Origin of the sequence: Streptomyces sp. NPDC091287 (genome assembly GCF_044768525.1) — a bacterium.
In the GTDB taxonomy this organism is placed as follows: Bacteria; Actinomycetota; Actinomycetes; order Streptomycetales; family Streptomycetaceae; genus Streptomyces.
In genome coordinates this window covers 57,100-113,095 of the sequence record NZ_JBIVUV010000004.1, presented here as the reverse complement: position 1 = coordinate 113,095, position 55,996 = coordinate 57,100, and the positions used below count along the sequence as shown (strand labels likewise).

Annotated in this window: 56 protein-coding genes (2 of these 56 running past the window's edge); 33 read left to right on the top strand and 23 right to left on the bottom strand. The window is 71.7% G+C overall.

The features are described from left to right. Positions 1-1,006: the 3' portion of a winged helix DNA-binding domain-containing protein gene (locus ACIQRW_RS07155; protein WP_403755627.1), read on the top strand. Its footprint begins 131 nt before the window's first position; the window shows 1,006 of its 1,137 coding nt (coding positions 132-1,137); its start codon lies beyond the left edge, outside the window; its stop codon occupies positions 1,004-1,006. A 19-nt stretch (positions 1,007-1,025) separates the two neighbouring features. Here ACIQRW_RS07155 and ACIQRW_RS07150 read toward each other — a convergent pair whose 3' ends face one another. Next, positions 1,026-1,868 (bottom strand): response regulator transcription factor, encoded by an 843-nt coding sequence (locus ACIQRW_RS07150; protein WP_215111584.1) that lies wholly within the window; start codon positions 1,866-1,868, stop codon positions 1,026-1,028. A gap of 132 nt (positions 1,869-2,000) precedes the next feature. Between ACIQRW_RS07150 and ACIQRW_RS07145 the strand changes: the two genes are divergently transcribed. Both ACIQRW_RS07145 and ACIQRW_RS07140 read left to right on the top strand, forming a co-directional pair. Then, positions 2,001-3,677: an AMP-binding protein gene (locus tag ACIQRW_RS07145; RefSeq protein ID WP_403755624.1), complete on the top strand. Its 1,677-nt coding sequence runs from the start codon at positions 2,001-2,003 to the stop codon at positions 3,675-3,677. Next, positions 3,674-5,281 carry an AMP-binding protein gene (locus ACIQRW_RS07140; RefSeq protein WP_403755621.1) on the top strand — a complete coding sequence of 536 codons (1,608 nt, stop codon included), beginning with the start codon at positions 3,674-3,676 and terminating at the stop codon, positions 5,279-5,281. The genes ACIQRW_RS07145 and ACIQRW_RS07140 overlap by 4 nt, the downstream gene beginning before the upstream one ends. An 87-nt stretch (positions 5,282-5,368) precedes the next feature. Here the strand turns inward: ACIQRW_RS07140 and ACIQRW_RS07135 are convergent, their stop codons facing one another. The 4 genes from ACIQRW_RS07135 to ACIQRW_RS07120 all read right to left on the bottom strand — a co-directional run bounded on the left by ACIQRW_RS07135 (position 5,369) and on the right by ACIQRW_RS07120 (position 9,180). Next, positions 5,369-7,171 carry a SpoIIE family protein phosphatase gene (locus ACIQRW_RS07135; protein ID WP_403755618.1) on the bottom strand — a complete coding sequence of 601 codons (1,803 nt, stop codon included), beginning with the start codon at positions 7,169-7,171 and terminating at the stop codon, positions 5,369-5,371. Positions 7,172-7,507: 336 nt separating this feature from the next. Next, the gene (locus ACIQRW_RS07130) at positions 7,508-7,705 is read right to left on the bottom strand and encodes a hypothetical protein (protein ID WP_359761591.1); all 198 of its coding nucleotides are present in this window, start codon (positions 7,703-7,705) and stop codon (positions 7,508-7,510) included. A 9-nt stretch (positions 7,706-7,714) separates the two neighbouring features. Beyond that, positions 7,715-8,344, bottom strand: a complete 630-nt coding sequence (locus ACIQRW_RS07125) for a GNAT family N-acetyltransferase (RefSeq protein WP_403755615.1) — start codon at positions 8,342-8,344, stop codon at positions 7,715-7,717. Positions 8,345-8,469: 125 nt separating this feature from the next. Beyond that, the gene (locus ACIQRW_RS07120) at positions 8,470-9,180 is read right to left on the bottom strand and encodes a hypothetical protein (protein WP_403755612.1); all 711 of its coding nucleotides are present in this window, start codon (positions 9,178-9,180) and stop codon (positions 8,470-8,472) included. A gap of 261 nt (positions 9,181-9,441) precedes the next feature. On the opposite strand from ACIQRW_RS07120, the gene gcl reads away from it, so the two are divergent. Next, a complete protein-coding gene (gene gcl, locus ACIQRW_RS07115; RefSeq protein ID WP_403755609.1) occupies positions 9,442-11,226 on the top strand; it encodes a glyoxylate carboligase in 1,785 nt (594 codons plus the stop codon). Between the two features lie 656 nt (positions 11,227-11,882). Here the strand turns inward: gcl and ACIQRW_RS07110 are convergent. The 7 genes from ACIQRW_RS07110 to ACIQRW_RS07080 form a co-directional block, all read right to left on the bottom strand. Beyond that, positions 11,883-13,340, bottom strand: coding sequence for a catalase (locus ACIQRW_RS07110; RefSeq protein WP_403755607.1), 1,458 nt, complete (start codon positions 13,338-13,340; stop codon positions 11,883-11,885). 226 nt (positions 13,341-13,566) lie between these two features. Then, the gene (locus tag ACIQRW_RS07105) at positions 13,567-14,460 is read right to left on the bottom strand and encodes a 2-hydroxy-3-oxopropionate reductase (protein ID WP_403755604.1); all 894 of its coding nucleotides are present in this window, start codon (positions 14,458-14,460) and stop codon (positions 13,567-13,569) included. Between the two features lie 79 nt (positions 14,461-14,539). Further along, positions 14,540-15,379, bottom strand: a complete 840-nt coding sequence (locus ACIQRW_RS07100) for a TIM barrel protein (protein WP_403755601.1) — start codon at positions 15,377-15,379, stop codon at positions 14,540-14,542. 214 nt (positions 15,380-15,593) lie between these two features. Continuing rightward, positions 15,594-17,030: a cellulose binding domain-containing protein gene (locus tag ACIQRW_RS07095; RefSeq protein WP_403755598.1), complete on the bottom strand. Its 1,437-nt coding sequence runs from the start codon at positions 17,028-17,030 to the stop codon at positions 15,594-15,596. A 37-nt stretch (positions 17,031-17,067) separates the two neighbouring features. Beyond that, positions 17,068-18,690, bottom strand: a complete 1,623-nt coding sequence (locus tag ACIQRW_RS07090) for a beta-N-acetylhexosaminidase (protein ID WP_403755595.1) — start codon at positions 18,688-18,690, stop codon at positions 17,068-17,070. A 57-nt stretch (positions 18,691-18,747) separates the two neighbouring features. After that, positions 18,748-19,593: a carbohydrate ABC transporter permease gene (locus tag ACIQRW_RS07085; RefSeq protein WP_403755592.1), complete on the bottom strand. Its 846-nt coding sequence runs from the start codon at positions 19,591-19,593 to the stop codon at positions 18,748-18,750. Then, positions 19,590-20,573, bottom strand: coding sequence for a carbohydrate ABC transporter permease (locus ACIQRW_RS07080; protein WP_403755589.1), 984 nt, complete (start codon positions 20,571-20,573; stop codon positions 19,590-19,592). Before ACIQRW_RS07080 ends, ACIQRW_RS07085 begins: the two co-directional genes overlap by 4 nt. On the opposite strand from ACIQRW_RS07080, the gene ACIQRW_RS07075 reads away from it, so the two are divergent. Next, complete coding sequence (locus ACIQRW_RS07075) at positions 20,556-20,714, top strand: hypothetical protein (RefSeq protein WP_403755586.1); 159 nt, start codon at positions 20,556-20,558, stop codon at positions 20,712-20,714. The two genes, ACIQRW_RS07080 and ACIQRW_RS07075, sit on opposite strands and share 18 nt — an antisense overlap. Here ACIQRW_RS07075 and ACIQRW_RS07070 read toward each other — a convergent pair. Next, complete coding sequence (locus ACIQRW_RS07070; protein ID WP_403755583.1) at positions 20,686-21,954, bottom strand: extracellular solute-binding protein; 1,269 nt, start codon at positions 21,952-21,954, stop codon at positions 20,686-20,688. The genes ACIQRW_RS07075 and ACIQRW_RS07070 overlap by 29 nt on opposite strands. Before the next feature lie 280 nt (positions 21,955-22,234). On the opposite strand from ACIQRW_RS07070, the gene ACIQRW_RS07065 reads away from it, so the two are divergent. The 14 genes from ACIQRW_RS07065 to ACIQRW_RS07000 all read left to right on the top strand — a co-directional run bounded on the left by ACIQRW_RS07065 (position 22,235) and on the right by ACIQRW_RS07000 (position 33,537). Then, a complete protein-coding gene (locus ACIQRW_RS07065; RefSeq protein ID WP_403755580.1) occupies positions 22,235-23,074 on the top strand; it encodes a GntR family transcriptional regulator in 840 nt (279 codons plus the stop codon). 124 nt (positions 23,075-23,198) lie between these two features. Beyond that, entirely contained in the window at positions 23,199-24,500 is a 1,302-nt protein-coding gene (locus tag ACIQRW_RS07060) for a lactonase family protein (RefSeq protein ID WP_403755577.1), read from the top strand. A gap of 109 nt (positions 24,501-24,609) precedes the next feature. After that, positions 24,610-24,861 carry a hypothetical protein gene (locus ACIQRW_RS07055; RefSeq protein ID WP_215110004.1) on the top strand — a complete coding sequence of 84 codons (252 nt, stop codon included), beginning with the start codon at positions 24,610-24,612 and terminating at the stop codon, positions 24,859-24,861. After that, a complete protein-coding gene (locus ACIQRW_RS07050) occupies positions 24,858-25,295 on the top strand; it encodes a helix-turn-helix domain-containing protein (protein ID WP_403755574.1) in 438 nt (145 codons plus the stop codon). Before ACIQRW_RS07055 ends, ACIQRW_RS07050 begins: the two co-directional genes overlap by 4 nt. A 164-nt stretch (positions 25,296-25,459) precedes the next feature. Further along, positions 25,460-25,996, top strand: coding sequence for a 2-oxo-4-hydroxy-4-carboxy-5-ureidoimidazoline decarboxylase (gene uraD / locus ACIQRW_RS07045; RefSeq protein WP_403755571.1), 537 nt, complete (start codon positions 25,460-25,462; stop codon positions 25,994-25,996). A gap of 20 nt (positions 25,997-26,016) precedes the next feature. Next, positions 26,017-26,406, top strand: coding sequence for a hydroxyisourate hydrolase (uraH, locus tag ACIQRW_RS07040; protein ID WP_018961384.1), 390 nt, complete (start codon positions 26,017-26,019; stop codon positions 26,404-26,406). 7 nt (positions 26,407-26,413) lie between these two features. Continuing rightward, a complete protein-coding gene (pucL, locus tag ACIQRW_RS07035) occupies positions 26,414-27,337 on the top strand; it encodes a factor-independent urate hydroxylase (RefSeq protein WP_403755568.1) in 924 nt (307 codons plus the stop codon). Between the two features lie 68 nt (positions 27,338-27,405). Further along, positions 27,406-28,809 (top strand): nucleobase:cation symporter-2 family protein, encoded by a 1,404-nt coding sequence (locus tag ACIQRW_RS07030; RefSeq protein WP_403755565.1) that lies wholly within the window; start codon positions 27,406-27,408, stop codon positions 28,807-28,809. Positions 28,810-28,854: 45 nt separating this feature from the next. Continuing rightward, entirely contained in the window at positions 28,855-30,243 is a 1,389-nt protein-coding gene (locus tag ACIQRW_RS07025; RefSeq protein WP_215110008.1) for an 8-oxoguanine deaminase, read from the top strand. 183 nt (positions 30,244-30,426) lie between these two features. Continuing rightward, positions 30,427-30,573 (top strand): hypothetical protein, encoded by a 147-nt coding sequence (locus tag ACIQRW_RS07020; protein ID WP_403755562.1) that lies wholly within the window; start codon positions 30,427-30,429, stop codon positions 30,571-30,573. Between the two features lie 43 nt (positions 30,574-30,616). Beyond that, entirely contained in the window at positions 30,617-32,074 is a 1,458-nt protein-coding gene (locus ACIQRW_RS07015; protein ID WP_403755559.1) for a nucleobase:cation symporter-2 family protein, read from the top strand. Between the two features lie 91 nt (positions 32,075-32,165). Further along, a complete protein-coding gene (locus ACIQRW_RS07010; protein WP_403755556.1) occupies positions 32,166-32,849 on the top strand; it encodes an alpha/beta fold hydrolase in 684 nt (227 codons plus the stop codon). 29 nt (positions 32,850-32,878) lie between these two features. Then, the gene (locus ACIQRW_RS07005) at positions 32,879-33,163 is read left to right on the top strand and encodes a hypothetical protein (RefSeq protein ID WP_403755555.1); all 285 of its coding nucleotides are present in this window, start codon (positions 32,879-32,881) and stop codon (positions 33,161-33,163) included. 53 nt (positions 33,164-33,216) lie between these two features. After that, positions 33,217-33,537 (top strand): hypothetical protein, encoded by a 321-nt coding sequence (locus ACIQRW_RS07000; protein ID WP_403755552.1) that lies wholly within the window; start codon positions 33,217-33,219, stop codon positions 33,535-33,537. 57 nt (positions 33,538-33,594) lie between these two features. On the opposite strand, the gene ACIQRW_RS06995 is transcribed toward ACIQRW_RS07000, so the two are convergent. Then, on the bottom strand, positions 33,595-34,299 hold the full coding sequence (locus tag ACIQRW_RS06995) for a TIGR03086 family metal-binding protein (protein ID WP_403755549.1): 705 nt from the start codon (positions 34,297-34,299) through the stop codon (positions 33,595-33,597). Positions 34,300-34,491: 192 nt separating this feature from the next. Between ACIQRW_RS06995 and ACIQRW_RS06990 the strand changes: the two genes are divergently transcribed. From ACIQRW_RS06990 to ACIQRW_RS06975, 4 genes are all read left to right on the top strand, one after another. Next, positions 34,492-35,484, top strand: a complete 993-nt coding sequence (locus ACIQRW_RS06990; RefSeq protein ID WP_403755546.1) for a fibronectin type III domain-containing protein — start codon at positions 34,492-34,494, stop codon at positions 35,482-35,484. Positions 35,485-35,576: 92 nt separating this feature from the next. Further along, positions 35,577-35,960: a hypothetical protein gene (locus ACIQRW_RS06985; protein WP_403755543.1), complete on the top strand. Its 384-nt coding sequence runs from the start codon at positions 35,577-35,579 to the stop codon at positions 35,958-35,960. Next, complete coding sequence (locus ACIQRW_RS06980; RefSeq protein WP_403755540.1) at positions 35,957-37,489, top strand: YfcC family protein; 1,533 nt, start codon at positions 35,957-35,959, stop codon at positions 37,487-37,489. Before ACIQRW_RS06985 ends, ACIQRW_RS06980 begins: the two co-directional genes overlap by 4 nt. After that, positions 37,486-37,827 (top strand): hypothetical protein, encoded by a 342-nt coding sequence (locus ACIQRW_RS06975; protein WP_403755538.1) that lies wholly within the window; start codon positions 37,486-37,488, stop codon positions 37,825-37,827. The genes ACIQRW_RS06980 and ACIQRW_RS06975 overlap by 4 nt, the downstream gene beginning before the upstream one ends. A 195-nt stretch (positions 37,828-38,022) precedes the next feature. On the opposite strand, the gene aceB is transcribed toward ACIQRW_RS06975, so the two are convergent. Both aceB and ACIQRW_RS06965 read right to left on the bottom strand, forming a co-directional pair. Continuing rightward, a complete protein-coding gene (gene aceB, locus ACIQRW_RS06970; protein ID WP_403755535.1) occupies positions 38,023-39,642 on the bottom strand; it encodes a malate synthase A in 1,620 nt (539 codons plus the stop codon). Between the two features lie 262 nt (positions 39,643-39,904). After that, positions 39,905-40,510 carry an NTP transferase domain-containing protein gene (locus ACIQRW_RS06965; RefSeq protein ID WP_403755533.1) on the bottom strand — a complete coding sequence of 202 codons (606 nt, stop codon included), beginning with the start codon at positions 40,508-40,510 and terminating at the stop codon, positions 39,905-39,907. A gap of 249 nt (positions 40,511-40,759) precedes the next feature. Between ACIQRW_RS06965 and ACIQRW_RS06960 the strand changes: the two genes are divergently transcribed. Further along, entirely contained in the window at positions 40,760-41,062 is a 303-nt protein-coding gene (locus tag ACIQRW_RS06960; RefSeq protein ID WP_397922329.1) for a DUF5955 family protein, read from the top strand. A 22-nt stretch (positions 41,063-41,084) separates the two neighbouring features. Here ACIQRW_RS06960 and ACIQRW_RS06955 read toward each other — a convergent pair whose 3' ends face one another. Further along, entirely contained in the window at positions 41,085-41,726 is a 642-nt protein-coding gene (locus tag ACIQRW_RS06955) for a response regulator (protein WP_403755530.1), read from the bottom strand. Further along, a complete protein-coding gene (locus tag ACIQRW_RS06950; protein ID WP_403755527.1) occupies positions 41,723-42,922 on the bottom strand; it encodes a sensor histidine kinase in 1,200 nt (399 codons plus the stop codon). Before ACIQRW_RS06950 ends, ACIQRW_RS06955 begins: the two co-directional genes overlap by 4 nt. 110 nt (positions 42,923-43,032) lie before the next feature. On the opposite strand from ACIQRW_RS06950, the gene ACIQRW_RS06945 reads away from it, so the two are divergent. Together ACIQRW_RS06945 and ACIQRW_RS06940 are read left to right on the top strand one after the other, a co-directional pair. After that, positions 43,033-44,115: an ABC transporter permease gene (locus tag ACIQRW_RS06945; RefSeq protein ID WP_403755525.1), complete on the top strand. Its 1,083-nt coding sequence runs from the start codon at positions 43,033-43,035 to the stop codon at positions 44,113-44,115. Further along, positions 44,112-44,792 (top strand): ABC transporter ATP-binding protein, encoded by a 681-nt coding sequence (locus tag ACIQRW_RS06940; RefSeq protein WP_403755522.1) that lies wholly within the window; start codon positions 44,112-44,114, stop codon positions 44,790-44,792. Before ACIQRW_RS06945 ends, ACIQRW_RS06940 begins: the two co-directional genes overlap by 4 nt. A 68-nt stretch (positions 44,793-44,860) precedes the next feature. On the opposite strand, the gene ACIQRW_RS06935 is transcribed toward ACIQRW_RS06940, so the two are convergent. Then, the gene (locus tag ACIQRW_RS06935; protein ID WP_215109962.1) at positions 44,861-45,664 is read right to left on the bottom strand and encodes an IclR family transcriptional regulator; all 804 of its coding nucleotides are present in this window, start codon (positions 45,662-45,664) and stop codon (positions 44,861-44,863) included. A 352-nt stretch (positions 45,665-46,016) separates the two neighbouring features. On the opposite strand from ACIQRW_RS06935, the gene allB reads away from it, so the two are divergent. The 3 genes from allB (at position 46,017) to ACIQRW_RS06920 (ending at position 49,068) form a co-directional block, all read left to right on the top strand. Beyond that, positions 46,017-47,360, top strand: coding sequence for an allantoinase AllB (gene allB / locus ACIQRW_RS06930; protein ID WP_403755519.1), 1,344 nt, complete (start codon positions 46,017-46,019; stop codon positions 47,358-47,360). A gap of 99 nt (positions 47,361-47,459) precedes the next feature. Continuing rightward, positions 47,460-48,581: an allantoicase gene (alc, locus tag ACIQRW_RS06925; protein ID WP_403755516.1), complete on the top strand. Its 1,122-nt coding sequence runs from the start codon at positions 47,460-47,462 to the stop codon at positions 48,579-48,581. Between the two features lie 163 nt (positions 48,582-48,744). Then, on the top strand, positions 48,745-49,068 hold the full coding sequence (locus ACIQRW_RS06920) for a putative quinol monooxygenase (protein WP_397922341.1): 324 nt from the start codon (positions 48,745-48,747) through the stop codon (positions 49,066-49,068). 10 nt (positions 49,069-49,078) lie between these two features. Here the strand turns inward: ACIQRW_RS06920 and ACIQRW_RS06915 are convergent, their stop codons facing one another. From ACIQRW_RS06915 to ACIQRW_RS06905, 3 genes are all read right to left on the bottom strand, one after another. Beyond that, positions 49,079-49,909, bottom strand: a complete 831-nt coding sequence (locus ACIQRW_RS06915) for an aldo/keto reductase (RefSeq protein WP_403755513.1) — start codon at positions 49,907-49,909, stop codon at positions 49,079-49,081. A gap of 119 nt (positions 49,910-50,028) precedes the next feature. Then, the gene (locus ACIQRW_RS06910; RefSeq protein WP_403755510.1) at positions 50,029-50,808 is read right to left on the bottom strand and encodes an SDR family NAD(P)-dependent oxidoreductase; all 780 of its coding nucleotides are present in this window, start codon (positions 50,806-50,808) and stop codon (positions 50,029-50,031) included. A 123-nt stretch (positions 50,809-50,931) separates the two neighbouring features. Then, entirely contained in the window at positions 50,932-51,573 is a 642-nt protein-coding gene (locus tag ACIQRW_RS06905) for a TetR/AcrR family transcriptional regulator (protein ID WP_403755507.1), read from the bottom strand. 242 nt (positions 51,574-51,815) lie between these two features. On the opposite strand from ACIQRW_RS06905, the gene ACIQRW_RS06900 reads away from it, so the two are divergent. Further along, positions 51,816-52,733, top strand: coding sequence for a DMT family transporter (locus ACIQRW_RS06900; RefSeq protein ID WP_403755504.1), 918 nt, complete (start codon positions 51,816-51,818; stop codon positions 52,731-52,733). Positions 52,734-52,742: 9 nt separating this feature from the next. Here ACIQRW_RS06900 and ACIQRW_RS06895 read toward each other — a convergent pair whose 3' ends face one another. Further along, positions 52,743-52,946, bottom strand: a complete 204-nt coding sequence (locus ACIQRW_RS06895; RefSeq protein ID WP_018961410.1) for a hypothetical protein — start codon at positions 52,944-52,946, stop codon at positions 52,743-52,745. A 145-nt stretch (positions 52,947-53,091) separates the two neighbouring features. Between ACIQRW_RS06895 and ACIQRW_RS06890 the strand changes: the two genes are divergently transcribed. The 3 genes from ACIQRW_RS06890 to ACIQRW_RS06880 form a co-directional block, all read left to right on the top strand. Then, positions 53,092-54,312, top strand: a complete 1,221-nt coding sequence (locus tag ACIQRW_RS06890) for a sensor histidine kinase (RefSeq protein WP_403755501.1) — start codon at positions 53,092-53,094, stop codon at positions 54,310-54,312. Positions 54,313-54,505: 193 nt separating this feature from the next. Continuing rightward, positions 54,506-55,264: a response regulator gene (locus tag ACIQRW_RS06885; protein WP_403755498.1), complete on the top strand. Its 759-nt coding sequence runs from the start codon at positions 54,506-54,508 to the stop codon at positions 55,262-55,264. 36 nt (positions 55,265-55,300) lie between these two features. Further along, on the top strand, positions 55,301-55,996 hold the 5' portion of the coding sequence (locus ACIQRW_RS06880) for a cytochrome P450 (RefSeq protein WP_403755496.1). Its footprint extends 477 nt past the window's final position; only the first 696 of its 1,173 coding nucleotides appear in the window; its start codon is at positions 55,301-55,303; its stop codon lies beyond the right edge, outside the window.

Sequence of the window (55,996 nt, the reverse complement as noted above, 5' to 3'; positions counted from 1 at the left end):
CCTCCTCGGGCTCCAGGCCCAGAACACCAAGCCCCCGTACTTCCAGCTGTACGCCCGGCTCGCGGACTTCGACCCCGAAGAGCTGTCCGCCCTGATGGAGTCCCGCGAGGTGGTCCGGATCGTCACCCTCCGCTCCACCCTCCACACCCATACGGCGGACGACGCGCTCACCCTGCGCCCCCTGGTGCAGGCGGCGCGCGAGCGGGAGCTGAAGACCTTCCGGCACGGGCTGGAAGGAGTGGACCTGGACCGGCTCGCCGCGGTGGCCGAGGAGTTGGTCGTGGAGCGCCCGCGTCCGGTGAAGGAGCTGCGGGAGGAGCTCCTCGTCCGCTGGCCGGACGCCGACCCCCTCGCGCTCACGGTCGCGGCCCGCTGTCTGCTGCCCCTGGTCCAGGTCACCCCGCGTGGACTGTGGGGGCGCGGTGGACAGGTCGCCCTGACCACCGTGGAGCACTGGCTGGGCCGGCCCGCCGAACCGGTGCCCGCACCCGACGCCACCGTGCTGCGCTACCTGGGCGCGTTCGGCCCCGCCTCGGTGATGGACTTCCAGTCATGGGCGGGACTCACCCGTACGAAGGAGGTCTTCGAACGGCTCAGGCCCCGGCTGCTCACCTTCCGGGACGAGAGGGGCGTCGAGCTCTTCGACCTCCCCGACGCCCCGCGCCCCGACCCCGACACCCCGGCCCCGCCGCGCTTCCTGCCCGAGTTCGACAACCTCCTCCTCGGCCACGCCGACCGCGGCCGGGTGATCGCCGCGGTGAACAAGGGGCGCAACGGGGTGGGCAACCAGGCGTACGGGTCCGTGCTGATCGACGGGTTCTTCGACGCGGTCTGGCGCGTCGCACACGAGGGGGACACCGCGATCCTGACCGTCCAGCCGCTGCGGAGCCTTCTCCGCGCCGAACGCGCGGAGATCACCGAGGAGGCGGCGCGGATGCTGACCGTGATGACGGACGCGACGGACCACGACGTCCGGTTCGGCATGTTCCTGGACTACGGGGACTGAGACCCCCGCGGCCCGCAGGTCAGGGCAGCAGCCCCGCCCGGCGGGCCGCCACCACGGCCTCCAGCCGCGTGTGCGCCCCCAACTTCCGCATCGCGGACCGCAGATACCCCTTCACCGTCTCCGGCCGCAGCCCCAGCCGCTCGGCGGCCGCCGCGTTCGTCGCGCCCGCCGCCACACACGCCACCACGTCCACCTCGCGCGGCGCGAGGCGGACCTCCCGGGCCGCGGGCACCTTGGCCCCCGCCGCCGAGGCCAGCCGCCCGCAGACGTCCAGCAACTCGTCGCGCAGGGCCGGGTCCAGGACTCTCGGGACCAGTGCGCGCAGTTCGCGGTGGGCCTCGCGCACGTCCTCCCAGGCGCCGGGCGCCGTGTCCGGATCGGTCACCTGCTCCCGGCCCGCCGCCAGCAACCGCCGCACCTCGTCCCGCACCGCGAGCGACTGCTCCACGTCACGGGCCGCCGCCACCATCGCGTCGAACGTCCGGTCGCCCAGCGTGACCGGCGTGCGCAGCGCCCCGTACAGCACGCCCCGCACCGCACGCCGTACGACGACGGGGACCGCGACGACCGAGCGCAGCCCCTCCGCCGCCACCGCCGCGTCGTACTCGTGGCTGATGTGGCGCGAAGAGGCGTAGTCCGTCACCGCACAGGGCCGGGACAGCGCGATGGCCTTACCGCCCAGACCGCTCCCGGCGGAGATGACCAGCCCCCGCAGCGCACTGGTCTGCGCCCCGTTGAGCTCGGCGATCCGCGCATGGCGCGCGTCGGACAGCAGGCCGCCGAACACCACGGGAAGCCCGCTCGTGCGGCGCAGCCTCAACAGCGCGGCCTGCATCTCGACCGCGTCGACCGGTTCCGGCACTCCGACGTCCTCCCACCCGGCCCGTGCCGCTCTCCCCCGCACGGGGGAGCGGACCACCCCCGTCCGGGGGTGGTGAGACCTGGGTCACTGTTTACATGATGTTAGGCGACCGGTCCGTAATGAGGAGGGCACATGTCGGCAACCAGCGCTACCGAGACGTTCCGGGCCGCCCGGGACTTCCTGCTGGAGCACCGCGAGGACTACGAGCGGGCCTACGCGGGCTTCCGCTGGCCCCGGGCGGACCACTTCAACTGGGCCCTCGACTGGTTCGACGTCATCGCCGAGAACAACGAACGCACCGCCCTGCACATCGTGGAGGAGGACGGCCGGCGCACCGAGGTCTCCTTCGCGGCGATGTCCGAACGCTCCGACCGGGCCGCCAACTGGCTACAGGGACAGGGCGTACGGGCGGGCGACCGCGTCCTCGTGATGCTCGGCAACCAGGTCGAGCTGTGGGAGACCGCCCTCGCCGCGATGAAGCTGCGCGCCGTCGTCATCCCCGCCACCCCGCTCCTCGGCCCCGCCGACCTGCGCGACCGGGTGGAGCGCGGCCGGGTGCGTCATGTGCTGGTGCGGGACGCGGACACCGCTAAGTTCGACGAGGTCCCCGGGGACTACACCCGGATCGCGGTGGGCGAGGAGGTGGCGGGCTGGCTGCCGTACGCGGGGGTGGCAGAGGCGTCCGCCGTCTTCACACCGGGCCGGGAGACGGACGCGGACGAGCCGCTGATGCTCTACTTCACCTCCGGCACCACCGCCAGCCCCAAGCTGGTGGAGCACACCCATGTGTCCTACCCCGTGGGCCACTTGTCGACGATGTACTGGATCGGCCTCAGGCCCGGCGACGTCCATCTGAACATCTCCTCGCCCGGCTGGGCCAAGCACGCCTGGTCCAACCTCTTCGCCCCGTGGACCGCCGAGGCCACCGTCTTCATCTTCAACTACACCCGCTTCGACGCGGGCCGCCTGATGGCCGAGATGGACCGCTCGCGCATCACGAGCTTCTGCGCCCCGCCGACCGTCTGGCGCATGCTCATCCAGGCCGACCTGAGCCAGTTGAAGACCCCGCCGCGCGAGGTCGTCGCGGCCGGTGAACCGCTGAACCCGGAGGTCATCGAGACGGTCCGGCGGGAGTGGGGCGTCACCATCCGCGACGGGTTCGGTCAGACGGAGACCGCCGTCCAGGTCGCCAACACCCCCGGCCAGCTCCTCAAGACCGGCTCCATGGGCCGGCCGAGCCCCGGCTTCACCGTCGAACTGCTCGACCCGGTCACCGGTCAGCCCGGGGCGGCCGAGGGCGAGATCTCCCTCGACCTGGCCGACCACCCCGTCGGCCTGATGACCGGCTACCACGGCGACCCGGACCGCACCGCCGAGGCGATGGCGGGCGGCTACTACCGCACCGGGGACATCGGCGCACGTGACGAAGACGGCTACATCACCTATGTGGGGCGCGCCGACGACGTGTTCAAGGCCTCCGACTACAAGATCTCCCCGTTCGAGCTGGAGAGCGCCCTGCTGGAGCACGAAGCGGTCGCCGAGGCCGCCGTCGTGCCCGCCCCCGACCCGCTCCGCCTCGCCGTCCCGAAGGCGTACGTCGTGCTCGCGGAGGGGTGGGAGCCGGGACCGGACACCGCGAAGGTCCTCTTCGAGCACTCCCGGGCGGTCCTCGCCCCGTACAAACGCGTCCGCAGGCTGGAGTTCGCGGAGCTGCCCAAGACCGTGTCGGGCAAGATCCGCCGCATCGAGCTGCGTGAACGCACCGCCCTGGGCTCCGGCGCCGAGTTCGACGAGGGGGATCTCGCGTGAGCACCCTGTCCTACGCGCACGGTGTCGGTGACACCGCGCTGCTCGGCGACACCATCGGCCGCAACCTCGACCGGACCGCCGCGGCCCACGGCGACCGGGAGGCGCTGGTCGACGTGGCCTCGGGCCGACGCTGGACGTACACCGCATTCGTCGCGGACGTCGACGCGCTGGCCCGCGCGCTGATGGCGTCGGGGGTGGCGAAGGGCGACCGGGTCGGCATCTGGGCGGTCAACTGCCCGGAGTGGGTGCTCGTCCAGTACGCCACGGCCCGGATCGGGGCCGTCATGGTCACGATCAACCCCGCCTACCGCGCGCACGAGGTGGAGTTCGTCCTCAAGCAGGCCGGCATCTCCCTGCTGGTCGCCTCCCTCTCCCACCGCACCAGCGACTACCGCGCCCTCGTCGAACAGGTCCGCTCCGCCTGCCCCGACCTGCGCGCCGTCCACTACATCGGCGACCCGTCCTGGGACGAGCTGACGGCGGCCGCGCCCGCCGTCACCCGGGAGCAACTGGCCGCCCGCGAGGCCGAGTTGTCCTGCGACGACCCGATCAACATCCAGTACACCTCGGGCACCACGGGTTTCCCCAAGGGGGCGACGCTCTCCCACCACAACATCCTCAACAACGGGTATTTCGTCGGGGAGACGATCGCGTACACGGAGGCCGACCGGGTCTGCCTGCCGGTGCCCTTCTATCACTGTTTCGGCATGGTGATGGGGAATCTCGCCAGCACCTCGCACGGCGCCTGCATCGTGATCCCGGGGCCGTCCTTCGAGCCCGCAGCCGTGCTGACCGCCGTCCAGCAGGAGCGCTGCACCTCGCTGTACGGCGTGCCCACCATGTTCATCGCCGAGCTGAACCTGCCGGACTTCGCCGGGTACGACCTCTCCTCGCTGCGCACCGGGATCATGGCCGGTTCCCCCTGTCCGGCCGAGGTGATGAAGCGGGTCGTCGCCGAGATGCACATGGCCGAGGTGTCCATCTGCTACGGGATGACGGAGACGTCCCCGGTCTCCACCCAGACCCGCCGCGACGACGACCTGGATCGTCGCACCGGCACGGTGGGCCGCGCGCTGCCGCACATCGAGGTCAAGGTCGTCGATCCGGTCACCGGCGTCACGCTGCCGCGCGGCACCGCGGGCGAGCTGCGCACCCGCGGCTACAGCGTGATGCTCGGCTACTGGGACCAGCCCGACCGCACCGCCGAAGTCGTCGACGCCGGGCGGTGGATGCACACGGGGGACCTCGCGGTGATGCGCGAGGACGGATACGTCCAGGTCGTCGGCCGGATCAAGGACATGATCATCCGGGGCGGCGAGAACGTGTACCCACGGGAGATCGAGGAGTTCCTGTACGGCCATCCGAAGGTCGCCGACGTTCAGGTGGTCGGGGTGCCGGACGAGCGCTACGGCGAGGAGATCCTGGCCTGTGTCATCCCCCGGGACCCTGCCGACCCGCCCACCCTGGAGGAGATCTCCGCGTACTGCCGGGAGCGGCTCGCGCACTACAAGATCCCGCGCAGGCTGCGGATCCTGGAGACCTTTCCGATGACGGTGAGCGGAAAGGTCCGCAAGATCGAACTGCGCGAGGCATACGCGGACTGAGTATCCGCTTTCGATCCTGGTGCGCGGTGCCGGCCCCATGGCAAGGGGTGGGCCGCAGCAGCCATGGCCAGGCCAGGACCACAGCTGTCAGCTGCGGTCCAGGACCGAGGACGGCATGTTCTGTTCCGCCCAGACCACCTTGCCGGTGACCGTGCGGGACGAACCCCAGCGGCGGCACAGCATGTTGATGAGCTGAAGGCCCCGTCCGCCTTCGTCGCTGAGGTCCGCGTGCTGGATCTGGGGCAGGTCGGGGCCGGTGTCCGACACCTCCACGACGAGGCGTTCCCCGCGCAGCAGCCGCAGCTCGCCGGGGCCGTTCCCGTAGCGCAGTGCGTTGCCGACCAGTTCGGAGACGACGAGCTCGGAGACGTCGGCCAGTTCCTCGAGCCCCCATGCGGCGAGCTGGCCGGTGACGAGTCCACGGGCGACCGAGGCGGCCCGGCCGTCCTGCGGCAGCTCCCACACCCGCAGGTCCCCGGCCGGGAGTGCGGCGCTCGTGGTGACGAGGAGCACCGCCTCGTCGAACCGGGCGGCGGCGGCCGGGGCGCGCTCCACCAGACCGCCCTTCTCCAGCGACCCGGGCGGCAGGCTCAGCGCCGCCGTACGCAGCCGGTCCAACTGGGCGTCCACGTCCTCGTCCCGGGACTTGATCAGGCCGTCCGTGTACATGACCAAGTGGGCGCCGTCCGGGACGCGCAGCCGCAGGGGGTCGTACGGGATCACGCCCGCCCCCAGCGGCGCGCCGGTCGGCACCGGGACGAAATCGGCGGCGCCCTGCCCGTCGAGGAGCAGCGGCGGCAGGTGCCCGGCGCTCGCCAACGTGTAGGAGGAGTCGGCGGGGTCGTAGACCGCGCACAAGCAGGTGGAGACCTGCTCGTCCTCCAGGTCGCGGGTGGCCAGGTCGAGCCGCGCGAGGATCCGCTCGGGGGCCATGTCCAGGGTCATCAGCGTGCGGGCCACCGTCCGCAGGCGCCCCATGGTGGCGGCAGCGGGCAGTCCGTGCCCCATCACGTCGCCCACCATCAGGGCCGTCCGTCCGCCGGGCAGGGCCATCACGTCGTACCAGTCCCCGCCCACGCCGTGATGCGCCGCCGCGGGCGCGTACTCGGAGTGCACCCGCAGGCCCGGCGTCCCCGGGGTGACGCGCGGCAGCAGGGAACGCTGCAACGAGACGACGTGCTCGCGCTCCCGCCCGTACAGACGCGCGTTGTCGATGAAGATCGCCGCCTTGGAGGCGAGCTGCTCCGCCAGCGCCAGGTCGGTGGTGGAGAACGGCGGAGTTCCGCGGCCGCGCACGAAGTCGGCGCTGCCGAGCAGCAGCCCACGGGCGATCAGGGGCACGGCCAGGTAGCTGTGCACGCCTGCGGCACGCAACTGCGCGGCGGCGCTCGCGGTCGGCGCGACGTGGATGAAGTCGTCGTCGCGCATCCTGCTCAGCAGCACCGGCTTGCCCTGCCGGAGGACGTACCGGTGGAGCAGCGTCTCGTGCGGCTCGTTGGCGTGCACGAAGAGCTCGCCCACCGGGGTCGGTTCCAGGTTGGAGAGCTCCTCGATGGCGCACAGCGCCGTGGCCCGCATCTGCGGGATACCGGGTTCGGTCTTCCGGGAGCCCTCGTCGCCCCGCAGGACGCTCTCGAGGATGTCGACGGCCGCCCCGTCGGCGAAACGGGGCACAGTGAACTCGGCGAGTTCTTGTGCGGTGCGCTCCAGGTCCAGGGTCGTGCCGATGCGGGAGCTGGCGGAATTCAGCCAGGCGAGACGGCTGCGCGTGGTGAACCGGTCCGGCGGCAGGACGCCTCTGCTCCGGCGGAACCGCACGTTCGCGCCGGCTGAGCGTTGCCCGGCGGAGCGCCGGCCGGGCAGGCGCCGTCCACCACTGCCGGCGTTCACTCTTCCGCCTCCGAACAGGACTCGACGCCTCTTGGTGCCCAGTGTGCACCGGAAACGGCCGCGGCACCTCCGGATACCCCTGATGCGGCTCACCTGTGCGGGGACTGTACCCCGGCGCCCGCTCCTGGCCCTACTGGTCCGGCTTCCGGATTCGACTTCCTCGAAGAGGTGATGAGCGTTGGCGACCGACCGCTGCGGTCACGACCTGTCCAACGGCACACCAGAGACGGCCACGCATCCGGACCGTGCCGTGGAGGGCCTGCCCTTCTTCTTCCCCGCGGAGGCCGGGGCGGAAGAAGACCACTCGCCCGGGATGCGGAGCGGGGCGGGGGCGGGTCAGGCGGCTTCGATGATGTCGGGACCGCCCCGGGTCGCCGCCGCCCACTCGATGAGCAGCACTTCGTACGTCGCCGCCTCCACCTCGGACCAGTCCTGTCCGGAGGCGTCGACGAGGGCGCGGATGGCCTCGTTGGCGTGCTCGGCGGCGGGCGCGGGGCGGTCTGCGGGGAGGGGGCTGTCCGGGAGTAAAGCCATGCGCACAGCTTACGTGCCACCACTGACAGCCACGGCTTCCGACGTGTCCGGGGCCCCCGAGGCGTCCGGCATACGCGGAATCTTCACGGTCCCCGTGGCGCCCGACGGCCGGGCGACGGAGGTCAGTTCGCGCCGCATGCAGACCCGGGGCCAGCGGTCCAGGCCGTGCTGGGCCTCCTCGGCGCGGATCGCGCGCAGCCCGTCGGTGAGTTCGCGCTCCGTCAGGACGCGGAAGCCGATACGGGCGTAGTACGGGGCGTTCCACGGCACATCGGTGAAGGTGGTCAGGGTGAGTGCCGCCATGCCCCGGGCCGCGGCCAGGGCGGCGAGGTGGGCGATCAGGTCCCGGCCGATGCCCCGGCGGGCGGCGGCGGGGTCGACCGAGACCTGCTCGATGTGCAGGGCGTCGTCGACGGGGTCGGCGAGCACATAGCCGAGCGGCCGGTCGCCGGTGGCGGCGAGGGGGTCGGAGGCCACCCAGCAGCGGCCTGCCAGCCGGTAGTTCTCCAGCAGGTCGAGCGGGGGCGGATCGTCGTCGGCCACGAAGGCCATGCCCAGGTCCCGGAACGGTTCCCCTGCGGCGCGCTCGATCTCCTGGAGCAGCGGGAGATCCGAGCGTCTGGCGGAGCGGATACGCATGTACTCAGTGTGCCGCGCCGGACGGCGGACCGGTATGCGGTGGCCGGATATGGATGTCCGGCCGACGCCACCCGGGCACGCGTTCCCCGGAGTCGCACCCCCGGGGCCCTCCCGTTCGGCACCGCTCAGGCGCCCGTGCTCACCAGCTCGTCCGCGGGGCCGTTCACCGGCTGCGGGGTCCCGGTGAGGTCCATGACGAAGAGCGGGAGGCCGACGCCGTCCGCGCGGGCCCGGGCGTCGGCCGCGTATCCCGCGAGGGAGAAGAACACCCCGGTCGCCGACGCGCCCAGCGCGTTGAGCCAGAGGGTCTCGACCGCGCGCAGCGTCGTCGGCCGGGTGCTGGAGTCGACCCGCGCGATCAGCCCGTCGGCCCGCAGGTCGATGCCGGAGGCCGGGCCCGCCCCGGGCCGGCCGACGTCGAGATAGCCCAGCCAGGTCAGATAGAGACCGGCCGCGCTCACCGCGTCGTGGCCCGTGCGGATCGTCATCGGCCGGAAGGACGGACGCGGGTGCGCGGCGGTGCGCGGGAGGGGGATGTGGGCGGGGGAGACCGGCGGGGCCGGGGCCGGCGCGGCGGCCACGGGGTGCACCGGTATGCGCAGGACGGTCCCGCACGGACAGCACAGCTCGGGCTGGGGCCACTGGTTCTCCCGGGCGCAGGACGCGCAGCGGACGGTGACCCACGTGTCGTTCCAGCTGCGGTGGGTGACCAGGACCGCCGGGGCGCCCCGCAGCAACGGCGGTGCGGTGGGCGTCCCGCACGGGCAGGGGTAGGCCGGTGTGCTGTAGGCGTGGTCCCGGCTGCAGACAGGGCACCGTACCGGCACGGACTCCACGATCGTCTCCCTCCGGCACGGACGGCGCGGCCGACTGCGCTCCGTGCCTCCCTCGTCACGCCATCGTCCACCAGGAGCGAGGCTCTGGGGAGGGGGTTGGCGGACTTCATGGGGGCGGGCGGCCGTCCGCGCCCTTGACGGGGGTCGCCCCACGTTTTAGATTGCTTCCGTATAGCAGAACTGAATTTCCGTAATACGGAATTGGTGCTCTCAGGTGGCGCGACAGAGCCCGACTCCACCAATCCCGAGCAGGAGCACTCAATGCCTCGTATGACCGCTGCCCGAGCGGCAGTTGAGATCCTCAAGCGCGAAGGCGTCAGCAACGCGTTCGGTGTGCCGGGTGCGGCGATCAACCCCTTCTACGCGGCCCTCAAGGCCTCCGGCGGGGTGCAGCACACACTGGCCCGGCACGTCGAGGGCGCCTCCCACATGGCCGAGGGCTACACCCGGGCCAAGGCCGGCAACATCGGCGTCTGCATCGGCACGTCGGGCCCGGCGGGCACCGACATGATCACCGGTCTGTACTCCGCCATCGCCGACTCCATCCCGATCCTGTGCATCACCGGCCAGGCCCCGACCGCCGTGCTGCACAAGGAGGACTTCCAGGCCGTCGACATCGCGTCGATCGCCAAGCCGGTCACCAAGGCGGCGACGACCGTCCTGGAGGCCGCGCAGGTCCCCGGCGTCTTCCAGCAGGCCTTCCACCTGATGCGCACCGGCCGGCCCGGCCCGGTCCTCATCGACCTGCCGATCGACGTCCAGCTCACCGAGATCGAGTTCGACCCCGAGCTGTACGAACCCCTCCCGGTCCACAAGCCCGCGGCCTCCCGCAAGCAGATCGAGCGGGCGATCCAGATGCTGAACGCCTCGGAGCGCCCGGTGCTCGTCGCGGGCGGCGGCATCATCAACGCCGACGCCTGCGAACTCCTGGTGGAGTTCGCCGAGCTGACCGGCGTTCCGGTCATTCCGACCCTGATGGGCTGGGGCATCCTCCCCGACGACCACGAGCTGAACGCCGGCATGGTGGGCCTCCAGACCTCGCACCGCTACGGCAACGCGAACTTCCTGGAGTCCGACTTCGTCCTCGGCATCGGCAACCGCTGGGCCAACCGCCACACCGGCAAGCTGGACGTCTACACCCAGGGCCGCACCTTCGTCCACGTGGACATCGAGCCCACCCAGCTCGGCAAGATCTTCGCCCCGGACCTCGGCATCGCCTCCGACGCCAAGGCCGCGCTGACGCTCTTCGTCGAGGTGGCGCGCGATCTGAAGGCCGCGGGCGAGCTGAAGGACCGCTCGGCGTGGGCCGCGTCCACGCAGGAGCGCAAGGCGACCCTCCAGCGCCGGACCCACTTCGACAACGTGCCGCTCAAGCCGCAGCGCGTGTACGAGGAGATGAACCGGGCGTTCGGCCCCGAGACCCGTTACGTCACCACGATCGGGCTCTCCCAGATCGCCGGCGCGCAGATGCTGCACGTCTACAAGCCGCGCCACTGGATCAACTGCGGCCAGGCGGGCCCCCTCGGCTGGACGATCCCGGCCGCGCTGGGCGTCGCCACCGCGGACCCGGAGGGCACGGTCGTCGCGCTCTCCGGCGACTACGACTTCCAGTTCATGCTGGAGGAGCTGGCCGTCGGCGCGCAGCACCGCATCCCGTACGTCCACGTCCTGGTGAACAACTCCTATCTGGGGCTCATCCGCCAGGCGCAGCGCAACTTCGACATCGACTTCCAGGTCAACCTGGAGTTCGAGAACCTCAACTCCCCGGAGCTGGGCGTCTACGGCGTGGACCACGTCAAGGTCGTCGAGGGACTCGGCTGCAAGGCGATCCGGGTCACCGAGCCGGACCAGCTGCTGCCGGCCTTCGAGGAGGCGAAGAAGCTCGCCGCGGAGTTCCGGGTGCCGGTGGTCGTCGAGGCGATCCTGGAGCGGGTCACGAACATCGCGATGAGCGGCAGTGACATCGCGTCGGTCAACGAGTTCGAGGACATCGCGACGGACGCGTCCCACGCGCCCACCGCGATCCGCCCCCTGACGGCGTCCTGACCCACCCGCCACGGCCGACAGGCCCCCGCCCCGGGTTCCTTCCCGGGGCGGGGGCCTGTGTCGCTGTGTGCGGGCCCCTTCCGCCCCGCCGAAAGACGTCCTCAATCGCCGGACGGGCTGGATACGCACCATCCCAACGCGTCCGGCAATCCCAGCCCGTCCGGCGTTTGAGGACGGAAGCCTCGCGGAGGAGGGGCCGAACTCCGTAGGCAGGGTTCAGGGGGTGTCCCTCACGCAGGGAGCGGCCTGCTCCGGAGCCACGGTTCCGTCCTCAAACGCCGGACGGGCTGGGAGGTGCGGGCCCACCCAGGCCATGGTTCCGTCCTCAAGCGCCGGACGGGCTTGCAAGTGCGGGCCCACCCGGGCCGGCGGCGGGCTGGGAGGTGTGGCCCGCACACGTGAAAGGGCGCGGAGTACGGGACCGTATCCGTACTCCGCGCCCTCGTTCAGGGAGCGACAGAGGTGTCGCCGGGTGACAGGGACCGCGGCGGCGGCGATCGGCCCGGGGAGGGCGTCTCCTTCAGGTCAGGAGACGGTCCCCGGGTCCTTCACCACCGCACTGGCATCGCTCGACCGCCGCGGCCTCGTCGTCCCGCCCGTGCCGCGCGGCACCCCTCATCCGGGTGCGCGGTACGGGCAGGGGCTTTGTAAAGGGCTCAGTCCTCGCGCAGGGCGCGGACGGCCTCCTCGACGCGCTTGCCGTAGTCGGTGTCGGCGGCGTGGAAGTGGGCGAGGTTCTTCTCGATCACGTCGTCACGGGTGACCTGCGAGAGGCCTCCGGCGATGTTCGCGATCAGGCGGCCCTTCTCGTCCTCCGACATGAGCCGGAAGAGTTCGCCCGCCTGGAAGAAGTCGTCGTCCTTGGTGTGCGCGGGCGCCTCGTGCGTGCCCGTCCAGCCGTGGATCGCCAGCGGGGCGGCGAGCGCCGCGTCGGTCTGCGCCGGACCGGCGTACGAGTTGGGCTCGTAGTTCTTGTCGTGGCGCGAGCCGTTGCGGGTCGCGTGGACGCCGTCACGGCCGTAGTTGTCGACGACGGCGGTGCGCGGCGCGTTCACCGGCAGGTGGGTGTGGTTGACGCCCAGGCGGTAGCGGTGCGCGTCCGCGTAGGCGAACAGCCGGCCCTGGAGCATCTTGTCCGGGGACGGGCCGATGCCGGGCACGAAGTTGTTCGGGGAGAACGCGGCCTGCTCGACCTCGGCGAAGACGTTGTCCGGGTTGCGGTCCAGGACCAGGCGGCCGACCCGCTGGAGCGGGTAGTCGCTGTGCGGCCACACCTTGGTGAGGTCGAACGGGTTGAACCGGTAGTCGGCGGCGTCAGCGGCCGGCATCACCTGGACGTGGAGCGTCCAGGAGGGGTTGACGCCGCGCTCGATGGCCTGGAGCAGGTCCGTCTGGTGCGAGTTGGCGTCCTTGCCGACGAGCTCGGCGGCCTGGTCGGCGGAGAGGGACCGCACACCCTGGTTCGTCTTGAAGTGGTACTTGACGAAGAAGGCCTCGCCCTCGGCGTTCGTCCACTGGTAGGTGTGCGAGCCGAAGCCGTTCATGTGGCGGTACGAGGCGGGGATGCCGCGGTCACCCATCAGCCAGGTGATCTGGTGCGTGGCCTCGGGGGAGTTGCCCCAGAAGTCCCAGACGTTGTCCGGCTCCTGCTTGCCCGTGAACGGGTCGCGCTTCTGCGAGTGGATGAAGTCGGGGAACTTGATCGGGTCCTTGATGAAGAACACCGGGGTGTTGTTCCCGACCAGGTCGTAATTGCCCTCGTCCGTGTAGAACTTGAGGGCGAAGCCGCGCGGGTCGCGGACCGCGTCCGCGCCGCCGAGCGAGTCGGCGACGGTCGAGAAGCGGATGAACGTCTCGGTGCGCTTGCCCACCGCTGAGAGGAAGTCGGCGCGGGTGAAGCCCGTGACGTCGTCGGTCACCTCGAAGTAGCCGTACGCGCCGGAACCGCGGGCGTGCACCACGCGCTCCGGGATGCGCTCACGGTTGAAGCGGGCGAGCTTCTCCAGGAGGTGCTGGTCCTGGAGGAGGATCGGTCCACCGACACCGGCGGTGGCGGAGTTCTGGTTGTCGGCGACCGGGGCGCCTGACTCGGTCGTGAGCACACGCTTAGCCATGTGGCGGGATGACCTTTCGTACGAGCTGCTGACGGCTTGAGGAGCGTAGATTCGCCGCGGAGCAACGTCAACAGTTTGTTGAAATCGAAGTGTGTGGTTCCGGGCCGCGGCAGCGCCTGGGCGCGACAGGACAGGTGTCAGCGCCACCGCGGCCCGGAGATCAGGGGGCCCGTTGTGCGGGCCGTGGCCCCGTACGAGGCCAGGGGCTCCTTGCGGAGCGAGGTGGTCAGACCTGGGCGCCGGACAGCCGCTCGACCGAGCGCAGCAGCGCCGAGTGGTCCAGGCCGCCGTCGCCCTGGGCGCGCAGCGAGGCGACCAGCTGGGCGACCACGCCGCCGACGGGCAGCGCCGCGCCGACGTTGCGGGCGGCGTCCGTGACGATGCCCATGTCCTTGTGGTGCAGGTCGATCCGGAAGCCGGGGGCGAAGTCCCGCTTCAGGAAGTTGTCCTTCTTGCGGGTCAGCACGGTCGAGCCGGCCAGACCGCCGTTGAGGACGTCCAGCGCGGCGGCGAGGTCGACGCCGGACTTCTCCAGGAAGACCACGGCCTCGGCGCAGGCCTGGATGTTGACCGCGACGATCAGCTGGTTGGCCGCCTTCACCGTCTGGCCGGAGCCGTGCGGGCCACAGAGCACGATGGTCTTGCCGAGCGCCTCCAGCAGCGGCTTCGCGGCGTCGAAGTCAGCCTGCTCGCCGCCGACCATGATGGACAGGACCGCCTCGATGGCGCCGGCCTCACCGCCGGAGACCGGCGCGTCCAGGACCCGGATGCCCTTCTCGGCCGCGTTCTTGGCGAGGTCCACGGAGGTCTGCGGGGTGATGGAGGACATGTCCACCAGCAGGGCGCCGCGCTTGGCGTTCTCCAGGATGCCGTCGGGGCCGTAGGCGATGGCCTCGACCTGCGGGGAGGCGGGCACCATCGTGATGACGACGTCCGCGTCCCCGACCGCGTCCGCGATCGAGGAGGCGCCGTTGCCGCCGGCCGCGACCAGCCGGTCGACCTTGTCCTGCTCCAGGGTGTATCCGGTGACGTCGTAACCGGCCTTGACCAGGTTCTCGGACATGGGGGAGCCCATGATGCCGAGGCCGATCCACGCAACCTTGGGGAGGTTGTTGCTCATGAGGGTGCCTTCCTGAAAAACGTGTGTACGTAAGAGGGTTGGGCTCGACCAGAGGTCGGCCCGGCCCGCCCGCGGCCGGTCAGCGGGCCGCTCGGGCCGACGCCGGGAGCCAGTCGAAGGATTCCGCGCTCGGACGGTCGCCCGGCTTGTACTCCAGGCCGACCCAGCCCGCGTACCCGGCGTCCTTCAGCTCGTCGAGGAGCTGCTCCAGCGGGAGCGATCCGGTGCCCGGCGCGCCGCGCCCCGGGTTGTCGGCGATCTGGACGTGGCCGGTCTTCGCGGCGTACGCCTTGATGACCTGACTCAGGTCCTCACCGTTCATCGAGAGGTGGTAGAGGTCCAGCAGGAACTTGGCGTTCCCGAGGCCCGTCGCCGCGTTCACCTTGTCGACGACCTCGATCGCGGCCGGTGCGCTGACCAGCGGATAGAGCGGCGACTCCGGCTTGTTGAGGGTCTCGACGAGGAGGATCGCCCCGACCCGGTCCGCCGCGCGGGCGGCCAGCACCAGGTTCTCCAGGGCGAGTGCGTCCTGCACCACCGGGTCCGTGCCCTCGACGCGGTTGCCGTACAGCGCGTTGAGCGCCGCGCAGCCGACCGAGGCGGCGAAGTCGGCCGCCACCTCGATGTTGGCCCGGAAGCGGTCCGACTCCGTGCCGGGCACGGAGAGCGCGCCGCGGTCGGGGCCGGGCAGCTGTCCGGCGTAGAAGTTCAGCCCCACCAACTGGGTGCCGGCGTCGTCGAGCGCCTTCTTGAGGGCGTCGAGCTCCGCCTGCGGAGGGGTGGGGGTCTCGATCCAGGGCCACCACAGCTCGACCGCCGTGAAGCCCGCCGCGGCGGCTGCCGCGGGACGCTCCAGGAGCGGGAGTTCCGTGAAGAGGATCGAAAGGTTCACATCGAAGCGCTGGTCCGGGTATCCCATGAGGATGTCGGCGCTCCTTCCGTATTGCGGAAGTTAGTTTCTGCTTAACGGAAGATTGCCCGGAGGGTGGCGGGGCTGTCAAGGGGGTGCCGGAAAATTCGCCCCGGCCGGCGGCGCCCGGAATCGGTGGCGCGAGTGCCTCCGGGCGTACGAAAGCGGGGCGGGGGCCGCCCTCGGCCCCCCCCCCGCCCGGCTCTCACGCCGTACGGACCCGCTATCCGGCCGGAACCGTGTCCTCGAAGCTCGTCCCCGAACCCCGGTACGCCCCGACCATCGCGTTGACCTGCGCCGGGGTGAGCACCTGGTCCTTCACGTGCAGGACGTAGTCCACCTGCTGGTCGTAGGCGCGGGGCGTGGTGCTCGGCTGCCCCTGGAGGTCGATCAGCCACTGGTTGAAGTTGATCGACATCGGACGCTCGGGCAGATAGGCCGCCCCGTGCGTCCCGAAGTGCTGCCCGTCGACGTAGTACGTGATCTCGTCGTCGTCGATCGTCACCACCAGGTCGTGCCAGCCCGCGTACGACTGCCGGACCTCGCTGTGCGCGTTGACCGCCTCCCACGGGTCGGGCCGGTAGGTCTCCCACGACGTCGTGTAGAGGATGTTCGCCGGCTCGCCCCAGCCGCCGTTCGGCAGATACTCGAAGTCGTACTCCGCGTAGTCGTCAGCCATCGGCGCCTTCAGATCGTTGATGGTGAAGAACGTCTGCACGATCCGGTCGCCGTCCGGGCCCGACCGCGGTGCGTCACTGAACTTCACCCGGGACGCGTACGTCCCGTTCTTGAACTTCATCGACTGCGTCAGGATCTCGGTGTGCTTCGTCGAGGCCCCCGTGCCGGCCGTCGAGGTCTCCAGGTTCATCACCGAGTTTCCGCCCTGGTCGGCGAACGTGACGTTCTCGGGCGCCCAGGTCGCGCCCGGTACCCCCGGACCGCCGGAGTTGGACCGGACGCTCCAGCCGTTCGCGTTGATCTCCGGGTCGGTGTGGGAGCTGTAGTCGAAGTCGTCGAACAGCGTCGGCGCGTCCCCCGGCGGGTCCGTCGGGTCCGGCGGGTCGGTCGGGCCGTTGCCCCCGGGGGCCTCGCCCCAGACCGTCGCACCGGAGACATGCGCGGTCACCTTGGACCAGTCGCCGTACGCCGTCCTGTCCGCGCCGAAGGAGTAGTCGTCGGACTGGACGAGCGAGGCCCAGGAGCTCTGGTGGAAGCGGAGCTGCATGTCGCCCGTGTCCGCCCCGGGCGCCAGCGAACCGGCCCCGGCCGTGAAGCCGATCTCCAGATAGCGGTCAGCGGTGGCGGTCGGGTTGGCGAGCGTCCCGAACGTACCGGTGATGTTCGCGCACCCCTTGACCGCCCAGGAACAGGCGAACCGGTAGGCGGCGGAGGCCGAGTCGGCCTTGAAGTAGTAGCGCACCTTGACGCTGCTCAGCGGTACGGAGGTGGAGCCGGCGTTACGGACCTTCAGCCACGGCTCGCTCTGGTCGGCGCTCGCGCCGGACGCGCTCGTGCGGTACTGGACGACGATCCCGTCCGCCGCGGCGTTGGCCGAGGACGGCAGCGCGGCCAGACCGGTGGCGGCGAGGGCCACGGCGGCGGCCGAGGCGGCGGCGGTGCGCAGCCTGGACCCGCGCGGATTCCTGCGTGATGGGTTCACGGGTGTGTTCCTCTCCGGAACGGTGGTGGGGGAGTGGTTACGAGTGGGGTCGCGCTGTTCCTGAGGAGGAGGACGGGGACGGGGACGCGTACGGGGCGGTCGCGAGCGACCGCGCGTCCAGCGGGCGGTAGGGGACGCCCAGGGCGTCCAGCCGGGCGGTGTGATGACGCAGCCGCTCGACGAACCCAGGCCAGTCGCCGCGCCCGCCGGACCAGGACCGGTCGGCCAGCGCGCAGAGCCGTGGGTAGCTGAGGTACTCGATCTCCTCGGGGGTGCGGGCGTACTCGGTCCACAACTGGGCCTGGGTCCCGAGCACCCGCGCCCGGTCCGCCTCCGGCCAGTCGTGCGGAGCCGGTTCGTAGCCGTGGACCGTGTGCAGGGGGACCGGCGCGCCGGGCTGGGCGACCGGCTCGGACGGATCGCCGGACTGGGCGTAGTCGAGGTAGGTCGCCCGGTGGTGCGCGGCGATCACCTGATGGCCCCGGCGCGCGGCGGCCCGCGCGTGCGAGGAGTCGCGCCACGTCATCACCGTGAACTCCGGCGGGAGTTCGGCGCCATTCTCGACCCAGCCGAGCGGCATCCGCCCGCGCTCCACGAGGAACGCCCCGACCCGGCCCATGAACCAGCCGTGCAACGCCGCCGGGTCCGCGAGCCCCAGGGCCGCCGCGCGTTCCCGGGCTGCCGGGCTCTCCTCCCACTCGGTGGTCGGGCACTCCTCACCCCCGATGTGGAGGTACGGAGACGGGAAGACGTCCATCACCTCCTCCAGCACGGCCCGGCAGAAGTCGAAGACCCCCTCGTGCACGCCGAGGATCGTGTCGCACACCCCCCAGCGGGTCCACACGTCCAGCTCACGCCCTGGGTGGTTGCCCAGCTCCGGGTAGGCGGCGAGCGCCGCCCGCACATGGCCGGGCATCTCGATCTCCGGTACGACGGTGACCCCGCGCTCCGCCGCGTACCGCACCAGACCTCGCAACTCCGCCTTGGTGTACGACCCTTCGTGCGGCACCGCGTCGAAGTGCGCCCCGTCCGGACCGGTCGGGCCCTTCTGCGACCGGGCCCGCCGGGAGCCGACCGAGATCAGCCGGGGGTAGGCGTCGACCGGCATGCGCCAGCCCTGGTCGTCGGTGAGGTGGAGGTGCAGGACGTTCAGCTTGTGCAGCGCCAGCAGGTCCACGTACCGGCGCAGATAGGCGACCGGCTGGAAGCGCCGCGCCACGTCCAGCATCGCCCCGCGCCACGGCCGGTCCGGCACGTCGGTGATCTCGACGCACGGCAGCTCCCAGGACCCGGCCCCCGACGCCCCGCCCGACAGGGCCTCGGCGGGCAGAAGCTGGCGGATCGTCTGGACGCCCCGGAGCAGCCCGGTGAGATGGGCCGCGCGCAGTTGGAGGGCCTGCCGGGCGACCGTCAGCCCGTACCCCTCCTCGCCGAGGCCGCCGAGCCGGTCGTCCAGGGCGAGGACGACCCGGCCGTCCGGCGCCGGGGCGAGGGGGAGCCCGGCCGCGCGGCCGACCAGGGAGCGCAGCAGGTCCGCCGCCGGTTCCGCGCCCGGCAGCGCCCGGACGGTGGTGTCCCGGTCGAGGGTGAGCCGGCCGCCGAGCGAGGAGACCTTGGTGGGCCGGGGAAGGAGGGCGAGGTCGGGGCGCGATGCGGGCACGGCGGTCTCCGGATTCGGTTCACGGGCGGGCTGGGGGCGGCGGGCGTCTTCCGCTGTTCAGCCCTTGACGGCGCCGGCGGCGAAGCCGGACGTGACATGGCGCTGGAGCAGCAGGAAGATCACCAGGGCGGGCAGCGCGAAGAGGGTGGAGGCGGCCATCGTGGCGCCCCAGTCGGTACCGAAGGTGTTCTGGAAGGACGACAGCCACACCGGCAGCGTCCGGTTGTCCTGCTGCTTGATGATCAGGAAGTTGGCGTAGGCGAACTCGTTCCAGGCGGTGATGAAGCCGAACAGCGAGGTCGCCATGAGCCCCGGCGCCAGCAGCGGCATCGCCACCCGCCAGAACGCCCCGGTCCGCGTACACCCGTCGACCTGCGCGGCCTCCTCCAGCTCGGGCGGGATCGTCCCGATGAAGCCGCGCAGCACCACGACGGTGAACGGCAGCGTGATCATGAAGTAGATCAACGTCAGCGTCGGCAGCCGGTCGAGCATGTCGGTGTCCCGGGAGATGATGTAGACCGGGATGATCAGCGATTCCCAGGGCGCCATCTGCGCGATGAAGATCATCAGCATGAACTGCCGCCGGCCCTTCCACCGCATCCGCGCCACCGCGTACGCCGCGCCCAGCGCCACCAGCAGCGCCAGCAGCACCGCCCCCAGCGTGACCAGGATGCTGTTGCGCCAGAACAGCGCGAACCCGTCGGCCTCCACCGCCCGTCGGAAGTGGTCGAGCGTCCAGGTGTGCGGGAAGAGCCGCGGGTCGGCGGACCGGATGTCCTTGGACGGCTTGAAGGCCGTGGAGATCATCCAGTAGACGGGGAAGAGGCAGACGACGACGGTCACGGCGGCGGCGATGTTCAGCGGAAGGCGCCGGAGCCGAGGGCGTACGACAGGTGAGTTCATCGGGTCTCGTCCTCCTGGCGGAGCATCTGGCGGAAGTACAGGACGAGCACCCCGGACATCAGGACCACGGTGACCATCGAGGCCGCGGAGCCCAGGTCGTACCGCTGACTGGAGAGCGCCGTCTGGACCGCGTAGACGGGCAGGATCGTCGTGGCGTCACCCGGGCCGCCCCGCGTCATCACCCAGATCTGGACGAACGCCTTGAAGGTCCAGATCACCTCCAGCGAGACGACCAGCAGGAAGATCGGCCGCAGCATCGGGAAGGTGACCGAACGGAAGATCCGCGCCGCGCCCGCCCCGTCCAGCCGCGCCGACTCGTACAGCTCCAGGGGCACGGTGGTCAGCGCCGAGTACAGGGTGATCGCGGCGAACGGCACCGACTGCCAGACGATCAGCGTCACCAGGATCGCGAAGGCGGCTGTGCCGTCGGCGAACCACGGGTAGCGGTCGAAGGACTCGAAGCCGAGCGAGGTCAGCGACTGGTTGACGATGCCGAACTCCGAGTGGAACAGCCACTGGAAGACCGTGGTCGCCGCCACCACCGGCATCGCCCAGGCCAGCACCAGCGAACACAGCACCACCGTCCGCCCGACCCGGCCCAGCCGCTCCACCATCAGGGCGACCAGGGTGGCGATCACCATGATCAGGACGACGTTGATCGCCATGAAGAGGAAGGTGCGGCGCACCACCTCCCAGAACCGGGGGTCCGCCAGCAGCGTCCGGTAGTTCCGCAGCCCGACGAACTCCGCGTCACCGGTGATCAGTTGGCGTAGCCGGAAGTCCTGGAACGAGATCAGGACGGCCCGCACCAGCGGGTAGACCAGCAGATACAGCATGCCGCCGACGGCGGGGGCGATCAGGGCGTACGGCCAGAGGCTCTGCGCCCTGCCCCGCGGGGACGGGTCCTTGCGCCCGGCGAGGCGCGGGGCGGGACGCCGCCGGGGTGTGCGGGGTGCGGTCCGTTGGTCGACGACCGGCACGGCACGCCTCCTTCCCTGCTGATGCGGTGGCTCGTGCTGCTGTGGTGGATCGTGCTGATGGGGTGGCTCGTGCTGATGGGGTGGCTCGTGCTGCTGTGGTGGCGGATCGAGGTCAGGAGCCGGCGTTCATGGCCCGGGTGATGTCCGCCGAGGCCGTCGCCGCCTCCTTCGCCGGATCGCCCCCGGTGAGCACGGCCGTCATGTAGTCCTTGATCGGGTTCTCGGCCTCGACCGCCGCCCAGCCCGGGGTGTTGGGCGTCGCGTGCCCGTTGGCCGCGCCGACCGCCATCGCGGCGGCACCCGGGTCGTCGGCCACGGCGGACGCCAGCGAGGTCCGGTTCGGCACGTAGCTCATGGCGACGGCGAGCTTCTTCTGCCAGGTGTCCCCGGTCAGCTCCTTGATGAAGGCGACCGCCTCGTCGGGGTGGGCCGCCGCGGCGGGCACGACCAGGTCGGAGCCGCCGGTGAAGACCGCGCCCGGGGTGTCCGCGGTCTTGCCCGGGATCGGGAAGAAGGCGAGCTTGCCCGCCAGTTCGGGGTTCTGCTCCGCGATGACCTTGGCCCCGCCCGGGGTCTGGATGACCTGCGCCACCTGCCCCTGGGCCATCACCTCGGCCTGCGGCGGGTCGTCCTCGTCGGAGTCCTTGGGGCCCTTGCCGAGCGCCTGGAGCTCCTTGTAGAACGCCATGCCGCGCAGCGCCTCGGGGGTGTCCAGCGCGCCGGACCACTTTCCGTCGGACTCCGCGGCGAGGTCGCCGCCCTCGTCCCAGATGAACCCGGCCAGCGCGTACCACAGCTGTCCGGGCAGGTAGATGCCCTGCGTGCCGCCCTTGTTGAGCTTCGTGGTGGCGTCGATCCACTGCTCGCGGGTCTTGATCGCCGTCGCGTCGACGCCCGCCTTCTCGAAGAGGTCGGTGCGGTACACGACCACCCGGTTCGCCGCGTAGTACGGGATGCCGTACTGCTTGCCCTCGTACGACCCCGGCTCGGCCAGGCCGCTCAGCCAGTCCCCGCCGTTCAGCTCGTCGGTGCGGTCGCTGAGGTCGAGCAGTCCGCCGCTCTCCGCGAACTGCGCCACCTGGGTGTTGCCCGCCTCGATGACGTCCGGGGCGTCGTTGCTGGCCAGGGCGGCGGTGATCTTCTCGCCGATCCCGTCCCACTCCTGGATCTGGATCTTCACGTCGATCGTCGGGTGGCGTTTCTCGAAGTCCGCGGCGAACTCCTTCTGGAACCGGTCCGAGACGCTGTCGCGCATCAGCCAGACGTCCACCGTCGTCCGGCCGTCCCCGTTGCCGGAGTCCGTTCCGGACGACGAACTACAGGCGCTGAGCGCGGCGGTCAGGACGAGCACGGACCCACCGGCGAGCAAGCGGTACTTCATGGTTCACCTCGGAAGCAGAAGGGATCGGACGGACCTGACGAGGCCTGACCACCTGACCAGTTGTGTCCACTGGACAGCTCGCCTCTCGATGGGGGTTGAAGGTGGCATAGACCAATGAGGTCGTCAACCCCCTTCGCAGCAGGGTGATTTGATGATCTGTGGGTATCGGCGCCTCTCATGCTGCGCTTGGATGGCGCTACACTTCGCCTGACCAGCAAGCCAGTTCGCCCGCAGTGGTAGGCAACTGGTAAGAAAGTAAGGCTCGCCGGGAGGGGAAAACGTGGACGCGGACGTGCCGGGGACGGTGCTCAAACGGGAGCGGACCCGCGATGCCGTGCTGGAACTGATCGAGTCGCGCAGCCCCGGGGACGCCATCCCTTCGGAGCGCGCCCTGTGCGCCCTGCTCGGCGTGTCGCGGCCCACCGTGCGGGCGGCGGCCGACGAGCTGGTCGCCGCTGGGCTTCTGGTGCGCGAGCACGGCCGGGGCATGTTCGTCGCCCCCGCCAAGATCACCCAGGAACTGGTCGCCGGGGACCGGGCGTTGAGCGTGCCGCAGGCGGCGGGCGCCTGGTCGAGCCGGCTGCTGGAGTTCACCACGCTCCAGGCGGGGGCCCGCGTCGGCCGCAAGCTGCGGATGTCGCCCGCCGCCGAGATCGTCTACGTGGCGCGGCTGCGGCTGGTCGACGGTGCGCCGATGGCCATCGAGCACCTGCACATCCGGGCCGAGCTGGTGCCGGGCCTCAGTGCGCAGGAGCTGGAGAGCGGCGACCTGTACGAGCATCTGCGCTCCACGCACGGGGTGCACGTCCACGAGGCGGTCCAGGCCATCGAGCCCACCGTCGTCACCCGCGCCGAAGCCGGGCTCCTCGACGTGCCGGAGCTGTCACCGGCGCTGCTCTTCGAGCGGCTGACCTCCGACACCGCGGGCCGCCCGGTGGAGTACGTCCACTCGCTCTACCGGGGCGACCGCTACCGGATCGTCTCCCGGCTCGCGCTCGGCCCGGCAGCCGAGGTCGCCCCCGACCGGGGAGGGCACCATCCGGGCATCCCGCCCGGCGACTTCGCGCACGGCGACGCCATCGCCTCCTCTACCAGGGGGGACATCCAGGCGGGCGGCTGACCGCCGACCGCCGGTTGCGTTGCGCAGGGTGCAACTCCGGTTGCACCTCTTGTCGAACGGCCGTCGGCGGGCCAGGGTGGCGGACGCATCCGAAGCAGCCGAACCCCCACACGAGGTGCCTCGCATGAACCCAGCCCCCCACCCGAGCTCCCGCCCCGACCGTTCCGGCCACGGTGACGGTTCCGCATCCGCCGCATCCGCCGCATCCGCCGCATTCGCATCCGCGCCCGCCTCCGGTCTCCCCAGCCGCCGCGGCCTCCTGAGCGGCCTTGTGGCCGGAGCCGCCCTGGCCGCCGTCGGCCCCGCCCAGGCCGCGGCCGCCCACGCCGTGCCGGCCCGAGCCGGGGCCCGCCCGGCCCCCATGCCCGCCCCGCCCGCCGGCCCGCGCGCCACCCGCCCGCTGCTCCTCGGCACGTACACCTCCGAGGCGGGAGGCGGCGCCGGCATCGGCACCGCCGCGTACGACACCGGCACCGGCGCGATCGCTTCCGGTCCGGTGATCACCGGCGTCGAGAACCCCTCCTACCTGGCCCCGCACCCCTCCGGTGCCACCGTCTACGCGGTCGCCGAGCAGGGCGCGGGCGCGGTCACCGCCGTGGCGGTCGCGCCGGACGGGACGTACGAGGTGCTCGGCAGCCGCCCCACCGGCGGCTCCGGCCCCACTCACCTCTCCGTCCACCCGTCCGGACGCTGGCTGCTGAGCGCCAACTACACCTCCGGCAGCGTCGCCGTCCACCCGATCGCCGGGGACGGCTCCCTCGGGGAGCGGACCGACCTGGTCACCCACAGCTCGCCGCCGCCCGGACCCGGCCAGGGCGGACCGCACGCCCACCAGGTCCTCACCTCGCCCGACGGCGGTCACGTCCTCGCCGTCGACCTGGGCACCGACACCGTGTACACGTACGCGCTCGACGAGTCGGCCGGAACGCTCACCGAGGTCTCCCGGGCCTCTCTGGCTCCCGGCTCCGGCCCCCGCCACCTGGCCTTCCACCCCGGCGGGCGCTTCGCGTACGTGGCCTGCGAGCTGGACAACACCATGGTCGTCTGCGGGTACGACCCCGCCACCGGCGCTCTCACCCCGGGGTCAGGGCAGTCCACCGGTACGGGGTCCGGCACCAGCTACCCCGCCCAGCCGGTGGTCACCGGGGACGGGGCGTACGTCTACCTCGCCAACCGGGGCCACAACAGCCTCACCCGTTACGCCGTGGAGAGCGACGGGTCGGTCCTGCGACTGCTCGACACCGTGCCCGTCGGCGGCGACTGGCCGCGACAGCTGGCCCTGTCCCCGGACAGCTCCCTGCTCTTCGCCGCGAACCAGCGCTCCTCCACCGTCACCGTGTTCGGGGTCGGCCCCGACGGCTCCCTCACCGCTGCGGGCGCCCCCTTCCCGGCTCCGGTCGCGGTCTGCGTCCTGCCGCTTCCGTGAGCCCCGCCGTCGGGGCCCGCGCGCACCGGAGTGGGGCCCCGTCCAGCGGTTACAGTCGTGGCCGAGCCGCGGGAGCCCGCACCCGGGGCGAGGACATCATGGAGGCACAGTGCGCTTGAGGGTGGAATTCACCACCGAGCCGTTCGATCTCGACGAGGCGCCCGCCCACGCGGTGGTCGCCCGCGAGGTGATCCAGGGCGCCGGGCTCGACGCCGTCGACGTCGGCCCCTTCGGTAACACCGCGGAAGGGGGCGCGGACGAGGTGCTCACCGCCGTGGACTCCCTGCTGCGGCGAGCCCTGGCCTCGGGCGCCACCCGGGTCTCGCTCCAGGTGAACGTGATCGAGGGGGACGCGTCATGACCGAATCCGTCGATCACCCCCCGGCCGCTGCCGACACCTCCGCCGCGTCCGATAACCCTTCGGCAACGCTCGACCACCCGCTGGTCTCCGCGGTCAAGCCGCTCGTCGACGCGATGGGGGCGGAGCTGCTGGGTCCGGATCAGGCCCAGCCGGACGACGTCGTGCTCGCCTGGGAGGGGCAGGACGTCATAGCCGTACGCCTTCCGCAGCTCTCCGACTCGCTCGACCACATCCTCGCCGCGATGGAACGACGGCACGGGATGCCGCTCGCCGACCTGGACCGCAAGGCCAAGCAGGGCGTCGTCCGGACGCTGGAGGCACGCGGTGCCTTCTCCGTGCGGCACGGGGTGGAGACGGTGGCCGGCGCCCTGGGCGTCTCCAGGTTCACCGTGTACAACTACCTCAACCGGGAACATGCGGCCAAGGGTGAGTAGTTGGCCGAACACACCGAACACGCAGGAAAGCCGCCGTCCGTATGCCGGGACGGCGGCTTTCTTCGTTCGCGAGATTTCAACAAAGTGTTGACGTCGTGTTGCGGAGGGCGTTAGCTATCCGCAGCCCGAACAACGCACAGCGAAAAACAGCCACGGAGGCTCCCGTGACTTCGAGCTCCACACCGGGCCTCACCCGGTTCAACACCCTGGCGGACGGCGAGGCCACTCCCGCACTGCACGAGGTGTGTGCCAGTGCGACCTGGGGAAACACCATCCTCGCCGGGCGCCCGTACGCCACCGAAGAAGCCCTGCTCTCCGCGAGCGACGCCGCCATGGCGGAACTCACTGCGGAGGACCTGGCCGAAGCGATGGCGGGCCACCCGCCGATCGGGCGTCCGATCCCCGGCGATCCGACCTCCTCCCGCGAGCAGCGGGGGATGGCCGGCGCCTCCGAGGAGCTCAAGACCGAGATGCTCGAACTGAACCTGGCCTACCAGGAGCGGTTCGGACATGTCTTCCTGATCTGCGCCACCGGCGCCACCGGTGAGCAGATGCGCGACGCGGTGAAGTCCCGGATCGGGAACGCGCCCGAGCAGGAGCAGGAGATCGTGCGCACCGAACTGGGCAAGATCAACCGCATCCGGCTGACCCGTCTCGTGACGGAGACCCTCGCAGAGGGCACTCCCGCACAGGACTCTTGAGATCTAGGAGAGTGACGGTCTTGAGTACCGACACGACCGCATCGGTGTCCACCCACATCCTGGACACCAGCATCGGCCGCCCCGCCGCGTCCGTCGCCGTCTCGCTCGCCGCCCGCAGCGGAAGCGACGCGCCGTACGTGACGCTCGGAGCGTCCGCGACCGATGCGGACGGGCGCTGCAAGGACCTCCCGGCGCTGCCGGAGGGCACCACCCATGTCCGTCTCGACTTCGACACCGAGACGTACTTTTCCAAGAAGCAAGCCGAGGCGCAGCAGGACGCCCCCCGCGTAAGGGACAGCGGCGCGTTCTTCCCGGAGGTGACCATCGCGTTCGCGGTCGCCCCGGGCGAGCACTATCACGTACCGCTGCTGCTCAACCCGTTCGGCTACTCCGTTTACCGAGGGAGCTAGCACCGACATGCCCACGATTCTCGGCCAGAACCAGTACGGCAAAGCAGAGAACCGCGTCGTCAAGATCACGCGGGACGGCGACACCCACCACATCAAGGACCTGAACGTCTCGGTCGCCCTCTCCGGCGACATGGACGACGTCCACTACTCCGGCTCCAACGCCAACGTCCTGCCGACCGACACCACCAAGAACACGGTGTTCGCGTTCGCCAAGGAGCACGGGATCGAGTCCGCCGAGCAGTTCGGCATCCACCTCGCCCGGCACTTCGTCTCCTCCCAGGAACCGATCCACCGCGCCCGGATCCGGATCGAGGAGTACAGCTGGGAGCGCATCGCGACCTCCGACGGCAACTCCCGCTTCATCGGCGCCGACGAGGTCAGGCACTCCTTCGCCCGCAAGGGCATGGAGACCCGCGTCTCCCAGATCACCTACGACGGTGAGAACTGGGAGGTCATCTCGGGCCTCAAGGACCTGACCGTGATGAACTCGACCAACTCCGAGTTCTGGGGCTACGTCAAGGACAAGTACACGACGCTCAAGGAGGCGTACGACCGCATCCTCGCGACGGACGTCTCCGCCCGCTGGCGCTACAACTGGACCAGCGACGAGCAGCACATGCCGAACTGGGAGAAGTCCTACGAGCAGGCGCGCAAGCACATGCTCCACGCCTTCGCCGAGACGTACTCCCTCTCGCTCCAGCAGACCCTGTACCAGATGGGTTCGCGCATCATCAACAGCCGCAGCGAGATCGACGAGATCCGGTTCTCGCTGCCGAACAACCACCACTTCCTGGTGGACCTCGAACCGTTCGGCCTCAAGAACGACAATGAGGTCTACTTCGCGGCCGACCGTCCCTACGGTCTGATCGAGGCCACCGTGCTCCGGGACGGCGTAGAGCCGAAGATCCCGGTCGACATGACCAACCTCTGACGCGGCACTGAACCGGCCCCCGTCCGCGTAACGACGGGCGGGGGCCGGTCATCCCGGAGGGAACACCCATGGCACAGCCTGCAACGGGGCCGGCAGAAGGCCCAGGCACCACCTCACCGACCACCGCTGCCGACACGGCGGTTCACCCGGTCGACGAGAAGCTTCCTCCCGCGCGGCTCGTCCCCGCCGCGCTCCAGCACATCGCCGCCATGTACGCGGGCGTCGTCACCCCTCCGCTGATCATCGGCCAGGCCGTCGGCCTGGACACCGCCGGGATGACCCGGCTCATCGCGGCGAGCCTCCTGATCGCCGGGCTCGCCACCATCCTGCAGACCGTCGGTCTCGGCCGCTTCGCCGGCAACCGGCTGCCTTTCGTCAACGCCGCCTCGTCCGCCGGTATCGCGCCGATGCTCGCCATCGCCGAGACCAGCGCACCCGGTCACCAACTCCCCGCGATCTACGGGGCGGTGCTCGTCGCCGGAGTCTTCTGCCTGGCCGTCGGCCCCTTCTTCGGCAGACTGCTGCGCTTCTTCCCGCCGCTCGTCACCGGTGTGGTCATCACCCTCATCGGCGTCACCCTGATGCCGGTCCCGGTCGCCTGGGCACAGGGCGGAGACGCCACCGCCGCCGACTTCGGCGCCATGAAGTACCTGGCGCTGGCCGCCTTCACGCTCGTCGTCATCCTGCTCATCCAGCGCTTCGGCCGCGGCTTCCTCAAGCAAGTGGCCCTGCTCATGGGCATGTTCGTCGGCACGCTGGCCGCGGTCCCGTTCGGACTCGCCGACTTCTCCGCGCTGAAGTCCGCACCGCTCGCCGCCCTGCCGACCCCCTTCGCCTTCGGCGCGCCGGAGTTCCAGCCCGCCGCGATCCTGTCGCTCTGTATCGTCATGCTCGTCCTGATGACGGAATCCTCCGCCGGGATGCTCGCCCTCGGCGAGATCTGCGACCGCCGCACCGACGGCCGCACGATCACCCGTGGCCTGCGTACGGACGGCATCGCCACCCTCCTCGGTCCGGTCTTCGGTGGCTTTCCCACCAGCGCGTTCGCCCAGAACGTCGGCGTCGTCTCGCTGACCCGCGTACGCAGCCGGTACGTCGTCGCGGCCGCCGGCGGAGCGCTCCTGATCCTCGGCGCCTTCCCGGTCCTCGGCGCGGTCGTCTCGCTCGTCCCGATGCCCGTCCTCGGCGGCGCCGGGATCGTCCTCTTCGGCTCCATCGCGGTCAGCGGCATCCGTACGCTCTCCGAGGCGGGCCTGGACGACAGCTCCAACATCATCCTGGTCGCCGTCGCGCTCGGCGCGGGCATCATCCCGCTCGCCGCGCCCACCTTCTACGCCGGATTCCCGGCCTGGGCGCAGACCGTCCTCGGCTCCGGGATCAGCGCCGGAGCACTGGTCGCGGTCGTGCTCAATCTGTTCTTCCATCATCTCGGCACCCACAGCCGCACCGCTGTGGCACTCAAATCCTCCTAGGGTCCTGCCGTGCCCACATCGCCACAGAGAGAAGAAGGAAGCGCCATGGCAGCTTCGGCAGACCCTCAGCGCATCATCATCGAAAACTGTTCGATCGCCACCGTCGACGCCCACGACACGGAGTACGCGTCCGGGTACATCGTCGTGGCGGGCAACCGCATCGAGTCCATCGGCGCCGGCAAGGCTCCGGAGGGCCTGACCGGAGTCGTCCGGCGGATCGACGGCACCGGGCACCTCGCGACCCCCGGCCTGGTCAACACGCACCACCACTTCTACCAGTGGATCACCCGGGGCCTGGCCACCGACCACAACCTCTTCAACTGGCTGGTCGCCCTCTACCCGACCTGGGCGCGCATCGACGAGCCGATGGCCCGCGCCGCCGCGCAGGGTTCGCTAGCCATGATGGCCCGCGGCGGCGTCACCACCGCCATGGACCACCACTACGTCTTCCCGAAGGGCTCCGGCGACCTCTCCGGCGCGATCATCGGCGCCGCCCGCGAGATGGGCGTACGGTTCACCCTCGCCCGGGGCTCCATGGACCGCAGCGAGAAGGACGGCGGCCTGCCCCCGGACTTCGCCGTCGAGACCTTGGAAGGCGCCCTCGCCGCCACCGAGGCGACGATCGACGCCCACCACGACGCCTCCTTCGACGCCATGACCCAGGTCGCCGTCGCGCCCTGCTCGCCGTTCTCCGTGTCCACCGAACTGATGCGCCAGGGTGCCGAGTTGGCACGCCGCAAGGGCGTACGGCTGCACACCCACGGTTCGGAGACCGTCGAGGAGGAGCAGTTCTGCAAGGAGCTGTTCGGGATGGGCCCGACCGAGTACTTCGAGTCGACCGGCTGGCTCGGCGACGACGTGTGGATGGCCCACTGCGTCCATATGAACGACTCGGACATCGCCGCGTTCGCCCGTACGGGAACCGGTGTCGCCCACTGCCCGTCCTCCAACGCGCGCCTCGCCGCGGGCATCGCCCGGGTCCCCGACATGCTCGCCGCCGGCGTCCCCGTCGGCCTCGGCGTGGACGGCACCGCCTCCAACGAGTCCGGCGAACTCCACACCGAGCTGCGCAACGCGCTCCTCATCAACCGCCTCGGCGCCCACCGCGAGGCCGCCCTGAACGCCCGTCAGGCCCTGCGCCTCGGGACCTTCGGCGGGGCCCAAGTACTGGGCCGCGCCGACCAGATCGGCTCCCTGGAGGCCGGCAAGCTCGCCGACCTCGTCCTGTGGAAGCTGGACACCCTGGCCCACTCCTCGATCGCCGACCCGGTGACCGCGCTCATCTTCGGCGCGGCCGCCCCGGTGACCCTGTCCCTCGTCGACGGCAAGCCGGTCGTCGAGGGCAACCACCTCACCACGGTGGACGAGGACGCCATCGCCCGCGTCACCCGCGACGAGGCCCGCCGCCTCGCGCAGATCGCCGCCGGAGCCTGATTCCGAGCGGTACCCCGCCGGAGTCCGACTCCGTGCGGCATCCCCGCGGAGCCCGACTCCGCGCGGTAACCCCGACCGGCCGGTCGAGGGGGACGGCCCGAGACCGGCCGCCGTGGACCCGAGCGGGGTCCACGGCAGCCGGTCCGGCGGACGCGCGCATGGTGCGCGCCCGCCGGACCGGTGATGAACGCTGCCCGCGCACACCCCCCGCGCGCCCATCCGCACCCCCCTCTGCACGACCTGCACGACCTGCACGACCTGCACCACCTGCACGACCTGCACCACCTGAGAGAGCCGCACCGCAGCACCACTTACGCACCACCTCCCTGAATCCCACGTCGCCGACGACGTGTAACCGACCGGAGGAACCGCCGTGGCCGCCAAGCCCAGGTTTCGCAAAGACGCAGATGCAGCCGCCCCCGACACGACGGCCGACAACGCCGCGGAAGCGGGAGACGACCGGAAACACCCGGTCGACGAGACCCTCCCCCCACTGAAGATGTTCACCAGCGGCCTCCAGCATGTGGCCGCCATGTACGCGGGCGTGGTGGCCCCGCCGCTCATCGTGGGGCCCGCCGTCGGCCTCACCGCCAAGGAGACCGCCTTCCTGATGGGGGCGAGCCTCTTCACCGCGGGGATAGCCACCCTGCTCCAGACCATCGGCTTCTGGAAGGTCGGCGCCCGGCTGCCCTTCGTCAACGGCGTCTCGTTCGCCGGGGTCGCCCCGATGATCGCGATAGGCAAGGACCGGGGACACGACGGGATAGCCGTCATATTCGGCGCGATCATCGTCGCGAGTCTTCTCGGGTTCGTCCTCGCCCCGTACTTCTGCAAACTGGTGCGCTTCTTCCCGCCCGTCGTCACGGGCACCGTGATCACTTTGATCGGCGTCTCGCTCCTCCCGGTCGCCTTCAACTGGTCCCAGGGCGGCAACGCCACGGCCGACGACTACGGTTCGATGACCAACATCACCATGGCCGCCGTGACCCTGGTCATCGTGCTGGCCCTGCGCAAGCTCCTGCGCGGCTTCCTCCAGCAGATCGCGATCCTGCTCGGTCTCGTCATCGGCACCCTGATCGCCATCCCGGCGGGCATCACCGACTTCGGCGCCATCAAGGAAGCCGACGTGGTCGGCTTCCCGACGCCGTTCGCCTTCGGAGTCCCGCAGTTCGAGATCGCCGCCATCATCTCGATGTGCATCGTGATGCTGGTCTGCATGACCGAGTCCACCGCGGACATGCTCGCCCTCGGCAAGATCGTCGGCCGCCCGGCCGACGAGAAGATCATCGAGGGCGGTCTGCGCGCCGACACCCTCGGCAGCGCCATCAGCCCGCTCTTCAACGGGTTCATGTGCAGCGCCTTCGCCCAGAACGTCGGCCTCGTCGCCATGACGAAGATCCGCAGCCGTTTCGTCGTCGCCGCGGGTGGCGGCATCCTCATCGTGCTCGGCCTGGTCCCCGTCGCGGCCTCCGTCATCGCCCTCGTGCCGCTGCCGGTGCTCGGCGGCGCGGGCATCGTCCTCTTCGGCACGGTCGCGGCCAGCGGCATCCAGACCCTGGCCACCGCGGCCATGGAGAAGGGCGAGAACGCGCTGATCGTGGCGGCGGCCCTCGGCATCGGCCTGATCCCGATCGCGGCGCCGCAGTTCTACCACGCCTTCCCGGAGAGTCTGCTGGTCGTCCTCGACTCGGGCATCTCCACCGGCTGTGTGGTGGCGATCGTGCTGAACCTCGCCTTCAACCACCTGGGTCGCAAGCCCGACACGGCGGACGAGGAGCAGGCACCGGGCGAGCACGTGGTGCCGGCAGCGGCCGGGGTCGGCGCCCACTGACGCCTGCGGATGGTGACCGGAGCATCCGGGGCCCCGCGCGACGCGGGGCCCCGGCGGCCGTCCGGCGCCCGTCGGCTGTAGCGTCAGGGGCATGGAAGATCAGTCTGTTGTGGATGTCGGCGATGTGCGCCTCGCGTACCGGACCTGGGGCGACGCGTTCGGCTCGCCCGTCGTGCTGCTGCACGGCCTCGGCGGTTCGGCCGCGAACTGGGAGGCGGCCGGCCCCCTGCTGGGCCAGGAGTGGCGGGTCTTCGCCCTGGACCTGCGAGGCCACGGCGAGAGCGACTGGCCCGACGACTACGCCCTGGAGCTGATGGCCGAGGACGTCGTGGGCTTCCTCGACGAACTGGAACTGCACCGGGTCGGCCTCGTCGGCCACGGCATGGGCGGGGTCGTCGCCCGGCTGGTGGCCCAGGAGCACTCCGACCGGGTGGAGCGGCTGGTGCTGGTGGAGACCCCGGCCCCGTTCCCCGGCGACCCGGGCCCGGCGGGCCGGGGCGAGGGCCTGGTGGACTACGACGAGAACGCGGTGCCCGCCGTACGCGACCAGCTCGCCGACCCCGGCCCGGACGCCGACGAGGCCCTCGGCGACATCGTCTCCCCGACGCTGATCATCACCGGCGGACCGGAGAGCCCGATGGAACAGCACCGCCAGGCCGACGTGGCCTCCCTGATCCCGGACTGCCGGCTGATCACGGTCCCGGGCGGACACCGCATGCACGAGACCCGGGCGGACCAGGTGGCCGCGCACATCACGGAGTTCTTCACGAGCTGAGGCGCACCCGCGGGCCGGCGGCGTTGTCAGTGGCAGCTGCCACGATCGACGGCACGGACTTCGACCGTGCCCTGGTCCACGCCGAACTGGACGCCCGGCCCTGGGCGTCGTACACCCACGCCTACGGCAGCGCCGAGGACGTGCCCGGCTGCCTGCGCGCACTCGCCGGGGACGACGCGTTTCGAAGGCCCGGGCGTACGGACGGCGCAGTGGTAGGCCCGCAGCAAGCCCTTCAGGCTTCCGTACGCTCCCGACGCGTGCCTCTGCGCCACCGCGGCGACGTTCTCCAACCCTCCCGAGGTGACAGCATGTAATGGATCAGGCACTCTGTGGGGTCGCCTGGGGGCCCCGAACAGGAAGGCACCTCGTGAACACCAAGCGCACCGCCGTGACGACCGCCGCCGTACTGACGCTCCTGGGGACGCTGTTCTCGTCGCCGGCCACCGCCGCGCCACCGCAAGGTGACTTCACCGCCACGGGCGTGAAGATCCGCTCCGGTTACAACACCTCCTCATCGGTCCGGGGGCACGGCAATCCCGGCGACGGGTACACCTGGATGGGCGGGCAGAGCAACGCGGAAGCGGTGCGCTGCCCGGACGGCAGCGTCAAGGACCACTGGACGTACGTGCACAACAACCGCACCAACGTCGAGGGTTACGTCTCCGACTGCTTCATCAGGGAGTACTGAAAGAAAGCAGCTGAACCCGACCTGTCGTGTGGCGGTGGGGCCCGGTCATGGCCGACTTCACCGCCTCGCCCAGGAGCTCCGGTGCCCGGGACCGTGGTGTGATGGTCGCCAGTCCGGGCGGCGGCCACTGAGCGCGATCACCCGGTCCAGCAGCGGGGAGTCGTCCGGCACCGGAACCGGCACCCCGAAGAGGCCGTCGGAGCCGTCAGTGGCATCAGCGGCATCAGCGCCACCATCACCATCCGGGCCATCCGGACCGCCCTCCTCCGCCGGGGTGAGCAGGGCCTCGCAGGACCGCAGTTCGGCCTCGCCCGCCGCGTACGGCTGCCCGGTCGACCGGGCCAGGTCCCAGCCGTGGACGACGAGTTCGTTGAGCGCGACCGCCCCCGCCACCTCGCCGGGCAGCTCGACCCCGCCCGCCCGGGTCACGCCGGTCCAGGCGCCGGGCGAGCGCCAGGCCGCCGCCATCTCGTCAAGCCGTCGGGGCAGCGCCTCACGCCAGTCGTCGTCCAGGACGGGGAGGGCGGCGTCCGGGGAGACGGCGGTGCTCGCCCCGAGATCCTTGCGGGCGGCGTCGCGGAAGGCGGTGGCGAGCCCGACGAGATGGCCGAGCAGCTCCCGTACGGCGTAGTCGGGGCAGGGGGTGGGGCCGTCCAGCCGACTGTCGTCGACCGGACCGAGCAGCGCCACGATCCGCCGGGCGGCCGGCTCCAGGTCGGGAGGAGCGACGGCATCCGACACGGGGTTCTCCTGTGCGTCCATACAGGGAAGACCCTTCGGCCACCGAAAACTCATCGACCGGTGACGCGCGATCCGAGTCCCGAGAAGCTGCCCCATGCCCTGCCCGGACCGCGGTCGGGTGGCGCACACCGTCACATAGCGGAAGGTTCCTCGCCGTCCTCTTGTCGGCGACCCCCGCGCCATGGCATACAGGTCTGGACCATTGCTGTCCGGATGGAAGGCACCACCGTGCAACGCCCCCACATATCTGCCGCGTTGACCTGTTCCGCCCTGCTTCTCACCCCCCTCCTCTCCGCCTGCGGTGGCACCGCCGAAGCCGACACGCAGCCTCCCGGCACCCCCGAGGGCGTGACAGCCCAGGCCAGCAGCTCCACCTCGGTGCACGTCATGTGGGAAGGCGCCTCCGACAACAAGAAGGTCGCCGGATACGAGATCTACCGCGGAAAGGCCAAGGTCAAGAGCGTCCCGGCGACCAAGACCATGATCGACGTCGACGGGCTGACGGCCTCGACCGACTACACCTTCACTGTCCGGACCAAGGACACGGCGGGGAATCTCTCCGCGCCCAGCAAGGGCGTCCCCGTCACCACCCAGGCCACCCCGCCCAAGGACGACACGCCCCCCACCGTTCCGGCGAAGCTGACGGGCGGCGCCGACGGGAAACGTGCCGCCACCCTCACCTGGGGCGCGTCCAAGGACGACGTCGGCGTCACCTCGTACGACATCTACCAGGAGGACTCCCGGATCCACAGCGTCCCGGCCTCCGAGACCACGGCGAAGCTCACGGGCCTGCGCCCGGGGACCGTCTACACCTTCACCGTCCGGGCCCGGGACGCCTCCGACAAGTCCTCGGCCGACAGCAACACGTTCGACCTCACCACCGAGTCCGCCCCCGGCGCCCCCGCGAGCACCGCCCCCACCGGTCTGAGCGCCGAGGTCGGCAAGGAGGGCGCCGACTTCACCCTCGACCTGTCCTGGGACCAGCCCGAGACGGGCGGAGTCATCCCCGCCTACGAGCTCCATCTGAACGGCAAGCTGACCACCACCATCGTCTGGGGCGGCACGCCTCCCAAGGGCCGCGCCACCTACCGGCTGGACCTCTCCGACCCGGCGGGTACCCGCTATTCGGTGAAGCTCAGGGCCAAGCTTCCGGACGGCAAGTGGGGTGACTTCTCGGCCCAGCGGACGGTCGTCCTGACGGACTGAGCCCCGAGCGACCGCCGTTTCCCAGGTGTGCGGCGCGCCGCCCCCCATGGTCCATTGGTCCTGGAAGGCCAGTGGACCGAAGGGGCTGAACCATGGATCCGGGAGACGACCTGAGCACACGGGTCGACGCGCTGATGGACGGTCTCGTCGACGACCTGGAACGGCTGACGGCCATCCCGTCCATCGCGTTCCCCGGCTTCCCGCCCGGGCCCGTGCGCGAGGCCCACGACCTCCTCGTCACCCATCTGGAGTCCCTGCGCCCGTTCGGTATCCCGCTCACCGTCACGCCGGGCGACACGGGCCCCGGATGCGAACCCGCGACCGACGGTCCGGCGTACCGCGCCGCCCGTGCCGCGCTCGGGGAGGGCTGGGGGAGCGAACCGGCCCCCGTCGCGAGCGGCGGATCGATCGAGGCCGCGTTCCCGCGCGAGTACGCGAAGACGTACGGGACCGCGACGGGCGGGGGCACGGCATGAGCAGCGCGGCCGACACCAAACCGGCCCCGGAGGAAGAGCCCCCGGCCAAGAAGGGGTTCACCTTCCCCAGCGCCCTCACGATCCTCGCGGTCGTCACGCTGGCCGTCTGGGGCCTGGCCTTCCTGATCCCGTCCGGGGCCTACGACCGCGACGGTGAAGGGGCCCCGGTCCAGGGCACGTACCACCGGGTCGACTCCGACCAGAGCTTCGTGGACCGTCTGAACGACCTCTTCCTCTCCCCGGTCAACGGCCTCTACGGCGTCCAGGACGCGAAGACGGGCGAGGTCGGCCCGGACCTGGCCGGCGAACTGTACGGCAGTGCGGGCGTGTTCCTCTTCGTGCTCGCCATCGGCGCGTTCATCACCGTGGTGTTCGCCACCGGCGCCCTGGACCGGGGCATCGGCCGCCTCGCGTACCGGCTGCGCGACCGGGGAGCGCTGCTCATCGCCGGCGTGATGCTGGTGTTCTCCCTCCTCGGCACCGTCGAGGGGTTCGCGGAGGAGACGCTCGGCTTCTACGGCCTGATCATCCCGCTGATGCTGGCCCTCGGCTACGACCGCATGGTGGCCACCGGCACGATCATCCTCGGCGCGGGCATCGGCGTGCTCTGCTCCACCGTGAACCCCTTCGCCACCGGAGTCGCGTCCTCCGCCGCCGACATCTCGCTCGGCGACGGCATCGTGCTGCGCGCGATCATGTGGGTGGTCCTGACGGCCGTGACGATCGGCTACGTCATCCGGTACGCGGGCCGCGTCCGCAAGAACCCCGACCGCTCGCTCTCCGGTTTCCTGCCCGGCGACCGCGAGCACAACGCGGCGGACGCGGGGGAACCCCCGGAGCTGACCGGGCTCCACCGGGCCATCCTTGTCCTGGTCGCCCTGGTCTTCAGCTTCATGATCTTCTCGGTCGTCCCGTGGTCCAGCGCCCTCACGGGCGACGCCGACGCCACCCCGTACGGCTTCGAACTCGGCTGGTCCTTCCCCCATCTGGCCGCTCTGTTCCTGGTCGCGGCGGTCCTGGTGGGCGTCGTCGCCCGGTTCGGCGAGCAGAAGCTGAGCGCGACGATCATCCAGGGCGCGGCGGACTTCATCTCCCCGGCCCTGGTCATCGTCCTCGCGCGCGGCGTCACGGTCATCATGAACAACTCGCAGATCACCGACACCGTGCTGCACTCCATCGAGGGCGTGGTCTCGGGCACCTCGTCGGCGCTGTTCGCGGTCTTCGTCTTCATCGTCAACCTGCCGCTCGCCTTCCTCATCCCCTCCACCTCCGGCCACGCCACGCTGGCGATGCCGATCCTGGCCCCGCTCGCCGACTTCGCGGGCGTCTCCCGCGCCGTGGTCGTCACGGCATGGCAGGCGGCGAGCGGCTGGATGAACCTCTGGGTCCCGACGACGGCGGTCACCATCGGCGGGGTGGCCCTGGCGAAGATCGGCTACGACAGGTACCTGCGGTTCGTCTGGCCGCTGCTGGCGATCCTGTCCGTCCTCATCTGCGGGTTCGTGGCACTGGGGGCGGTGTGGACGTGAGGGCTGAGGGGAAGAACGCCCCGGCCACCTCCGCGACGCTTCCCGGCCCGGCCGCTCCCGACGAGATCGACGCCGTCGCGAGCGCGATCGACGGGGGGCTCCCGCGTGAACTCGTGGCCTCGCTGACACGGCACAACGGGTCGGGCGCGTTCGCCGTGCCGCCCACGCACCAGCTCGGCGACGCGCGCCTGGTCGTCGCGGAGTACCGCGCCCACCGGCAGACGGATGAGTCGCGCGGTGGGCCGGATCACCGCCGCTGGTGGTGCTCCCGCTGGGTCCCGGACGCCGAAGCGGTCTGGGACATGGAGGAGTTGAACCGCCGCCACGGCTTCGGGTGAGTGTCAGCTCCTGGCGGCGTTCCCCCCCCCCGGTCTTCTCGACCGGCAGCGGGAACAGTCTGGTGCCCGCTGCCACTGCTGTGGTGCCCGCCTGACGGGTGGAGGGCCGCTCGTCCCGCTTGACCCCGCCCGGGAACACCACCGCCCCCGGCGCTGTGCGGTGCCGGGGGCGGTGACGGTGCTCGTGCCGTGGGGTCAGCGCAGTTGCTCGTACGCCGGCAGCGTCAGGAAGTCCGCGTAGTCCTGGTCCAGGGAGACCTGGAGCAGGAGATCGTGGGCCTGCTGCCACTTGCCGGCGGTGAAGGTCTCCTCGCCGATCTCCTCGCGGATCGCGGTCAGTTCCTCGGCGGCGACCTTGCGGGCCAGGTCCGCCGTGGCGTGTTCGCCGTTCTCGAAGACCACGTCCGCGTTGATCCACTGCCAGATCTGCGAGCGGGAGATCTCCGCGGTGGCGGCGTCCTCCATCAGGTTGAAGATGGCGACCGCGCCCAGGCCGCGCAGCCAGGCCTCGATGTAGCGGATGCCGACCGCCACGGCGTTGCGCAGCCCGTCGTACGTCGGGCTGGCGTCGAGGGTGTCGATGGCGATCAGGTCGCCCGGGGCCACCGAGACGTCCTCGCGGAGGCGGTCCTTCTGGTTGGGCTTCTCGCCGAGGACCGCGTCGAAGGAGGCCAGGGCGATCGGGACCAGGTCGGGGTGGGCCACCCAGGAGCCGTCGAAGCCGTCGTGCGCCTCGCGGTCCTTGTCCGCCTTGACCTTCTCGAAGGCCACCTTGTTGACCTCGGCGTCGCGGCGCGAGGGGATGAAGGCCGCCATGCCGCCGATCGCGTGCGCGCCGCGCTTGTGGCAGGTGCGGACCAGGAGTTCGGTGTACGCCCGCATGAACGGGGCGGTCATCGTCACCGCGTTGCGGTCCGGGAGGACGAACTTGGACCCGCCGTCACGGAAGTTCTTGACGATGGAGAAGAGGTAGTCCCAGCGGCCGGCGTTGAGACCGGAGGCATGCTCGCGCAGCTCGTAGAGGATCTCCTCCATCTCGTACGCGGCGGTGATCGTCTCGATCAGCACCGTCGCGCGGACCGTGCCCTGCGGGATGCCGACGTAGTCCTGGGCGAAGACGAAGATGTCGTTCCAGAGGCGGGCCTCCAGGTGCGACTCCGTCTTCGGCAGATAGAAGTACGGGCCCTTGCCGAGGTCGATCAGGCGCTGCGCGTTGTGGAAGAAGTAGAGGCCGAAGTCGACGAGCGCGCCCGGCACGGAGTCGCCGTCCAGCTGGAGGTGGCGCTCCTCCAGGTGCCAGCCGCGCGGGCGCATGACGACCGTGGCGAGTTCGTCGGCGGACTTCAGCGCGTACGACTTGCTCGACCTCGGGTCGGTGAAGTCGATACGGCGCTCGTAGGCGTCGGTGAGGTTGAGCTGGCCGAGGACGACGTTCTCCCACGTGGGGGCGGACGCGTCCTCGAAGTCGGCGAGCCAGACCTTGGCGCCCGAGTTCAGGGCGTTGATGGTCATCTTGCGGTCGGTCGGACCGGTGATCTCCACCCGGCGGTCGTTCAGCGCGGCGGGAGCCGGTGCGACCTTCCAGGAGTCGTCCGCGCGGACCGCCGCCGTCTCGGGCAGGAAGTCCAGCGTGGAGGTGCGGGCGATCTCGGCGCGGCGCTCACCGCGCCGGGCGAGCAGCTCATTGCGGCGCGGGGTGAACTGCCGGTGCAGTTCGGCCACGAACGCGAGGGCCGCGTCGGTCAGGACCTCTTCCTGCCGGGGCAGGGGCTCGGCATCGACGATGGCCAGCGTGGACGGCGCTGGTGCGGACATGAGCTGTCACTCCTTCAGCGGGCGGCGGCGTCTCATGGCCGCCGGGTCGCCTGAGACGGCACGGCGTGCCATGGCTCCGAGATACGGCCGTGGGCGCCGTCTGAGGTTCAGAGGGCTTCTGACCAGTGGATAGTAGTTTCCTCATGGTGGAAGTTCAATGGTTTGTTGATGTCGAGATTCTCCGGGTCGACAGAAACGGTCCGTCGGCGGCGCAGCGTGCCAGCGCGGCCACGGACGGTGGATGGCGGGCGGGTCCGCACGGTCACTCCAGGTGCTTCAGATCCTGCGAGGTGTCGATGTCGTACGCCTCGGCCACATCCGAACACTCCACGAGCGTGATCGCATCGCGGTGCTCCCGCAGATACGCCCGCGCACCCCGGTCGCCCACCGCCCCCGCCGCGATGCCCGCCCACCGGTCCGCCCCGAACAGCACCGGATGGCCCCGCTCCCCGCCGTACGAGGCGGCCGCCAGACTCGCCCGCGAGCGGTACGCGAGACGCACCCGCGCCACCGCCTCCGCCCCGATCCCGGGCTGATCGACCAGAAGGACGAGCGCCGCGTCCGCGTCCGTCGCGCCCAGGGCGGCCAGGCCCAGCCGGAGCGAGGAGCCCATGCCCTCCTCCCAGTCCGGGTTCACCGTCACCACGCAGCCCGCGAGATCCGCGCGGGCCCGCACCTCGTCCGCCGCCGCGCCCAGCACCACGTGCAGCGGGCCGCAGCCGCCGTCGCGCAGCGAGCGCACCGCGTGCTCGATCAGCGGGCGGCCCCGGTGCTCCAGCAGAGCCTTCGGACGGCCGCCGAGCCGGCGGCCCCCTCCGGCGGCCAGCAGTACCCCCGCGACCTCGGGGTTCTTCGCGGCGGAAGCCATGTCCGCGGTCCTCTCCGTAGCCGTGCCCGCAGGCGTGTCCGTAACCATGGGGCCTGGATACCACCGAGGGCTTCGCACACGCGACACGCATGTCACCCTCAGGGGTAACCCTGATTTCTTTCCGTGGGCTGGCGCGCACTGCCTGTCATGGCGTTAACTTGCGGGCACACCCGGGGACTTGGCCACAGCCCGGGTTCGGGGGTCAGACCGGCACAAGGACGTGCGAGGGGGAGTGCTGTGTTGCGAAGCGTGGGGCAGAAGCAGCTGACCGGCAGCGACGAGGACCCGAGGGTGGCCGAGCTGCGGATGGCCGTCTCCCGGCTCCGCCGCGAACTGGCCGGGCTCCGGACCGAATTCCCCGACCGGCCGATCGCCGAGGACGAGCTGGCGGCCCTGGACGCGATGGCCGTCAGCGGCGTGCCGGAGATCCCTCGCATGCGCCGCTCCCTGCTGCTGATCGCGGGGGCGATCGGCTCGGTGAGCGCGGTGGCCGCGGCCCTGCGCGAGGTGCGCAACGCGGTCGACCTCTTCGGGGAGCCCCCGCGCGGCTGACCCACGGCGCGCGAGCCCGGCTTCAGCGGCGGATGAGCCTGCGGGCCGTGGCCGCCGCGACCGCCGACGTACGGGAGTCGACGCCCAGCTTGGCGTAGATGTGCACCAGGTGGGACTTCACCGTCGCCTGGCTCAGGAACAGCCGCTTGCTGATCCGCAGGTTCGACAGACCCTCCCCGACCAGCTGGAGCACCTCCAGCTCCCGCCGGGTCAGCGCCTCGGCCGGCGTCCGCATCCGGTCCATCAGCCGGTGCGCCACGGACGGCGCGAGCGCGGAGCGGCCCGCCGCCGCCGTGCTCACCGCAGCCGCCAGCTCCTGCGGCGGCGCGTCCTTGAGCAGATAGCCGCTCGCCCCCGCCTCGACCGCCGCCAGGATGTCCGCGTCGGAGTCGTAGGTGGTCAGGATCAGGACCCGGGGGCCCTCCGGCGCGGCGGTGATCGCCGCCGTCGCCTCCGAGCCGTGCATGCCCGCACCGAACTGGAGGTCCATCAGGACCACGTCGAAGCCGCCCGCCGCCGCCAGGGCGACGGCCTCCTCCGCGGTGGCGGCCTCACCGGTGACCCGGAAATCCGGCTCGGTGTCCAGGACCGCGCGCAGCCCAGCCCGGACGACCGGATGGTCGTCCGCCAGCAGCAGCCGGATCACGTCCCCGCTCCCGCTCATGCCGCACGCACCGCTTCCGCTACGGGCAGCGGCAGCGTGACCGCCACCGCCGTGCCCTGTCCGGGCCCCGACTCCACGCTGAGCGCACCACCGAGCGACCCGGCGCGCGCCCGCATCGCCGGCAGTCCGAAGCCGCCGTCGCCGCGCTCGTGGACCGGCGCCCCCGACGGGTCGAAGCCCTGCCCGTCGTCCACGACGTCCAGCGCCACCGAGGTGTCCATGAAGCTCAGGGTGATCTCCGCCCGCCCGGCCCGCGCATGGCGCACCGTGTTGGCCAGCGCCGACTGCGCGGTCCGCAGCAGCGCCACCTCGTACGGCGTCGGCAGCTCCACCGGGGTGCCGCTCACCGCGAACCGCACGGTCAGCTCCGGTGCGGTCGTACGGGCGCAGAGCCGCTCCAGCGCGGCGGCCAGCGAACCGTGCTCCAGGTCCGGCGGCGTCAGCGCGCGGACGAACGAACGGGCCTCGGCCAGATTCGTCTGCGCGGCCTCGCGGGCGGCCCGCACGTGCGCGGCGGCGGGAGCGTCCTCGGGCAGCGAGCGCTCGGCGGCGCGCAGCAGCAGCTGGATGCTGGACAGACCCTGGGCCAGGGTGTCGTGGATCTCCCGGGCGAGGCGCTCGCGCTCGGCGAGGGTCCCGGCCGTGCGCTCCGCCTCGGCCAGGTCCGCACGGGTGGCGACCAGCTCCACGATCAGCCCGCGCCGCCGTTCGCTCTCCCGGAAGAGCGCGTCGTACCCGAGGACGGTGGCGACGGCGACCGCCGCGCCGATCAGCGGCCCGATGAACGCGCCGGGCTCGATCTCCTGCCGGTGCACGACGAAGCTGGTGATCGCGGCGCCCGCGGTGACCACGACGGCGGGCAGCGCCCACCGCATCGGCAGGATGTGGAGCTGGAGGAAGTAGAGCGGGAAGGCCACCCACAGGGCGTCCGGCGACAGGACCAGCAGCGCGGCCCACAGGGTGCCGAGACCCGCCAGCCACACGGCCCCCGCCCGGTTTCCCGGCTGTACGGAGGAGGCGAGCGGCCCCGCCGCGTACAGGGCCGCCATCAGCACCGCCACCACCACGACGGCCGCGGTGTGCGGCGCGTCCTCGCTCGCCGTGCGGACGACCACCAAGGCCAGCAGCCCCACCAGCAGGGCGTGCAGACAGAGCCGCAGGGCTGCCGTGACGTGGGTGTGCGAACGCGAATCCATGGTCCGTCCAGCGTAGCCGCGGCCTCCCCGGACCCGGTCAATCGAAAGGTTGATCCCGGGCCCGTCCGCCGCGCGATGTTTTCCCGCCCGCACCGCACGACGCTGGAGCCATGTTCGTCGCATGGAGAGACCTTCGCTTCGCCAGGGGCCGGTTCGCGCTCATGGGCTCGGTCGTGGTGCTGATCACGCTGCTCGTGGGCCTGCTGTCCGGTCTGACCGCCGGCCTGGCCCGGGAGAACATCTCGGCCGTCACCGGTCTGGACGCCGACCACCTGGCCTTCGCCGCGCCCCCCGACGGGCAGGCGGAGTCGTTCACCAACTCGACCGTCCGGGAGGACGACTGGCGGGCCTGGGCCGGACGGCCCGGGGTCGAGGCCGCCCAGCCGGTCGGCATCCGGACCCTGAACGCCGCCGCCGCCGGTGAGCGGACCGCCGCCGTCTCGGCCTTCGGCGTCGAACCGGGCGGGACCCTCGGGCCGGAGGGGATCGGCCCGGGGCGGGTCGTGCTCTCCGGGAAGGCGGCCGAGGAGCTCGACATCACGGCGGGCGACAGGATCGCGCTCGGCCGGACCGAGCGCGAGGTCGCCGCCGTCGCCACGGACGCCTCGTACAGCCACACCCCCGTCGTCTGGACCTCGCTCGACGACTGGCAGCAGATCGGCCACGACGGTGCCGGGCCCGCCGAACAGGCGACCGTGATCGCCCTGACCACCACCGGAGGCGTCGACCTCGCGGCGGGGGACGCGGCGGCGGGCACCAGCACGCTCACGCTCGAAGGCTCCCTCACGGCCATCGGCTCCTACCAGGCGGAGAACGGTTCGCTGCAACTGATGCGCGGCTTCCTCTTCGCCATCTCCGCCCTCGTCATCGGGGCGTTCTTCACCGTGTGGACGATCCAGCGCAGCGGCGACGTCGCCGTGCTGAAGGCGCTCGGCGCGTCGACCCCGTACCTCCTGCGCGACGCGCTGGGACAGGCCGTGGTGATGCTCGCCCTCGGTACGGGGCTGGGCACCGCCCTCGCCGCCGGGGCCGGAGCCGTGATCGGCCAAGGAGCCGTGCCGTTCGTCCTGGACGCGGCGACCGTCCTCGTCCCGGCCGCCGTGATGATCGCCCTCGGCGCGCTCGGGGCCGCCCTGTCCATCCGGCGGATCACCGCCGTCGACCCGCTCACCGCACTCGGGAGTGCCCGATGACGCTCACCCTGACCGACGTCACCCTCACCTACCCGGACGGCGAGGGGCGGCTCACCGCCCTGGACCGGGTCTCGCTGGATGTGCCCCCGGGCACGCTCACCGCGGTCGTCGGGCCGTCCGGCTCGGGCAAGTCGAGTCTCCTCGCGGCCGCCGCCACCCTGGTCACCCCGGACTCCGGCGAGGTGGTGGTGGCCGGGACGCCGACGGCCGGCCTCGGCCGGGCCGGGCGGGCGACCCTGCGCCGGGAGCGCATCGGCATCGTCTTCCAGCAGCCCAACCTGCTTCCCTCGCTGACCGCCGCCGAACAGCTCCAGGCGATGCGCCACCTGTCCGGGGCGTCCGCCCGCGGCGCCCGCCGCCGGGCCCTGGAGCTGCTGGACGCGGTCGGTCTGGCCGACCGCGCCGACCGGCGGCCGCACCAGCTCTCCGGCGGGCAGCGCCAGCGGATCAACATCGCGCGGGCCCTGATGAACGAGCCGGCGGTCCTCCTCGTCGACGAGCCGACCAGCGCGCTCGACCACGAGCGTGGCGCGGCCGTGCTCGACCTGCTGGTCACCCTGACCCGGGAGCGCGCCACCGCCACGGTGCTGGTCACGCACGACCTGGCGCACCTGGAGCGGATGGACCGCACGGTGACGATGGACGACGGGCGGCTGACCGTCCCGGCCGGGGTCTGAGCCCGGTGCCGCGACGAGGTGCGGCCGGGCCGTGCGGCACCGCCCGCCGCGGCCCGGCCGTGGCGGGCTCAGCCGCCGTTCGTGCCGTTGCTCGCCAGCGCGTCGGACAGCTCTCCCGCGACCTGCTGGAGGATCGGCACGATCCGCTCCGTCGCCGCCTCCGTCACCCGTCCCGCCGGGCCCGAGATGGAGATCGCGGCCGAGGTGGGGGAGTTCGGTACGGAGACCGCGAGGCACCGCACCCCGATCTCCTGCTCGTTGTCGTCCACCGCGTACCCGGCGCGGCGCACCAGCTCCAGGGCGTCGAGGAAGCCCTCCGGGGTGGTGATCGTCTTCTCCGTGGCGGCCGGCATGCCGGTACGGGCCAGGAGTGCGCGGACCTCGTCGGCGGGGGTGTGCGCGAGGAGCGCCTTGCCCACCCCGGTGGAGTGCGGCAGGACCCGGCGGCCGACCTCGGTGAACATCCGCATGGAGTGCTTGGACGGCACCTGGGCGACGTACACGATCTCGTCCCCGTCCAGCAGTGCCATGTTCGCCGTCTCGCCGGTCTCCTCCACCAGCCGGCTGAGGTAGGGGCGGGCCCAGGTGCCCAGCAGCCGGGAGGCGGACTCACCGAGCCGGATCAGCCGGGGGCCCAGCGCGTAGCGGCGGTTGGGCTGCTGGCGCACGTATCCGCAGCCGACCAGGGTGCGCATCAGCCGGTGGATGGTCGGCAGGGGCAGACCGCTGCTCGCGGAGAGCTCGCTCAGCCCGACCTCGCCCCCGGCGTCGGCCATCCGCTCCAGCAGATCGAAGGCGCGCTCAAGGGACTGCACCCCACCGCTGGAACCGGAGGGCTTGGAGTCGGCTGTGCTGGCGTGGGACGGCGGCACGTCAACGGTCCTTTCGAAGCGGAAGGCAAGGCAGCAGCCTACCGGGCGGTTCCCGATCGGCCCACAGCTCCCCGGTCGGCGTCCGTGCCGGTCAGGGGCTGTTTTGTCCGGGTGCCGACGGTCGGTGCGGGCAGCTCGGCGCCACCCCGCCTGGCCCATGCTACGTTCCGCAGTTCGAAATATGACTTTTACTTTGTGGAAACCTCCAGTCGAGTGGCAGAGGTGGCCCGGCGTGCCCCCGTGGCGGAAGGTGGGGTCTTGACGAGGGCGATTCCCGCGTGAAGACTCCATCGAAAGCTTCAACAGTTCGTTGAATTCCTGTTGTGATCATTGCTGGAGTGAAGGAGCACAGGTGTCCGGTCCGGACGTGAACCTGATACTGCGCTCGACGCGCGTCGTCACCCCCGAGGGGACCCGCCCGGCGGCGGTCGCCGTCGCGGGCGGGACGATCCACGCGGTCCTGCCGTACGACACCGAGACGCCCGCGGGCGCCCGCCTGGAGGACTTCGGCGACGACGTCCTGCTGCCCGGCCTGGTCGACACCCACGTCCATGTGAACGACCCCGGCCGCACCGCGTGGGAAGGCTTCTACACCGCCACCCGCGCGGCCGCCGCGGGCGGGATCACCACGCTCCTGGACATGCCCCTCAACTCCCTCCCGCCGACCACCACCGTCGAGCACCTGCGGATCAAGCAGCAGGTCGCGGCCCCCAAGGCGCACGTGGACACCGGCTTCTGGGGCGGGGCGATCCCGTCCAACGTCAAGGATCTGCGCCCGCTGTACGAGGCCGGGGTCTTCGGCTTCAAGTGCTTCCTGTCGCCCTCCGGCGTCGAGGAGTTCCCGGAGCTGGACCAGGAGCAGCTGGCCCGCTCCATGGCGGAGATCGCCGGATTCGGCGGGCTGCTCATCGTGCACGCCGAGGACCCGCACCACCTGGCCGAGGCCCCGCAGCGGCCCGGACCCGCCTACGCGGACTTCCTCGCCTCCCGGCCTCGCGACGCCGAGAACACCGCGATCGAGGGGCTCATCGCCCACGCCAAGCGGCTGAACGCCCGCGTCCACGTCCTGCACCTCTCCTCCAGCGACGCCCTGCCGCTGATCGCCGCCGCGAAGCGCGAGGGCGTCCGCGTCACCGTCGAGTCCTGCCCGCACTTCCTCACCCTCACCGCCGAGGAAGTGCCCGATGGGGCGACGGAGTTCAAGTGCTGCCCGCCGATCCGCGAGGCCGCCAACCAGGACGCGCTCTGGGCCGGGCTCGCCGACGGCACCATCGACTGCATCGTCAGCGACCACTCGCCGTGCACCACTGACCTGAAGACCCCGGACTTCGCCTCCGCCTGGGGCGGCATCTCCTCCCTCCAGCTCGGCCTGCCCGCCATCTGGACCGAGGCCCGCAAGCGTGGCCACTCCCTCGACGACGTCGCCCGCTGGATGTCCGCCGCCCCCGCCGCGCTGGCCGGGCTGACCCGCAAGGGCGCCATCGAGGCGGGACGCGACGCCGACTTCGCGGTCCTCGCCCCCGACGCGACCTTCACCGTCGACCCCGCCGAGCTCTTCCACCGCAACCAGGTCACCGCCTACGCCGGGAAGACCCTGCACGGCGTGGTCCGCTCCAGCTGGCTTCGCGGTGTCCGCATCGCCGCCGACGGCGTCCTCGCCGAGCCCGTCGGCCGCCTCCTGGAACGCGACCACTGACCGAGCTCGCCGGGCGCCCCCCGACGCGACCGCCGGCCGAGCTCACCGGTCCGCTCCTCGAACGCGACCCCTGACCGTGCCCGAAAGGAACCCCTGACCATGACGGACGCCGCGATACCGCGCTTCACCGGCGACGCAAGCCCCTACGCGGGCGGCGACCCGTACGCCGACCACCGCACCGCCGACTTCCCCTTCACCCACCTCGTCGACCTGGCCGACCGCCGTCTCGGGGCGGGGGTCATCGCCGCCAACGACGAGTTCTTCGCCGAGCGCGAGAACCTCCTCAAGCCCGGGCCCGCCGTCTTCGACCCGGAGCACTTCGGGCACAAGGGCAAGATCATGGACGGCTGGGAGACCCGCCGCCGACGGGGTGTCAGCGCCGCCGAACCGCACCCCACCGCCGACGACCACGACTGGGCCCTCGTCCGGCTCGGCGCGCCCGGCGTCATCCGGGGCATCGTCCTGGACACCGCCCACTTCCGCGGCAACTACCCGCAGGCGGTCTCCGTCGAGGCGGTCGCGCTGCCCGGCTCCCCGTCCCCCGAGGACCTCCTCGCCCCCGACGTCAAGTGGACGACGCTCGTCCCCCGTACGGCGGTCGGCGGCCACGCGGCCAACGCGTTCGCCGTCGACGCCGAGCAGCGCTTCACCCACCTGCGGGTCAACCAGCACCCGGACGGCGGGATCGCCCGGCTGCGCGTGTACGGGGAGGTCGCCCCGGACCCCGCCTGGCTCGGCGCGCTCGGTACGTTCGACCTCGCGGCCCTGGAGAACGGCGGCCAGGTCGAGGACGCCTCCGACCGCTTCTACTCCCCGGCCACCAACACCATCCAGCCGGGCCGCTCGCGGAAGATGGACGACGGCTGGGAGACCCGCCGCCGGCGCGACAAGGGCAACGACTGGATCAGCTACCGTCTCGCCGCACAGTCCGGGATCCGGGCCGTCGAGATCGACACCGCCTACCTCAAGGGCAACTCCGCGGGCTGGGCGAGCCTCTCGGTACGGGACGGCGACGACGGCGACTGGACGGAGGTCCTTCCCCGGACCCGGCTCCAGCCCGACACCAACCACCGCTTCGTCCTGGACGGGACCGTCCGCGCCACGCACGTACGGATCGACATCTACCCGGACGGCGGCATCTCCCGGCTCCGGCTGTTCGGATCGCTCACCGACGAGGGCGCCGGGGCCCTGGCGGCCCGTCACCGGGAGCTGGGCGGCTGATCCCAGAACGCGCCCGGCACCTGGCGCACCGCGGTCGCAGGGGGATCGCGGTGTGCCCGGACGGTCCCGTTACGTGAGGGTGTGTCACCCTGGTCGAGGTGCGGTGAGCGGGCCCTGAATGCCGGGCGAGCCGCACTTTCCGACGCCTCGACCAGGAGCCCCCATGATCTTCATCGCCGTCAAGTTCACCGCCCTCGACCCCGAGGAGTGGCTCACCCGGCTGGACGGCTTCACCGTCGCCACCCGCCGCGAGCCCGGCAACCTCTTCTTCGACTGGTCGCACAGCGTGGAGAACCCCAACGAGTTCGTCCTGCTGGAGGCCTTCGCGGACGCGGCGGCGGGCGAGGCGCACGTGAACTCCGACCACTTCAAGGCGGCGATCGCGACGATGTCGGAGCTGGTGGCCGAGGTTCCCGAGATCATCAACGTCGAGGTGGAGGGCACCGGCTGGTCCCGGATGGCGGAGGTCACCCCGCGCAACCGCTGACCTGCGGGCCCTAGAACTCCTCGTGGGACTCCGGGTCGCCGCCGAACCGCCGCTGCCGCCCGGACGCGATCGTCGTCAGCTCCTGCGCCGTCAGCTCGAACCCGAACAGATCGAGGTTCTCGCGCTGCCGGCCCGGGTCCGCCGACTTCGGGATGGGGACCGCGCCCAGCTGGGTGTGCCAGCGCAGCACCACCTGCCCGGGGCTCACCCCGTGGTCATCCGCGATGGCCACGGTCGAGGGGTCCTCCAGCACTTCACGCCCCCGGGCCAGCGGGCTCCAGCTCTCCGTGACGATGCCCTTGGCCGCGTGCACGGCACGCAACTCCTCCTGCGGCAGCAGCGGGTGCATCTCGATCTGGTTCACCGAGGGCAGCACGCCCGTCTCCCGCTCCAGCCGCTCCAGCTGCGCGGCGGTGAAGTTGGAGACGCCGATCGAGCGGACGAGCCCGTCCTCGCGGAGCCGGATCATGGCCTTCCAGGTGTCCACGTACCTGTCGAGGCGGGGGAGCGGCCAGTGGATCAGATAGAGGTCCACGTACTCGACGCCCAGGCGGGCCCGCGACTCCTCGAACGAGGCGAGCGTCTCCTCGTACCCGTGGTGCCGTCCGGGCACCTTCGTGGTGAGGCGGACCTCCTCGCGGGGGACGCCGCTGCGGGCGATGCCCCGGCCGGTGCCGGTCTCGTTGCCGTAGTTGAGGGCCGTGTCGACCAGTCGGTAGCCGAGCTCCAGGGCCCCGGCGACGGCCTCCTCGGCCGCCGCGTCGTCCAGCGGGTAGGTGCCGAGCCCCACCGCGGGGAGTCGCGTGCCGTCGTTGAGCGTCTGAACCGGTGTGCCGGACATGTGCTGGTCCCGTCCTTCCCGTCGCTGCCCCGTCCCGGCCAGCGTAGGGGCGTGGCCGGGACGGGGGCAGCCGGACTGGGCCGACGGGGGAGTGCTCCGGGGAGCCGCCCGGGGGCAGCTCAGGCCGCGTGGCCGCCGTCCACGACGAGCTCCGTGCCCGTGATGAATCCCGCCTCCACGCTCACGAGGTACGCGACGAGCGAGGCGACCTCCTCCGTCGTGCCGAAGCGGCCCAGGGCGGTCGCCGCGCGCTGGCCCTCGGCGAACGGCCCGTCGGCCGGGTTGAGATCGGTGTCCACGGGCCCGGGCTGGATCAGGTTCACCGTGATGCCGCGCGGCCCCAGCTCCCGGGCGAGCGGCTTGGTCAGCCCGACCAGGGCGGACTTGCTGAGCCCGTAGAGGGTGGAGCCGGGCCCGCCCGCGTACCGGCTGAGGGCGGTGCCCACGGAGACGATGCGGCCACCGTCGGCCAGCCGCTCCGCCGCCGCCCGACAGGCGAGGAAGACCGCCCGCACGTTCACCGCCAGCGTCCGGTCCACCTCCGGCCCGGCGAGTGCGGAGATCGGCCCGAGCACACCGATGCCCGCGTTGTTGACCAGGATGTCGAGCCGGCCGAGCGCGTCCGCCGCCCGGTGCACGGCGTCGGCGCCCGCGTCGGCGTCCGCCGCGTCGATGCGCAGGGCGACGCCCCGGCGGCCGAAGCCCTCGATCTTCGCGACGACCGCACGGGCCGCCGCCTCGTCCCGGACATAGGTGACGGCGACGTCCGCGCCGTCCTGGGCGAGCCGCAGCGCGATCGCGGCGCCGATGCCCCTGCTGCCCCCGGTGACCAGGGCGGCCCGGGCCGGGAGGCCGGTGGTGACGGTGGCGGGGGCGGTGGTGGGCAGGGTGCTGGACATGGCCGATTCCTTTGCTGAGGGACGCCGTCGCTCCGACGACATCCCTCAGCAAACGCGCACCGGGGCCCGCGCACCGGCGGGTATCGGACTCCCATGCCCGCCGGGTTCGGCAGCCCGGGCCGCCTACCGTGGAGGCAGCAGCGCGGGATCCGTCGCCGCGGCCCGCAGCCGGATCAGGATGGCCCGCGCCGCCTTGTCGTAGCCGAGGTTGTTGTTCTGGAGCACCGACTCGGCGTTGGCCAGCTCCAGCAGGGCGATCACCTCGAAGGCCAGCTGGCACACGTCGGTGTCCCCGGCCAGCTCCCCGGCGGACCTGGCATCCTCGATCGTCTGCTCCACGAAGGTGACCCAGCCCGTCTGCGCGGACGCCAGGGCGTCGTGCACCCTGCCGCCGCGGGCGTCGAACTCGGCCGTGGCGGCGTAGAAGAAGCAACCGCCCCGGAACACACGCTCGCGGGAGTACGCGATCCACGCCTCGCACAGCCGCCAGACCCGCCCGAGCCCCGGCGGCACCGACCGGGTGGGGCGCAGCACATGGTCGACGTATATGGCCACCGCCCCCCGCACGGTGGCCAGTTGGAGCCCCTCCTTCGAGCCGAAGAGGGCGAACACCCCGCTCTTGCTCAGCCCGAGCTCGGTGGCCAGCCGCCCCAGCGACAGGCCCTCCAGCCCTTCGACCGAGGCGATCTGCACCGCCCGCCCCAGGATCAACTGCCGGGTCTGGTTCCCCCGCTCGACCCGCCCGTCCGCTCTTAACGACGTCATGTGACCACTCCGTGCCTCAGAGTTATCGAGGCGTCAGTCTAGGGAGCGGCGGCGCGGCCGAAGGACCCTCCGCCGTCCGGCCGAACGGCTCGACCGCCCCTGACCACGGGTGATGCCCCGGGACGATCCGAGCCTTGAGACAGGTGTTCCTTTTCCAGGAGTCCAGCGGATAGCGTGATCGCTCCGCGTGCGAGCCGGTGAGGTCTCCACAACACGTTCCGTGGAGATCACAGGAGATCCAGGTGTCCGCTGTGGCCGTGCCCACCCTCGCACCCCCGCGCCGCGCCTGGGTCACCGATCTGCCCGTGCTGGCGGTCGCCGTCGTCTGGGGCGCCAGCTACCTCGCGGCCAAGGGCATCACCACCGCCCACACGGTCATCGCCGTCCTCGTCCTGCGCTTCGCGATCGTGCTGCCGGTGCTCGTGGCGACCGGATGGCGCAGGCTGCGGGCGCTGACCGGTGCGCAGTGGCGGGGCGCCGGGCTGCTGGGCCTCGTGCTGAGCGGGATCTTCCTGCTGGAGACGTACGGGGTGGTGCACACCTCCGCCACCAACGCCGGGCTGATCATCAGCCTCACCATGATCTTCACGCCGTTGGCCGAGGCCGCCGTGACCCGTGTGCGCCCGTCGGCCGGATTCGTCGCGGCGGCCGGGCTCTCCGTGGCCGGAGTGGTCCTGCTGACCCAGGGCGGCGGGTTCACGAGCCCCTCGGGCGGCGACCTCCTGATGCTCCTCGCCGCCCTCGCCCGGACCGTCCACGTCCTGGCCATGGCCAGGATCAAGGCCGTCCAGGACGCCGACTCGCTCTCCCTGACCACCGTCCAGCTCGGGGCCGCGGTCGCCGTCTTCGCCGTGCTCGCCGCCGTCCCCGGCACCGGCGCGTCGCCGTGGAGCGCGGCGGCGGACTTCGGCGTCCGGGAGTGGGCGGGCCTGGTCTTCCTCTCGGTGTTCTGCACACTGTTCGCGTTCTTCGTGCAGATGTGGTCCGTACGCCGTACCTCGCCGTCCCGGGTCAGCCTGCTGCTCGGCACGGAACCGCTGTGGGCCGCCGCCGTCGGCATCAGCCTCGGCGGCGAACGGCTCGGGCTGCTCGGCGCCGCCGGGGCGGTTCTCGTCCTGGCGGGCACCGCGTGGGGCCGACGCGGCGCGGCCCGGGCGTGATCGCCGGCGTCAGGACTTGATCGAGTCCGCGGCGATCATCACGGCCGCCCCCGCCACGATCAGCACGATGTTGACGAACAGCCCCCGGTCGCTGAGGAAGTCGATCCGCCGCACCACCGTCCACAGCCGGAACCAGCCCGTCCACTCGTACAGCAGCCCGCCGGCGCCCTGGGCGAAGACGAGGAACCCGATCGTCTCGACGATTTTCTTCATGGGCCGAGCCTCCCGCCCGCCCCGCACCCGCCGCGTCGGCCACCGGTCCCGTCCGCCGCGCCGAAAGTAGCCGGTCCTGCGACTTTGGTCGCTCCGTCGCCGCGCAGGGCCCCTCCGGACTTCCCGGCTGCGTAACTTTGTCGATATGACGCGCACCGAGTACCGCTGGCTGCTCCCCTCGGCCATGGCCGATCCCGAGCTGCCCGGCGACCGGCCCCGGACGCGGCGCACCGTGCGGGACTGGGCCGTCGACATCACGGCCTTCCTCTGTGCCGCGGGCTTCGGCCTGCTGGCCCTCGCCGCGATCGACGCCGACGACACCACGGCGGACGTCTTCGTCCTCATCGACTCGGTGATCGGCGCGGCGGCCTGCTGCGCGCTCTGGCTCCGACGACGCTGGCCCGTCGGGCTCGCCGCCGTGCTGACCGTCGTCTGCATCGTCGAACCCGTGGCCGCCGGGGCGCTGATGGTGGCCCTCTTCAGTCTGGCCGTGCACCGCCCCTTCAAGCCGGTGGCGATCGTCGGCGCGGGCGCGCTGATCGTGGCCCCCCTGCAACCCCTCCTGCGCCCCGACCCCGCGACGAGCTTCCTCGTCTCGGTCATCTTCGGGGTCCTGCTCGTCCTGCTGGTCCTCAGCTGGGGCATGGTCGTACGCTCCCGGCGCCAGCTCGTCCTCTCCCTCCGCGAACGGGCCCGCCGAGCCGAGGCCGAGGCGGCGCTGCGCGCCGAACAGGCCCAGCGCCTGGCTCGGGAGGCCATCGCCCGCGAGATGCACGACGTCCTGGCCCACCGGCTGACCCTGCTCAGCGTGCACGCCGGGGCCCTCGAATTCCGGCCGGACGCCCCCGCCGCCGAGGTCGGCCGGGCCGCCGGCGTCATCCGGGACAGTGCCCACGAGGCCCTCCAGGACCTCCGCGAGATCATCGGTGTCCTGCGCGGGCCCGGCGACACCGACGAGGGCGACCGGCCGCAGCCCACCCTCGCCACCCTGGACGCCCTCATCGCCGAGTCCCGGCTCGCGGGCATGAAGGTCGTCGTCGACAACCGGGTCGCCGAACCCCAGGACGCCCCCGCCGCCACCGGCCGCACGGTCTACCGGATCGCCCAGGAATGTCTGACCAACGCCCGCAAGCACGCGCCCGGCACCGAGGTCTCCCTCACCGTGACGGGCGGCCCCGGCGAGGGACTCACCATCGAGGTGGAGAACCCCGCCCCCACCGAACCCTTCGAGCGGGTCCCCGGATCGGGCCAGGGGCTCATCGGCCTCACCGAACGCGCCACGCTCGCCGGCGGGGGGCTGGATCACGGCCCGACGGAGGCCGGCGGCTTCGCGGTCCGGGCCCGCCTGCCATGGCCCGCCGCGTGAAGCCCCGGGCCGGCGCCGGGCCCCGCCGGAGGACCGGGACCGCGGCGCGTGCCCGGAGGCCCGCAGCCGTGACGTGTTCCCGGAGGACCGGCACCGCGGCGCGTGCCCGGAGGCCCGCAGCCGTGACGTATTCCCGGAGGACCGCGACGCCCGCCGTACGGGGCCCGCTCACCGGCTGGCTACGGTGGCCGTCATGAACACCCCGGCGTCCCCGACACCCCCGGCGTCCCCGACACCCCCGGCGTCACCCACGCCCCCGCCCGTCCGGCTGCTGATCGTCGACGACGACCCGCTGGTCCGGGCCGGACTGACCCTGATGCTCGGTGGCGACGAGGGCATCGACATCGTGGGGGAGGGCGCGGACGGCGACGAGGTCGAGGAACTGGTCGAACGACTGCACCCGGACGTGGTCCTGATGGACATCCGGATGCCGGTCATGGACGGACTCACCGCTACCGAGCGGCTGCGCCGTCGGCCGGGAGCACCCGAAGTCGTCGTCCTCACCACGTTCCACGCGGACGAACAGGTGCTCCGGGCCATCCGGGCCGGGGCGGCCGGATTCGTCCTGAAAGACACCCCGCCCGCCCGGATCGTCGATTCGGTCCGCCGGGTCGCCGCCGGCGACCCGGTGCTCTCGCCCGCCGTCACCCGCCAGTTGATGGCGCGCGCCGCGGGCGGCGGACACGACGACCGGGCCGGCCGCACCGACCGCGCACGCAGGCGATTCGACCAACTCGCCGAGCGAGAGAGGGAAGTGGCCGTCGCCGTCGGACGCGGTGGCTCCAACGCGGAGATCGCGGGTTCCCTCTACCTCAGCGTCGCGACGGTCAAGACCCACGTCTCCCGGATTCTCGCCAAACTCGAACTGAACAACCGTGTCCGGATCGCGCTGTTGGTCCATGACGCGGGGCTCCTCGACACGGACGGGGAAGACGGGGGCGGCCTACGCTGACCGGACCGGAACGGAACGGAAGAGGGGCTGACCACCATGGCTGTGCTCGATCTGCGCGACCTGCCGGACTTCACCGCGAACCCCTATCCGTACTTCACGAAGCTGCGGGCCGAGAGGCCGGTGCACGCCGTGCGCACCGACGAGATGGAGCTGGTCTGGCTGGTCGTCGGTTACGCGGAGGCCCGAGCCGCTCTCGCCGACCAGCGGCTCGGCAAGGACTGGCGGACCACCGGACGCTGGGAGGCGTCCGATGCACTGCTCAGCGCGAACATGCTGGAGCTGGACGCCCCGCACCACACCCGGCTGCGTCGGCTCGTCAGCCGCGAGTTCACCGCCCGGCGCATCGAGGCGCTGCGCCCGCGCGTCACCGAGATCACCGGCGGCCTCCTCGACGCCATGGCGCCCCGGGGCTCCGCGGACCTGGTGGACGCGCTGGCCTTCCCGCTGCCGATGACCGTGATCTGCGAACTCCTCGGCGTCCCGGACATCGACCGGGACGCCTTCCGGACACTCTCCAGCGGCATCGTCACCCCCACCCCGGAGCAGCGGGACGCCGACCCGGCCGGCGAGATGGGCGCCTACCTCGTCGAACTCATCCAGAACAAACGCCGTTCGCCCGGCGACGACCTGCTGAGCGGGCTGATCCGGACCGGAGAAGAGGACGGCGAGGGCCTCTCCTCCGCCGAACTGGTCGGTATGGCGTTCCTGTTGCTGGTCGCCGGTCACGAGACC

Bases quoted from the DNA above. Each gene is read 5' to 3' on its own strand.
- ACIQRW_RS06965 (WP_403755533.1), bottom strand. From the start codon at position 40,510: ATGGCTTCCGCCGCGAAGAACCCCGAGGTCGCGGGGGTACTGCTGGCC.
- gcl (WP_403755609.1), top strand. From the start codon at position 9,442: ATGCCTCGTATGACCGCTGCCCGAGCGGCAGTTGAGATCCTCAAGCGC.
- ACIQRW_RS06940 (WP_403755522.1), top strand. From the start codon at position 44,112: ATGACGCTCACCCTGACCGACGTCACCCTCACCTACCCGGACGGCGAG.
- ACIQRW_RS06895 (WP_018961410.1), bottom strand. From the start codon at position 52,946: ATGAAGAAAATCGTCGAGACGATCGGGTTCCTCGTCTTCGCCCAGGGC.
- ACIQRW_RS07025 (WP_215110008.1), top strand. From the start codon at position 28,855: ATGGCAGCTTCGGCAGACCCTCAGCGCATCATCATCGAAAACTGTTCG.
- aceB (WP_403755535.1), bottom strand. From the start codon at position 39,642: ATGTCCGCACCAGCGCCGTCCACGCTGGCCATCGTCGATGCCGAGCCC.
- ACIQRW_RS06885 (WP_403755498.1), top strand. From the start codon at position 54,506: ATGAACACCCCGGCGTCCCCGACACCCCCGGCGTCCCCGACACCCCCG.
- ACIQRW_RS06985 (WP_403755543.1), top strand. From the start codon at position 35,577: ATGGATCCGGGAGACGACCTGAGCACACGGGTCGACGCGCTGATGGAC.
- ACIQRW_RS07130 (WP_359761591.1), bottom strand. From the start codon at position 7,705: ATGGCTTTACTCCCGGACAGCCCCCTCCCCGCAGACCGCCCCGCGCCC.
- ACIQRW_RS06910 (WP_403755510.1), bottom strand. From the start codon at position 50,808: ATGTCCAGCACCCTGCCCACCACCGCCCCCGCCACCGTCACCACCGGC.
- ACIQRW_RS06995 (WP_403755549.1), bottom strand. From the start codon at position 34,299: ATGGACGCACAGGAGAACCCCGTGTCGGATGCCGTCGCTCCTCCCGAC.
- ACIQRW_RS07020 (WP_403755562.1), top strand. From the start codon at position 30,427: ATGAACGCTGCCCGCGCACACCCCCCGCGCGCCCATCCGCACCCCCCT.
- ACIQRW_RS07110 (WP_403755607.1), bottom strand. From the start codon at position 13,340: ATGGCTAAGCGTGTGCTCACGACCGAGTCAGGCGCCCCGGTCGCCGAC.
- ACIQRW_RS07030 (WP_403755565.1), top strand. From the start codon at position 27,406: ATGGCACAGCCTGCAACGGGGCCGGCAGAAGGCCCAGGCACCACCTCA.
- ACIQRW_RS06955 (WP_403755530.1), bottom strand. From the start codon at position 41,726: ATGAGCGGGAGCGGGGACGTGATCCGGCTGCTGCTGGCGGACGACCAT.
- ACIQRW_RS07085 (WP_403755592.1), bottom strand. From the start codon at position 19,593: ATGAACTCACCTGTCGTACGCCCTCGGCTCCGGCGCCTTCCGCTGAAC.
- ACIQRW_RS07050 (WP_403755574.1), top strand. From the start codon at position 24,858: ATGACCGAATCCGTCGATCACCCCCCGGCCGCTGCCGACACCTCCGCC.
- ACIQRW_RS06945 (WP_403755525.1), top strand. From the start codon at position 43,033: ATGTTCGTCGCATGGAGAGACCTTCGCTTCGCCAGGGGCCGGTTCGCG.
- ACIQRW_RS07105 (WP_403755604.1), bottom strand. From the start codon at position 14,460: ATGAGCAACAACCTCCCCAAGGTTGCGTGGATCGGCCTCGGCATCATG.
- ACIQRW_RS06905 (WP_403755507.1), bottom strand. From the start codon at position 51,573: ATGACGTCGTTAAGAGCGGACGGGCGGGTCGAGCGGGGGAACCAGACC.
- pucL (WP_403755568.1), top strand. From the start codon at position 26,414: ATGCCCACGATTCTCGGCCAGAACCAGTACGGCAAAGCAGAGAACCGC.
- ACIQRW_RS07145 (WP_403755624.1), top strand. From the start codon at position 2,001: ATGTCGGCAACCAGCGCTACCGAGACGTTCCGGGCCGCCCGGGACTTC.
- ACIQRW_RS07060 (WP_403755577.1), top strand. From the start codon at position 23,199: ATGAACCCAGCCCCCCACCCGAGCTCCCGCCCCGACCGTTCCGGCCAC.
- ACIQRW_RS06915 (WP_403755513.1), bottom strand. From the start codon at position 49,909: ATGTCCGGCACACCGGTTCAGACGCTCAACGACGGCACGCGACTCCCC.
- ACIQRW_RS06990 (WP_403755546.1), top strand. From the start codon at position 34,492: ATGGAAGGCACCACCGTGCAACGCCCCCACATATCTGCCGCGTTGACC.
- ACIQRW_RS07100 (WP_403755601.1), bottom strand. From the start codon at position 15,379: ATGGGATACCCGGACCAGCGCTTCGATGTGAACCTTTCGATCCTCTTC.
- ACIQRW_RS07125 (WP_403755615.1), bottom strand. From the start codon at position 8,344: ATGCGTATCCGCTCCGCCAGACGCTCGGATCTCCCGCTGCTCCAGGAG.
- ACIQRW_RS07010 (WP_403755556.1), top strand. From the start codon at position 32,166: ATGGAAGATCAGTCTGTTGTGGATGTCGGCGATGTGCGCCTCGCGTAC.
- alc (WP_403755516.1), top strand. From the start codon at position 47,460: ATGACGGACGCCGCGATACCGCGCTTCACCGGCGACGCAAGCCCCTAC.
- ACIQRW_RS06950 (WP_403755527.1), bottom strand. From the start codon at position 42,922: ATGGATTCGCGTTCGCACACCCACGTCACGGCAGCCCTGCGGCTCTGT.
- ACIQRW_RS06890 (WP_403755501.1), top strand. From the start codon at position 53,092: ATGACGCGCACCGAGTACCGCTGGCTGCTCCCCTCGGCCATGGCCGAT.
- ACIQRW_RS06920 (WP_397922341.1), top strand. From the start codon at position 48,745: ATGATCTTCATCGCCGTCAAGTTCACCGCCCTCGACCCCGAGGAGTGG.
- ACIQRW_RS06980 (WP_403755540.1), top strand. From the start codon at position 35,957: ATGAGCAGCGCGGCCGACACCAAACCGGCCCCGGAGGAAGAGCCCCCG.
- ACIQRW_RS07070 (WP_403755583.1), bottom strand. From the start codon at position 21,954: ATGAAGTACCGCTTGCTCGCCGGTGGGTCCGTGCTCGTCCTGACCGCC.